This window comes from Bradyrhizobium sp. WSM2793, from assembly GCF_000379585.1.
Lineage (GTDB): Bacteria > Pseudomonadota > Alphaproteobacteria > Rhizobiales > Xanthobacteraceae > Bradyrhizobium.
The window spans coordinates 1-57,671 of record NZ_KB902799.1 but is presented as its reverse complement, the minus strand read 5'-3'; the positions used below and the strand labels follow the sequence as shown (position 1 = coordinate 57,671).

The 57,671-nt window shown below is 64.1% G+C and carries 52 protein-coding genes (1 of these 52 running past the window's edge); 21 read left to right on the top strand and 31 right to left on the bottom strand.

From position 1 onward, the window contains the following. The 3 genes in view from A3AS_RS0128780 to A3AS_RS0128770 are tightly spaced (at most 15 nt apart) and all read right to left on the bottom strand, a layout consistent with a single transcriptional unit that may run on beyond the window. Positions 1–441: the 5' portion of an amino acid synthesis family protein gene (locus tag A3AS_RS0128780; RefSeq protein ID WP_018320970.1), read on the bottom strand. It extends 144 nt beyond the left edge of the window; the window shows 441 of its 585 coding nt (coding positions 1–441); it begins with the start codon at positions 439–441; its stop codon lies beyond the left edge, outside the window. A gap of 15 nt (positions 442–456) precedes the next feature. Beyond that, the gene (locus tag A3AS_RS0128775) at positions 457–1,353 is read right to left on the bottom strand and encodes a UPF0280 family protein (RefSeq protein ID WP_018320969.1); all 897 of its coding nucleotides are present in this window, start codon (positions 1,351–1,353) and stop codon (positions 457–459) included. Continuing rightward, entirely contained in the window at positions 1,350–2,807 is a 1,458-nt protein-coding gene (locus tag A3AS_RS0128770; protein ID WP_018320968.1) for a hypothetical protein, read from the bottom strand. Before A3AS_RS0128770 ends, A3AS_RS0128775 begins: the two co-directional genes overlap by 4 nt. A 251-nt stretch (positions 2,808–3,058) precedes the next feature. Between A3AS_RS0128770 and A3AS_RS0128765 the strand changes: the two genes are divergently transcribed. Continuing rightward, positions 3,059–3,541 carry a (2Fe-2S)-binding protein gene (locus A3AS_RS0128765; RefSeq protein ID WP_018320967.1) on the top strand — a complete coding sequence of 161 codons (483 nt, stop codon included), beginning with the start codon at positions 3,059–3,061 and terminating at the stop codon, positions 3,539–3,541. Further along, positions 3,541–7,062 carry a molybdopterin cofactor-binding domain-containing protein gene (locus A3AS_RS0128760; RefSeq protein ID WP_018320966.1) on the top strand — a complete coding sequence of 1,174 codons (3,522 nt, stop codon included), beginning with the start codon at positions 3,541–3,543 and terminating at the stop codon, positions 7,060–7,062. The genes A3AS_RS0128765 and A3AS_RS0128760 overlap by 1 nt, the downstream gene beginning before the upstream one ends. Here A3AS_RS0128760 and A3AS_RS0128755 read toward each other — a convergent pair. After that, positions 7,059–8,027, bottom strand: a complete 969-nt coding sequence (locus A3AS_RS0128755) for a catechol 2,3-dioxygenase (RefSeq protein WP_018320965.1) — start codon at positions 8,025–8,027, stop codon at positions 7,059–7,061. The genes A3AS_RS0128760 and A3AS_RS0128755 overlap by 4 nt on opposite strands. A 417-nt stretch (positions 8,028–8,444) precedes the next feature. Here A3AS_RS0128755 and A3AS_RS0128750 point away from each other — a divergent pair, with 417 nt between their 5' ends. Both A3AS_RS0128750 and A3AS_RS0128745 read left to right on the top strand, forming a co-directional pair. Then, positions 8,445–10,184, top strand: a complete 1,740-nt coding sequence (locus tag A3AS_RS0128750; protein ID WP_026202466.1) for an ATP-binding protein — start codon at positions 8,445–8,447, stop codon at positions 10,182–10,184. Between the two features lie 291 nt (positions 10,185–10,475). Next, a complete protein-coding gene (locus A3AS_RS0128745) occupies positions 10,476–10,991 on the top strand; it encodes an MgtC/SapB family protein (protein ID WP_018320963.1) in 516 nt (171 codons plus the stop codon). Positions 10,992–11,208: 217 nt separating this feature from the next. Here the strand turns inward: A3AS_RS0128745 and A3AS_RS0128740 are convergent, their stop codons facing one another. From A3AS_RS0128740 to A3AS_RS48545, 5 genes are all read right to left on the bottom strand, one after another. Further along, complete coding sequence (locus A3AS_RS0128740; protein WP_018320961.1) at positions 11,209–12,354, bottom strand: PepSY domain-containing protein; 1,146 nt, start codon at positions 12,352–12,354, stop codon at positions 11,209–11,211. A 5-nt stretch (positions 12,355–12,359) separates the two neighbouring features. After that, the gene (locus tag A3AS_RS0128735; protein ID WP_245283307.1) at positions 12,360–14,429 is read right to left on the bottom strand and encodes a TonB-dependent siderophore receptor; all 2,070 of its coding nucleotides are present in this window, start codon (positions 14,427–14,429) and stop codon (positions 12,360–12,362) included. A gap of 452 nt (positions 14,430–14,881) precedes the next feature. Continuing rightward, entirely contained in the window at positions 14,882–17,458 is a 2,577-nt protein-coding gene (locus A3AS_RS0128725) for an HAD-IC family P-type ATPase (protein ID WP_018320959.1), read from the bottom strand. Further along, positions 17,455–17,622 carry a hypothetical protein gene (locus tag A3AS_RS48550; protein WP_198293736.1) on the bottom strand — a complete coding sequence of 56 codons (168 nt, stop codon included), beginning with the start codon at positions 17,620–17,622 and terminating at the stop codon, positions 17,455–17,457. Before A3AS_RS48550 ends, A3AS_RS0128725 begins: the two co-directional genes overlap by 4 nt. Positions 17,623–17,819: 197 nt before the next feature. After that, positions 17,820–17,963, bottom strand: a complete 144-nt coding sequence (locus A3AS_RS48545; RefSeq protein ID WP_198293735.1) for a hypothetical protein — start codon at positions 17,961–17,963, stop codon at positions 17,820–17,822. A gap of 267 nt (positions 17,964–18,230) precedes the next feature. On the opposite strand from A3AS_RS48545, the gene A3AS_RS48540 reads away from it, so the two are divergent. After that, positions 18,231–18,386: a hypothetical protein gene (locus tag A3AS_RS48540; RefSeq protein WP_018320956.1), complete on the top strand. Its 156-nt coding sequence runs from the start codon at positions 18,231–18,233 to the stop codon at positions 18,384–18,386. A gap of 24 nt (positions 18,387–18,410) precedes the next feature. Here the strand turns inward: A3AS_RS48540 and A3AS_RS0128705 are convergent, their stop codons facing one another. Further along, positions 18,411–19,109: a hypothetical protein gene (locus A3AS_RS0128705; RefSeq protein ID WP_157644418.1), complete on the bottom strand. Its 699-nt coding sequence runs from the start codon at positions 19,107–19,109 to the stop codon at positions 18,411–18,413. An 11-nt stretch (positions 19,110–19,120) separates the two neighbouring features. Continuing rightward, positions 19,121–19,750 (bottom strand): ParB-like protein, encoded by a 630-nt coding sequence (locus A3AS_RS0128700; protein WP_018320954.1) that lies wholly within the window; start codon positions 19,748–19,750, stop codon positions 19,121–19,123. A 338-nt stretch (positions 19,751–20,088) separates the two neighbouring features. Here A3AS_RS0128700 and A3AS_RS0128695 point away from each other — a divergent pair, with 338 nt between their 5' ends. The 6 genes from A3AS_RS0128695 to A3AS_RS0128670 all read left to right on the top strand — a co-directional run bounded on the left by A3AS_RS0128695 (position 20,089) and on the right by A3AS_RS0128670 (position 24,861). After that, positions 20,089–20,430 (top strand): hypothetical protein, encoded by a 342-nt coding sequence (locus tag A3AS_RS0128695; protein ID WP_018320952.1) that lies wholly within the window; start codon positions 20,089–20,091, stop codon positions 20,428–20,430. 223 nt (positions 20,431–20,653) lie between these two features. Next, the gene (locus tag A3AS_RS0128690; RefSeq protein WP_007592476.1) at positions 20,654–20,941 is read left to right on the top strand and encodes an acyl carrier protein; all 288 of its coding nucleotides are present in this window, start codon (positions 20,654–20,656) and stop codon (positions 20,939–20,941) included. Between the two features lie 10 nt (positions 20,942–20,951). Then, on the top strand, positions 20,952–21,422 hold the full coding sequence (locus A3AS_RS0128685; protein ID WP_018320951.1) for a 3-hydroxyacyl-ACP dehydratase FabZ family protein: 471 nt from the start codon (positions 20,952–20,954) through the stop codon (positions 21,420–21,422). Then, positions 21,419–22,624, top strand: a complete 1,206-nt coding sequence (locus A3AS_RS0128680) for a beta-ketoacyl-ACP synthase (RefSeq protein ID WP_018320950.1) — start codon at positions 21,419–21,421, stop codon at positions 22,622–22,624. Before A3AS_RS0128685 ends, A3AS_RS0128680 begins: the two co-directional genes overlap by 4 nt. A gap of 18 nt (positions 22,625–22,642) precedes the next feature. After that, the gene (locus A3AS_RS0128675; RefSeq protein ID WP_018320949.1) at positions 22,643–23,920 is read left to right on the top strand and encodes a beta-ketoacyl-ACP synthase; all 1,278 of its coding nucleotides are present in this window, start codon (positions 22,643–22,645) and stop codon (positions 23,918–23,920) included. An 8-nt stretch (positions 23,921–23,928) separates the two neighbouring features. Then, on the top strand, positions 23,929–24,861 hold the full coding sequence (locus A3AS_RS0128670; protein WP_018320948.1) for a lipid A biosynthesis lauroyl acyltransferase: 933 nt from the start codon (positions 23,929–23,931) through the stop codon (positions 24,859–24,861). A gap of 39 nt (positions 24,862–24,900) precedes the next feature. Here A3AS_RS0128670 and A3AS_RS0128665 read toward each other — a convergent pair whose 3' ends face one another. From A3AS_RS0128665 to A3AS_RS0128625, 8 genes are all read right to left on the bottom strand, one after another. Then, complete coding sequence (locus A3AS_RS0128665) at positions 24,901–26,013, bottom strand: polyamine ABC transporter substrate-binding protein (RefSeq protein WP_018320947.1); 1,113 nt, start codon at positions 26,011–26,013, stop codon at positions 24,901–24,903. Positions 26,014–26,015: 2 nt separating this feature from the next. Next, positions 26,016–27,197 carry an aminotransferase gene (locus tag A3AS_RS0128660; RefSeq protein ID WP_049815017.1) on the bottom strand — a complete coding sequence of 394 codons (1,182 nt, stop codon included), beginning with the start codon at positions 27,195–27,197 and terminating at the stop codon, positions 26,016–26,018. Between the two features lie 7 nt (positions 27,198–27,204). Next, a complete protein-coding gene (locus A3AS_RS0128655) occupies positions 27,205–27,531 on the bottom strand; it encodes a rhodanese-like domain-containing protein (protein WP_026202463.1) in 327 nt (108 codons plus the stop codon). A 303-nt stretch (positions 27,532–27,834) separates the two neighbouring features. Further along, positions 27,835–29,763, bottom strand: coding sequence for a potassium transporter Kup (locus A3AS_RS0128650; RefSeq protein ID WP_018320944.1), 1,929 nt, complete (start codon positions 29,761–29,763; stop codon positions 27,835–27,837). 140 nt (positions 29,764–29,903) lie between these two features. Beyond that, positions 29,904–31,802: a potassium transporter Kup gene (locus A3AS_RS0128645; RefSeq protein WP_018320943.1), complete on the bottom strand. Its 1,899-nt coding sequence runs from the start codon at positions 31,800–31,802 to the stop codon at positions 29,904–29,906. A 173-nt stretch (positions 31,803–31,975) separates the two neighbouring features. Further along, positions 31,976–32,806 (bottom strand): flagellar motor protein MotB, encoded by an 831-nt coding sequence (locus tag A3AS_RS0128640; RefSeq protein WP_018320942.1) that lies wholly within the window; start codon positions 32,804–32,806, stop codon positions 31,976–31,978. Between the two features lie 23 nt (positions 32,807–32,829). Further along, a complete protein-coding gene (locus tag A3AS_RS0128635) occupies positions 32,830–33,603 on the bottom strand; it encodes a motility protein A (protein ID WP_018320941.1) in 774 nt (257 codons plus the stop codon). A gap of 236 nt (positions 33,604–33,839) precedes the next feature. Next, positions 33,840–34,556 (bottom strand): hypothetical protein, encoded by a 717-nt coding sequence (locus tag A3AS_RS0128625; RefSeq protein ID WP_018320939.1) that lies wholly within the window; start codon positions 34,554–34,556, stop codon positions 33,840–33,842. 266 nt (positions 34,557–34,822) lie between these two features. Between A3AS_RS0128625 and A3AS_RS0128620 the strand changes: the two genes are divergently transcribed. Further along, positions 34,823–35,116, top strand: coding sequence for a hypothetical protein (locus tag A3AS_RS0128620; protein WP_018320938.1), 294 nt, complete (start codon positions 34,823–34,825; stop codon positions 35,114–35,116). Between the two features lie 15 nt (positions 35,117–35,131). Here the strand turns inward: A3AS_RS0128620 and A3AS_RS0128615 are convergent, their stop codons facing one another. The 4 genes from A3AS_RS0128615 to A3AS_RS0128600 form a co-directional block, all read right to left on the bottom strand. Continuing rightward, positions 35,132–35,851, bottom strand: coding sequence for an RraA family protein (locus A3AS_RS0128615; RefSeq protein ID WP_018320937.1), 720 nt, complete (start codon positions 35,849–35,851; stop codon positions 35,132–35,134). 122 nt (positions 35,852–35,973) lie between these two features. After that, positions 35,974–36,858, bottom strand: coding sequence for a phosphatidylcholine/phosphatidylserine synthase (locus A3AS_RS0128610; RefSeq protein WP_018320936.1), 885 nt, complete (start codon positions 36,856–36,858; stop codon positions 35,974–35,976). Positions 36,859–36,945: 87 nt separating this feature from the next. Next, a complete protein-coding gene (locus A3AS_RS0128605; protein ID WP_256375108.1) occupies positions 36,946–37,668 on the bottom strand; it encodes a phosphatidylserine decarboxylase in 723 nt (240 codons plus the stop codon). Positions 37,669–37,722: 54 nt separating this feature from the next. Further along, positions 37,723–39,681 carry an ABC transporter ATP-binding protein/permease gene (locus A3AS_RS0128600; RefSeq protein ID WP_018320934.1) on the bottom strand — a complete coding sequence of 653 codons (1,959 nt, stop codon included), beginning with the start codon at positions 39,679–39,681 and terminating at the stop codon, positions 37,723–37,725. A gap of 201 nt (positions 39,682–39,882) precedes the next feature. Here A3AS_RS0128600 and A3AS_RS0128595 point away from each other — a divergent pair, with 201 nt between their 5' ends. Beyond that, positions 39,883–40,488 (top strand): TIGR00730 family Rossman fold protein, encoded by a 606-nt coding sequence (locus A3AS_RS0128595; RefSeq protein WP_026202462.1) that lies wholly within the window; start codon positions 39,883–39,885, stop codon positions 40,486–40,488. Positions 40,489–40,492: 4 nt separating this feature from the next. On the opposite strand, the gene A3AS_RS0128590 is transcribed toward A3AS_RS0128595, so the two are convergent. The 4 genes from A3AS_RS0128590 to cysS form a co-directional block, all read right to left on the bottom strand. Further along, a complete protein-coding gene (locus tag A3AS_RS0128590; protein ID WP_018320932.1) occupies positions 40,493–40,870 on the bottom strand; it encodes a VOC family protein in 378 nt (125 codons plus the stop codon). Between the two features lie 136 nt (positions 40,871–41,006). After that, entirely contained in the window at positions 41,007–42,605 is a 1,599-nt protein-coding gene (gene cimA, locus A3AS_RS0128585) for a citramalate synthase (RefSeq protein ID WP_018320931.1), read from the bottom strand. Continuing rightward, on the bottom strand, positions 42,602–43,093 hold the full coding sequence (locus A3AS_RS0128580; RefSeq protein ID WP_018320930.1) for a GNAT family N-acetyltransferase: 492 nt from the start codon (positions 43,091–43,093) through the stop codon (positions 42,602–42,604). Before A3AS_RS0128580 ends, cimA begins: the two co-directional genes overlap by 4 nt. Before the next feature lie 115 nt (positions 43,094–43,208). After that, positions 43,209–44,591: a cysteine--tRNA ligase gene (cysS, locus tag A3AS_RS0128570; RefSeq protein ID WP_018320928.1), complete on the bottom strand. Its 1,383-nt coding sequence runs from the start codon at positions 44,589–44,591 to the stop codon at positions 43,209–43,211. Positions 44,592–44,883: 292 nt separating this feature from the next. Between cysS and A3AS_RS0128565 the strand changes: the two genes are divergently transcribed. Together A3AS_RS0128565 and A3AS_RS0128560 are read left to right on the top strand one after the other, a co-directional pair. Beyond that, the gene (locus A3AS_RS0128565; protein ID WP_018320927.1) at positions 44,884–45,189 is read left to right on the top strand and encodes a hypothetical protein; all 306 of its coding nucleotides are present in this window, start codon (positions 44,884–44,886) and stop codon (positions 45,187–45,189) included. 178 nt (positions 45,190–45,367) lie between these two features. Then, on the top strand, positions 45,368–46,546 hold the full coding sequence (locus A3AS_RS0128560) for a DUF2865 domain-containing protein (protein ID WP_018320926.1): 1,179 nt from the start codon (positions 45,368–45,370) through the stop codon (positions 46,544–46,546). 209 nt (positions 46,547–46,755) lie between these two features. Here A3AS_RS0128560 and A3AS_RS0128555 read toward each other — a convergent pair whose 3' ends face one another. Further along, complete coding sequence (locus A3AS_RS0128555) at positions 46,756–47,661, bottom strand: DUF2189 domain-containing protein (protein ID WP_018320925.1); 906 nt, start codon at positions 47,659–47,661, stop codon at positions 46,756–46,758. Between the two features lie 511 nt (positions 47,662–48,172). On the opposite strand from A3AS_RS0128555, the gene A3AS_RS0128550 reads away from it, so the two are divergent. From A3AS_RS0128550 to A3AS_RS0128530, 5 genes are all read left to right on the top strand, one after another. After that, entirely contained in the window at positions 48,173–49,006 is an 834-nt protein-coding gene (locus tag A3AS_RS0128550; RefSeq protein WP_018320924.1) for a cytochrome c oxidase subunit II, read from the top strand. Positions 49,007–49,085: 79 nt separating this feature from the next. Beyond that, a complete protein-coding gene (locus A3AS_RS0128545) occupies positions 49,086–50,864 on the top strand; it encodes a cbb3-type cytochrome c oxidase subunit I (protein WP_018320923.1) in 1,779 nt (592 codons plus the stop codon). Further along, entirely contained in the window at positions 50,861–51,565 is a 705-nt protein-coding gene (locus tag A3AS_RS0128540) for a cytochrome c oxidase subunit 3 (RefSeq protein WP_018320922.1), read from the top strand. The genes A3AS_RS0128545 and A3AS_RS0128540 overlap by 4 nt, the downstream gene beginning before the upstream one ends. 14 nt (positions 51,566–51,579) lie before the next feature. Further along, positions 51,580–52,302, top strand: coding sequence for a heme-copper oxidase subunit III family protein (locus A3AS_RS0128535; protein WP_018320921.1), 723 nt, complete (start codon positions 51,580–51,582; stop codon positions 52,300–52,302). A 9-nt stretch (positions 52,303–52,311) separates the two neighbouring features. Then, positions 52,312–52,704 (top strand): cytochrome C oxidase subunit IV family protein, encoded by a 393-nt coding sequence (locus A3AS_RS0128530; protein ID WP_018320920.1) that lies wholly within the window; start codon positions 52,312–52,314, stop codon positions 52,702–52,704. Positions 52,705–52,727: 23 nt separating this feature from the next. On the opposite strand, the gene A3AS_RS0128525 is transcribed toward A3AS_RS0128530, so the two are convergent. Genes A3AS_RS0128525 through A3AS_RS0128515 form a run of 3 tightly spaced genes read right to left on the bottom strand, consistent with a single transcriptional unit; the run spans position 52,728 to position 56,248 of the window. After that, complete coding sequence (locus A3AS_RS0128525; RefSeq protein ID WP_018320919.1) at positions 52,728–54,485, bottom strand: NAD+ synthase; 1,758 nt, start codon at positions 54,483–54,485, stop codon at positions 52,728–52,730. Positions 54,486–54,501: 16 nt separating this feature from the next. Then, entirely contained in the window at positions 54,502–54,855 is a 354-nt protein-coding gene (locus A3AS_RS0128520; protein ID WP_018320918.1) for a diacylglycerol kinase, read from the bottom strand. Positions 54,856–54,859: 4 nt separating this feature from the next. Beyond that, the gene (locus tag A3AS_RS0128515; protein WP_018320917.1) at positions 54,860–56,248 is read right to left on the bottom strand and encodes a class II 3-deoxy-7-phosphoheptulonate synthase; all 1,389 of its coding nucleotides are present in this window, start codon (positions 56,246–56,248) and stop codon (positions 54,860–54,862) included. Between the two features lie 180 nt (positions 56,249–56,428). On the opposite strand from A3AS_RS0128515, the gene A3AS_RS0128510 reads away from it, so the two are divergent. Beyond that, complete coding sequence (locus A3AS_RS0128510; RefSeq protein WP_018320916.1) at positions 56,429–57,325, top strand: alpha/beta fold hydrolase; 897 nt, start codon at positions 56,429–56,431, stop codon at positions 57,323–57,325. Positions 57,326–57,671: the final 346 nt, after the last annotated feature.

The window sequence follows — 57,671 nt, the reverse complement described above, 5'->3', positions numbered from 1 at the left end:
GAAATGGCTGCGCACGAACGCGGCATCCTTGTGCCCCAGCGGGATGTCGAGCGTCGTGCCCGGCCCGCTGCGCTTCTTCGACGACGGGATCAGGGCCGCGCCCTTGCTCAGCACCTTACGAACCGGCGCGCCCATCTTGGGGTGGAGGATCGCGGCGGCATGTTCCAGCTCACCGTTCTCGCCGACGGCGGCGGCCTTGCCATAGCTCTGCGCCTTCGCACCATCGATGCCGAGCGCCGCCACGGCGCGCTTCGACAGCAGCTCGCCCAGCTCCTCGCCGATTGCGATCAGCGGCGAGAGATCCTCGACATACTGTCCGGCAAAGGGATTTTCGATGACTGCGATCGCCGCGGCACGCCGGGTCGGCGGCGAGACCTGGCGGCCCATCTCCATCTGCGTCTCTTCGACGACGGTGACGATCTTGCGGATGATCGCGCTCATGTTTCGCTTCCCCGTTCAGGCACAGACCGCGTTCTCCAACACAAGCGGGCGCGTTCGTTGCTCTTCTATATCCTTAGGTCCGATGACAAGCATATCACCACAAAGCCGCACCACGGCACCCTCGATCAATCCACGATCGAACAATTGGCGTGCACATTCCGCGCCAGATTCGAGCGCGACGGCGATCTCGTTCTGCGACAACTCGCCGACGTCGCGCGTCACGAGACGCTCGCCGAGATCGCTGTCGGGCTGCAGCTCGCTTGCAGGCGTCCGGATGATGGAGGGATGCCCGGGCAGATCGACAGCGTTGCCGATGATCGTGGCCGCCGCATCGGCCTGCGACGCCGTTGCCGCCAGCACCGTCACGGCATCGGCAATGCCGAGCGAAAAGCTGCGACCGTGGCGTCCGCTGGTCGCAATGCCCCGCACGGGGTCATCCGCATCAACCCTCATCGTCCGCATCACGCCAGCGCGATCGGGGCGGTCCATCAGGCCGACCGAAAAATGCTCGCCCTTGCCGAGATGAAGCGCGATATCGCCGCCATTGTTGACATAGGCCTGATTCAGCGTCGCAGCGCCTAGCATGGCGCCCAGGATCTCCTCCGCCACGCTACCGGCAACAGCCGCCATCGGCGTGATGAAGCAATCGGAGGCATAGGGTGCGACAGCGGCATGCATCCGGCGGGCCACCACGCCCGTCAGCGAAGTCCGATTCCCGGCGGCCGTGCGCAGCTCCGGCAATTCGGCGCAGAGCTCGTCGAGCAGTCCGGTGAAGCGGCGCACAGCCGCCTCATAGGCTGCACGCACATCGTCCGTGCGCCCCCTCGCCTCAACGACCAGATCAATCGGTCCATCCTGCAAATGCAGCCGCCGGCCATCAGACAGCAATGCGATTTGCGGGAGCCGCGTCATGCCCGAGGTCCCGGGATCGGGTTCTGCCAGGGCAGCTGGCGGACATCGTCGCCGTTCTGGACCTCGGAGAGCGGCTTCACGTAATCCATGTGCCCGCCGAGCGCGGCATAGTCGGACAGCTTCATCGTGAACTCGATCGGCGCAACCAGCGCCGGCGTCGGCACGTAGCCGAACGCGCCCGCCGGCATCTGCGTCACGTCGACCATGTAGGTGATGCCGCCCCCCGGCCAGACATAGACCGGTGCACCGCCGCTGGTGACGCGCGTCAGCGCGTCCTTCACCGAGCGCGTCAGCCGCACCGGATTGTCGGTGACACCGGCACGCAGCGAGCCGCCGGCACCGGCCATGAACAGCACCGTGCACAGCGCCGGCTCGCAATTCTCCTGGATGCGCTCGACCGAGAATTTCAGATCATCCGGCATCTCGGTCTCGACCGGCTTCAGGGCCTCGTCAAGCACGTAGTAAGACGAATGCTCGCCGGTCGTGGAGACCATCAGCATCGAGAGACCCGGTTTTGCCTCCTTGGCATCGAACGGCCCGAGGATGGCGAGCGGATCGGAGATGTTGGTGCCACCCCACCCCGTGCCGGGATCTGCGACCTGGAAATAGCGGCCGGGCGTCGAGCGGCGGCCCTTCATCTTGATGCCGGTGTCGGCGATGTCGAGCAGCTTGCCGGCCTGATGCTCCGAGAGCACGCCGGTGATGTGGTCGTCGACCACGACGACTTCGTCGACCTTGCCGTGCCATTGCTTGGCGAACATGCCGATCGTCGCCGAGCCGCAGCCGACGCGCATGCGCTCTTCTTTCATGCCGTTGACGATCGGCGGTTGGCCGGCCTGGACGACGACGCTCGCGCCGCCGTCGATGGTCAGCTCGACCGCCTTGCAATTGGCGAGATCCATCAACGTGTCGCAGGTGACGCGGCCCTCCTTCTTGGAGCCGCCGGTGAGATGATGCACGCCGCCCAGCGACAGCATCTGCGAGCCGTATTCGCTCGTGGTGACATGGCCGACCGCCTCGCCCTGCGCGCGGACGGTTGCGGTCTCAGGCCCGAGATAGCGATCGGTGTCGATCTTCACCTTGATGCCGCAATAGGAGAAAATGCCCTCGGTGACGACAGTCACCATGTCGACGCCGTCGACCTCCGCGGAGACGATGAACGGCGCCGGCTTGTAGTCGGGATAGGTCGTGCCCGCACCGATCGCAGTCACAAAGGTCGAAGGTTCGTGGACGATCTTGCCGTCCCAGTCTTCGGTGCGGCTGAACGGGACCAGCTTGCCGCCATGCGAGACCGTGCGCTCCAGGATCACATGCGGATCGACGCGGACGAGCTTGCCGTCGTGGTTGGCGTAGCGATCGCAGGCGCCCGCCGCGCCCGGCTTGATGTAGCACATCACCGGACAAGCATCGCAGCGGATCTTGTCGATAGCAGCGCTCGTCGTTTCCATCACCATGTCAGAGCCAGCGAGACCGCGGTTATCATTCGTATACGAACGATGGTGCGCGCGCCCCGGATGGCTGTCAAGCGGCGGTGCAGCGCAAAAGATGCGGCTGCTGCATAAAACCTCATTTGCCTATCCGCTCTGTCCACAAAGAAGGCAGTCGCGCTGCAGTGCGGCATGCATGGCTTGCACGTTTGTGTACAAACGGTATCGTCGCGACGTAGATTTTCGCCATGACTTTGGTCGAGCGCTTGGAAACGAGGATGACGCAGACACCGATCCGCCTCACCGTGAACGGGGGGATCCACGAGGTCGCTGCAGCGCCGGAGACGCCGCTGCTCTACGTGCTGCGCAACGATCTCGCGCTCAACGGCCCGAAATATGGATGCGGCCTCGGCGAATGCGGCACCTGCACTGTCCTGATCGATGGGACGGCGGCCCGCTCCTGCGTGATTCCCGTCGGTGGCTGCGCCGGCCGCGACATCGTGACGCTCGAAGGGCTCGGCACGCGCGACAAGCCTGACCTCGTGCAGCAGGCCTTCATCGACGAGCAGGCCGCGCAATGCGGCTATTGCCTCAACGGCATGATCATGACCACCAAGGCGCTGCTCGCGATCAACCCGCGGCCGACCGAACAGGAAGCGCTGGCGGCGCTGCGCTACAATCTCTGCCGCTGCGGCACGCATGTCGAAATCCTGCGCGCCGTGATGCGCGCTTCAGGCCAGCTCACCGAGGCCGTTGATTGATGGCCTCCCCTGCCCCTGATGGAGCTGAGCGCCAATCCGGTTCGCTCGTCGTCGTCCGCACCGTGGATGAACTCACGTCCGAGACTTTCATCCGCATCACCGCGGACGGATCGGTCAGCGCGTATAACGGCCATGTCGATCTCGGCACCGGCATCCGCACCGCGCTCGGCCAGATCGTCGCCGAAGAGCTGGATGTGTCCTTTGCGCGCGTCGTCGTGGTGCTCGGCGACACTGCGGTGGTGCCGAACCAGGGCGCGACGATCGCAAGCGAGACCATCCAGATCACGGCTGTTCCCCTACGCAAGGCCGCGGCGCAAGCCCGTCACTTCCTGATCGCGCGCGCGGCCGAGCGGCTGGAGCTGCCGGCGGCGGGCCTCAGAATCGAGGACGGTCTCGTGCGCGGACATGACAACCGCAGCGTCAGCTACGGCGAATTGATCGGCGACGAGACGATCCGCCTGGAGTTGGCCGACGACGTCACCGTCAAAGCGGTCGGCGATTATGCCATCGTCGGTCAGTCGACGCCGCGCGTCGACCTGCCCGCCAAGGCCACGGGCGAATTGACCTTCGTGCACGATATCCGCGTCCCCGGCATGCTGCACGGCCGCGTGGTGCGACCGCCCTATGCCGGTGTCGATGCCGGGCCGTTCGTCGGCACCAGTCTGATCGCGGTCGATGAAGCGTCAGTACGCGACATTCCTGGCCTCGTGGCTGTGGTGCGCATCGGCGACTTCGTCGGAATCGTCGCCGAACGTGAGGAAAATGCGATCCGCGCGGCGGAGCAGCTTGCAGTCAGCTGGAAGCCGACGCCGGCGTTGACCGATCTTTCCCACGTCGAGACCGCGCTGCGCGCCAATCCATCGACACCGCGCACGCTGATCGACAAGGGCGACGTCGATGCGGCGATATCAGGCGCGGCCAAGCCGATGCAGCGCACTTACGTGTGGCCGTATCAGATGCATGCCTCGATCGGCCCATCCTGCGCCGTCGCGGATTTTCAGGACGGCAATATCCGGGTCTGGTCGGGCACGCAAAATCCGCACGTGTTGCGCAGCGACCTCGCACTGTTGGTCGAGCGTCCCGAGAGCGAGGTCGAGGTGATCCGGCTGGAAGCCGCCGGCTGCTACGGGCGCAACTGCGCCGACGATGTCACTGCCGACGCCTTGCTGCTGTCGCGCGCCGTCGGCCGGCCCGTCCGCGTACAGCTGACACGCGAGCAGGAGCACGCCTGGGAGCCCAAGGGCACCGCGCAGCTCATCGACGTCAATGGCGGCCTGGATGCGAACGGCGGTATCGCAGCGTATGATCTCGCCACGCGTTATCCCTCGAACGCTGCGCCGACGCTGGCGCTGCTGCTCACCGGTCGCATTCCATCCGAGCCCGCCGTGCTGCAGATGGGCGACCGCACGGCGATCCCGCCCTACGATTACGATCACATGCGCGTCGTCGCCCATGACATGCCGCCGATCGTGCGCGCCTCCTGGTTCCGCGGCGTCTCGGCGCTGCCGAACACGTTTGCGCACGAATCCTACATCGACGAAGCCGCAACCGAGGCTGGCGTCGATCCGATCGAATACCGCCTGCGCTACCTCAAGGACCAGCGCGCCGTCGATCTCGTCAATGCGGTCGCCGAACGCGCGGGCTGGACGCCCCGGCCGACGCGCGAAGAGAAAGACGGCGAGATCGTGCACGGGCGCGGCTTTGCCTATGCGCTCTACGTCCACAGCAAGTTTCCCGGCTACGGCGCGGCGTGGTCGGCCTGGATTGCCGACGTCGCGGTGAACAAATCGACCGGCGATGTCAGCGTGACGCGCGTGGTTGCGGGACAGGATTCCGGATTGATGATCAATCCGGACGGCGTCCGCCACCAGATCCACGGCAACGTCATCCAGTCCACCAGCCGCGCGCTGATGGAGGAAGTCTCGTTCGAGCACGGCGCGGTCGCGGCACGGGAATGGGGCGCCTATCCCATCATCCCGTTCCCCGACGTGCCCAAGATCGACGTGCTGATGCTGCCGCGTCAGGACCAGCCGCCGCTCGGCGTCGGCGAATCCGCCTCGGTCCCGAGCGCGGCGGCGATAGCGAACGCGATCTTCGATGCCACTGGCGTGCGCTTTCGCGAGCCGCCCTTTACGCCCGAACGCATCCTGAGGGGATTGCACGGTGAAACTTCGCCCGTGCCGCAGGCCCTGCCCGCGCCCGCCGCGCCGCCGCCATCGCGCATCTGGGAGAATCCGTTCGCCAAACGCGCCGGCATCTTGGCTGCGATTGCTACCGTCTGCACCGCCGCGATCGGCATCGGCGCGGCGCTTCTGCCGGGGCGCGCGATTGCGCCGATCGCCCGGCCCGACGCATCGGTCTATTCCACCGCGACGATCGCACGGGGAGAGCAGCTTGCTGCGCTCGGCAATTGCGCGGAGTGCCACACCAATATCGGCGGCGTACTCAATGCCGGCGGCCGCGCATTGGAGACGCCATTCGGCACGATCTATTCAACCAACATCACGCCCGATGTCGAGACCGGCATCGGCGCCTGGTCCTATCCCGCCTTCGAGCGCGCGATGCGCGATGGCTTGCATCGCGACGGCCGGCAGCTCTATCCCGCCTTCCCCTACACGCATTTTACCAGGACCAGCGAAGCCGACCTTCAGGCGCTCTATGCCTATCTGATGGCGCAGCCTGCATTACGCGCGACGGCGCCGGCGAACACGCTCGCCTTCCCGTTCAACCTGCGCCCGCTGCTCGCGGGTTGGAATGCGCTCTTCCACCAGGCAAAGGAATTCAAGCCCGACCCCACCAAGTCCGAGGCCTGGAATCGCGGCGCCTATCTTGTCGAGGGCCTCGGCCATTGCAGCGGCTGCCACTCGCCGCGCAATGCGCTCGGCGCCGAGCAGCGCAATTCCTATCTCGCCGGCGGCTTTGCGGAGGGCTGGGAGGCGCCGCCGCTGACCTCGCTGTCGCATGCGCCGATCCCATGGAGCGAGGATGAGCTGTTCGCCTATTTGCGCACCGGCCATTCACGCTATCACGGCGTCGCCGCCGGCCCGATGGCACCTGTTGTCAGGGATCTCAAGGCCCTGCCCGACCAGGACATCCGCGCGATGGCGGTCTATCTCAATTCGTTCAACGACGCCGCGGTCGATGCGCCTGCGCTCGCGGTAAAACTCGAAAGCGCGACCCAAGTCACCGTCGCCTCGTCCACCGGCGCGCGGCTCTATCAGGGAGCCTGCGCCGTCTGCCACGAGGTCGGCGGCCTGCCGTTGTTCGGCAGCCGGCCCTCGCTCGCGCTCAACAGCAATCTGCACAGCGCCACATCGGACAATCTCGTGCAGGTGATCCTCCACGGCATCGCCGAGCCCGTGTCGAGCGACCTCGGCTACATGCCGGCGTTCCGGAACAGCATGAGCGACGCACAGGTGGAGGAGCTCGTCAACTTCCTGCGCCAGCAATTCGCGCCGGGCAAGCCGGCATGGTCAGGCGTCCGCGAGACGATCGCGCGGGTGCGCGATTCAATCCACTAACCGTGCTTATTCGCCTCCACCGGCGGCGTGCCGTGGGTGTGGAAGGACTCGATCGTCTTCAGCCCCCACGCCTGGCCCTTCTTGCGCTCCTCCTCGGTCCACACGATCGGCTTCCAGTCCGGCGCGAGGATCAGGCGTGCGCCGGCATTGGCGACTTCGACGCGGTTACCGCCGGGCTCGTAGACGTAGAGGAAGAAGGTCTGCTGGATTGCGTGCTTGTGCGGGCCGGTCTCGATGTGGATGCCATTCTCCAGGAAGATGTCGGCAGCGCGCAGAATTTCTTCGCGGCTGTCGAGCGCGTAGGTGACGTGGTGGAAGCGGCCCGGCACGCCTGAATGGTCGAGCGAATAAGCGAAGTCGTAGCTCTTGTTCGACATCGTCAACCACATCGCAGCTTCCCGGCCGTCATTGAGCACGATCTGCTCGGTGAGGCGGCAGCCGAGGTAATTCTCGAAGAACTCGCGGTTGGCCTTGATGTCGACGGCGAGGCAGTTGAGATGATCGAGCCGGCGGACATTGACGCCGCGCGCGGGAAAGCGCTGCGCCTGGTTCTTCAGTGCGGGTTTCAGCTCGGGCGGCGCCTGATACCATTCGGTCTCGTAATAGAGCTCGACGATGTGACCATCAGGATCGCGGCAGCGGAACGTCGGCCCCTGCCCCATGTCGCCGTCGATCCAGCCGATGTCGAAACCGGAACCCTTGAGCGCGGCGACGCGGCGCTCCAGCGCCTGTTGGCTGCGCGCGCGCAGTGCCATGTGTTCCATGCCCGAAGTCTTCGATGCCGTCAGCTTGAGCGAATAGCGTTCGTAATCGTCCCAGCCGCGCAAGTAGACCGACTCACCCTTCTGGCCGCTGACAGTCATGCCCATGACGTCGACGAAGAATTTCAGGCTCTCATCGGGCTTGGGCGTCAGCAGCTCCATATGGCCGAGATGAGCGAGATCGAGGATCGGTTCGGGTTGCATGCTTTCCTCCGGGGCACAGCTGGCGATCCGCCGACCAGATCGCGTCATCGGACGCAAGCTGCAACGCGCTCATGCGTCCAAGGCGGTCACGAGGCCCCGCCAGCTATTTGTACTAATGTACAAATGATTAGGTCCCGTCAACAAATCAAACACCCCTGGATCGAAGGAGAACGTTCCCCCGAAGGGTGGACTGACTGGCCGGATGGTAAAATGTTCCTTAATTGCCATTCGGCTCCAACGGCCTGAAATAGCGCTGATTTCCCGCCGTTTCCGCCCGCAAGTATGCAATCGGAACAAACCTCCCGGCCGAATTGTCGTGGATTTAACGAAGTGCCCGCGCCTGGCGCTTAACCGTTTGTGCAGCCACGGCCGCGCATAGTCCGGGCAAATCCCTCGCTCTCGCCAGGTTCATTCATCGTGACATCCTTTGGACGCGTGATTTCGGTTCGCGGATCGCTGGCCCGGGTCGGGCTGCTGGCAGAAAGCCAGATGCCGATCTCGGAAGTCCGGGCGACCGTCGGCCGCTTCGTCAGTATTCGCAGCGCCAGCTCGGTCATCGTCGCGATGATCACCGAGGTGTCCTGCGAGAACCTGTCGAGCAGCGACAGTTATATCGCGGTTGCCTCGGTCGACCTGCTCGGCGAGATCCTCAACGCCAGCGACAAGCCGAAATTCCAGCGCGGCGTCACCAACTATCCGACCATCGGCGATTCCGTCGATCTGATTACCAGCCAGGAGCTGCGCACGATCTACGCGCCGACCGGCTCGGACCAGATCAATGTCGGATTCCTCCAGCAGGATCGCTCGGTCGTCGCCTATGTCGATGTCGAGGAAATGCTGTCCAAGCATTTTGCAGTGCTGGGATCGACCGGCGTCGGCAAATCCACCGGCGTGTCGCTCCTGCTCAACGAGATCCTGAAGGCGCGCCCGAACCTGCGCATCTTCCTGCTCGACGTGCACAACGAATATGGCCGCTGCTTCGGCGACCGCGCGCTGGTGCTCAACCCTCGAAACCTGAAGCTGCCGTTCTGGCTGTTCAATTTTGAGGAAATCGTCGACGTGCTGTTCGGCGGCCGCGCCGGCGTGCCGGAGGAGCTCGACATCCTGGCCGAGGTGATCCCGCTCGCCAAGGGCGTCTACACCCAATATCAGAACGCCGACCGCATCGGCCTCAAGCGCATCGATCCCAAGCAGATCGGCTACACCGTCGACACCCCGGTGCCGTACCGCCTGGTCGACCTGATGTCGCTGATCGACGAGCGCATGGGCAAGCTCGAGAACCGCTCCTCGCGCATCATCTATCACAAGTTGATCTCGCGCATCGAAGCGGTGCGCAACGACCCCCGCTACGCCTTCATGTTCGACAACGCCAATGTCGGCGGCGACACCATGGCCGAGGTCATCAGCCATCTGTTCCGCCTGCCGGCGAACGGCAAGCCGATGACGGTGATGCAGCTCGCCGGCTTCCCCGCCGAGGTGATCGATTCCGTCGTCTCGGTGCTGTGCCGCATGGCCTTCGATTTCGGCCTGTGGAGCGACGGAGTCTCGCCCCTGCTGTTCGTCTGCGAGGAAGCGCATCGCTACGCCTCCGCCGACCGCAATATCGGCTTCGGCCCGACCCGCAAGGCGGTGTCGCGAATCGCCAAGGAAGGCCGCAAATACGGCGTCTATCTCGGCCTTATCACCCAGCGGCCGGCCGAGCTCGACGCCACCATCATCTCCCAGTGCAATACGCTGTTCACGATGCGTCTTGCCAACGAGCGCGACCAGGCGCTGCTGCGCGCCGCGGTGTCGGACGCCGCCGCGAACCTGCTCTCCTTCGTGCCCTCGCTCGGCACGCGTGAAGTGCTGGCCTTCGGCGAAGGCGTCGCACTACCGACCCGGTTGCGCTTCAAGGAGGTGCCACCGCACCAATTGCCGCGCGGCGAGGCTACCATCAGCAGCGTGCCTTCGGTCACCTCCGGCCACGACATGCATTTCGTCAGCGCCGTGCTCGAACGCTGGCGCGGCGCCACCTCGCAGCGCGACGTGCCGAACGACCCTGTGTTCTCGGCTCCGCCCGCCAAGACGCTCTCCAATGTCGAGGCCCCGATGCTGCAGCCCTCGATGGGGCTCGATCCGGACCGCTTCTCGCTGCTGAAGAAGCCGCTGCGGTAAGGACTCGCGTGTCCCGGACGCGCTGCAGCGTGAAACGCTGCTGCGCAGAGCCGGGACCCACGCCGCGCACACCCTCCTCTCCGACATTCTGGGCCCCGGCTCAGCAGCGCACTGCAACGGACGATGCTTCGCATCGCCGGGAGCGCCGCGCTGCGTCCGGGGCACGAGACGTAACGACTCCTCTGGAGCCTCTCGCCCGCATCGACTATGTTTTGCCGGTACGAAGCCGGCGTTCTACACATGACGAATCCTCGCTCGAACGCATGGGACGCGTGCCGAAGAAGTGACTAGATGACCGAAATGGACTGGCCCGAAATCCTGCTGCGCCTCGGCACCGCGACGCTCGCCGGTAGCGCGATCGGCTTGAACCGCGACCTGCACGGCAAGCCGATCGGGCTGAAGACGCTCGGCATCGTCGGGCTCTCCACCGCGGCCGTCGTGCTGCTCGCGGTCCAGTTCGCCGAGCCCGGCAAGATCACCGATGCGACGAGCCGTGTGATCCAGGGCATCCTGACCGGCATCGGCTTCCTCGGAGCCGGCGTCATCGTCCACGAGAGCGACCGTTTTCGCGTGCGCGGCCTGACCAGCGCGGCCTGCACCTTCCTCGCCGCCTGTCTCGGCATTGCGTGCGGCGCCGGGCAATGGAAGATCGTCATGGTCGCATTGGCGTTCACTTTCGTGCTGCTCACGATCGGCCGCCGCGTCGAACGCTGGCTGCATCGGATGCTTGGCGGCAAGGATGAGAGACATGACATCGGCCACGATATCGAAGCGCGCGATTTGTCAGAGCCCGATCGACATCCATAGACCTCAGCGCGGTTGATCCGCGCGACGCCAGCAGAAGATGGCCAGAACGACCGGCAGCGACAATGCCAGCCACGAAAGCGCGTCCCAGACACCGTCTCCGACGAGCGCAAGGCCGAGCCCTGCGCCGCAGATGACGCCGACAAGGACAGGCCAGCGGAAGACATCCCATGCGCTTCTGTGGACCCGAGGCTGGTTCCGGGAGGGAATGGCCATAGGACTAGACGCCGACTGCCGCGGTCCGGCCCGCGTCGAGCCGCTTGCGGCGGGCCGGTGACTTTCGCCGCGCCGCCCAGAGATAGATCCCGCTGACGAGAATGATGATCGTGATGATGTCCAGCAGCGCCCAGATGATCTTCAGCGGAAGCCCACCATAGTCGCCGAAATGCAGCGGGCGGGAGACCTGAAGCGTCTTCAGATACCAGGGCACCTCGGGGGCCACGATGGACTTGCCGTCATTGGCGTCGACGAGCATCGGCTGGAGCATGCGCGCCGTGAAGGGCGTCGCGCCCTTGGTCCAGACGACCAGATGCTGCGGGCTGCCGAAGCGTGCCGATGTCGGCATCGTCACCGAGGTGACCAGACGATCCGGAAATCTTGCGCGGACGAGCTCGACGGCAGTCTGAACCGACGGGATCGGAGCCACGGGCTTGCCGAGATGAGGCGCCAGCAAGACCGGGATCAACTGCGCGCGCCACAGGTCGAACAGCGGCGTCGCCAGCGTGTTGATCATGCCGGTGAGACCCACAACCATCGCCCAGGTCACGGTGACGATGCCGAAGAGATTATGGGTATCGAGCCATTTGGCGCGCGGAGACGATCGCCGGCGGATCGTGCCGAAATCGAGCCGCCGCATGAACGGCCAATAGACGACCACACCGGACATGATCGACGCGGCGAACACGAGACCCATCGCGCCGAGAAACAATTCGCCCGGCAGGCCTGCGAACATGTCCTTGTGAATCCGCAACACGAAATCCATGACGCTCTGATGTGGAGCCTCCTCCCCGAGCATTTCGGCCGTCCGCGCATCGAACGTTAGACGATGGAAGTTACCCGGCGCCGGGACAGCGGTCGGAGACACCGCGACCGTCACCAGCGGCTCCGTCTGCTTGAGATTGAGAAGCAGGACGTAGTGCCTCGGAAAGCGCGCTTGAGCCGCAGCGATCATCCGGTCGAGCGAGAGACGCGGCGTTCCCTCCGGCATGGCGGGCGCTGCGATCTCATCCTCGAGCAGATCGTCGATCTCGTCGTGGAAGACCAGCGGAAGCCCGGTCATGCACAGCATCAGCAGGAACAGCATGCACACCAGCGACGTCCAGGTGTGAATGCGCGACCATAGCCGGATCGTGCGTGCCTGAACCATGATCTCTACCAGCGATAGCTGACGGTGCCTGTGATGGTGCGCGGGCTGGTGTATTGGCAGCCGCCGTTCGCCGTGCAGGCAAGCGTGACGCGATCGGCGATGTTCTTCACGTTGAGCGCCAGGTTGACGCCCTTCGGCTGGCGATAATGCAGGCCGGCATCGAACACGACGTAGCCCTCGTTGACGATGGTGTTGGTGATATCAGCGAGGGTCGGCCCATTGTAGCGGACGCCGCCGCCAAGACCCCAGCCGTCCCATGTGCCGCCCTTAACAGTGTAGTCGAGATAGGCCGACGCCATCTGGCGGGCGACCAGCGTCGGCACCTTGCCGAGGTCGGTGCCAGTGCTCTGCGTCGCCTTCACATCCTGGTTGGTGTAGGTCGCCACCAGGTTCAGCCCGGGAATGATCTGCGCCAGCGTCTCGAACTCGAAGCCGCGCGAATTCACCTCGCCGAGTTGGACCGAGAAGCCGAGATGCGATGGATCGCTCGTGAGCGAGTTTTGCCGCGTCAAGTCATACAGCGCCACCGTCATCAACAAGGTCCGCGACGGTTGGTACTTGACGCCGACCTCATGCTGCTGCGCCCTCGTCGGCTTGAACGGGCTGCCCGCAAAGTCCGTGCCCGGCGTCGGCAGAAACGATTCCGAATAGCTGTAGTAAGGCGCCACTCCGGAATCGAACACGTAGGAGACGGCTCCTCGCTTGGTGAAGGCCGTGTCCTTGGTATCGGTGGTCTTGTTGGTCGCCAAGGCGTAGGTGTTCTGTTCCGAGGCGTCGTAACGTCCGCCCAACGTGAAGATCCAGTTCTGGATCTTCATCTGGTCCTGCGCATAGACGCCGACTTGGTCGATCGTCTGGTTCGCTGAGGGAGCAGTGAGCGCAGTCGGAACCGCAATGGCCTGGTCATAGACCGGATTGATCTTGCTCAGCGGCGGTGCAGCTCCGAAATAGGTCCGGTCCGTCATGTTGAAAGTCAGATAGTCGACGCCGGAGACCACCGTATGTTGGAGCGGCCCGGTGCTGAACTTGCTGATCAGGTGGTTGTCGGTCGACAGGGTGTCGATCTGCTCCTGGATACGCATCGAACGTCGCGGAAAAACCGCGGTCGTATCGAGCGGAGTTCCGATGAACGTCAGATACCGATAGTCGAGTTCGGTGTGACCATAACGAGCCTTGGATTCGAAGATCAGGTTGTTGCTGAAGCGGTGCTCGAGCTGGTAGCCGACGCGCTCCTGCTCCTGGTCGAATTTGTTGTAGCTGGGGTCGCCGAGAAACACCGGCAACGCCGTGATGCCTGTGACCTTCCCGCCCGTCACATGGACCATCGACAGCGGAAAGGCATTTCCAGTCACATCGTGCGTGTAGTCGGCGAGAATGGTCAGCGTCGTATCGTTGGTCGGCTTCCAGGTCACGGCCGGAGCGATATAGGTCCGGTTGTCCTTCACGAAATTCGAGAAGTTCGCGATCTGCGCATCGGAATCCCTGAACACGCCGGTCAGCCGATAGAGCAGCGTACCGTCCTTGGTCGCGGGACCGCCGAAATCGAAAGCGCCCTGGAAGCGGTCGTAATTGCCGAACTGGCCGACGATCTCGCCGAAGGCCCGTTCGGGCGGCCGCTTGCTGATGACGTCAACGAGGCCGCCTGGCGCGCCCTGCCCATACATGACCGAGCTCGGTCCCTTGATGACGTCGATGCGTTCGAAGCCGTAGGGCTCGTTGCGGAACAGCGACAAGAAGTTGGGATCGCCGACCTCACGAAGCCCGTCGCGATAGGCACCGTAGCCATTGTTGTCGAAGCCGCGGATGAAGACGTTGTCGAAGCGCGGGTCTTTGCCGCCCGGCTGGATGGCGAGACCTGCGACATACTGCAATCCTTCGACAAGCGTCGTGGCCGAGCGCGCATCGAGCTGATCGCGGCTGACCACCGAAACGGATTGAGGTGTCTCAAGAATAGGTGTGTCGGACTTCATCGCAGCCGAACTGACGACGGGCACAAACCCCTTCACCGGATCCGTACCGCGTTCCACCGCAGCGGAGGCCGGCTGAGAACCGGCCTCGGCAGCCTGTCCTGCCACGTGTGATCGCGCACGTCGGACACTCGCAGATCGCGAGCTGCGCGATGTCGTGACCTTACGCTTGTTCGCGCGGCCTTGCTCGACCACGACGGGCGGAAGATCCGATGCTCCACTCACGCCCTGGGCTTGCGCGTTGCCGCCAAAGGCGATGGCCGGAGGAAGCACGAGAAGACCGCACAACGTCGACACGCATCCGCGCTTCGTTGCGCGTGCGTGAAACACAAATTCCAGCATTCCCAGTCCCCGAATTTACGGGGACGAGCATGCAAAGACTCCGAACGCACAATCAAAGTCTTTCGGACATTCACGTCGTAGAATCTATGTAGACTAGACCTGTTCTAATGAAACGACGTCAGCATCTCGCAGGCGTCTTCCGTTGGCTGCACGAATTCCCGACGCTGAACGAATTCCGCCGCGCGCCGCGATGAGCGATCGACCTGCCGCGTCACGATCTAGAATCGCAAGCGTCGTGCCCATATGGGTTTCAGCAGTTCGAGCACCGTGAGCACCAGCAATCCCGCGCCGAGCGTGACCATCAGATCGTCCAGGTGCAGAGGGCCGAAACGAAACAGACTGGACGCAGGCGGCCAGAACAGGGCCGCGGCGAGAACGAGCGCGATCGACAGGAATATCCAGAGCAAAGCCGGGTTCGGACGGAAGAAGGCTGACAAGAACGACGCGCTGAAGGACCGGTTGACCAGCACCAGCGCGACGATGCAGACGACCAGCGCGATGAAAGCCAGCGTGCGCGCCTCGTCGGGTGAAATACCGGTACGAAGCGCAACGACGAAGATCATGGCGATCAAGGCAAATGCCATGAAGCCTTGAAGGATGCTCCAGCCGACCAAAGCCCACGAGAACAATTCCGCATCGGCACGCCGTGGCGGGCGCGTCATGACATCGCGCTCCTCCCGCTCGGCTTCGAACACGAGCGAGCAGACCGGATCGATGATCAGCTCCAGAAACGCAATGTGAACGGGTCCGAGAATCAGAGGCAGCCCGAAAACCAGCGGAAGCAGGGCGAGCCCCGCGATCGGAACGTGGACGGCGAAAATGAAGGCCATCGCCTTGCGGAGATTGTCGTAGATCCGGCGCCCCAGCCGGATCGATGCGACGATGGAGCCGAAATCGTCGTCGAGCAGGACGATCGAGGATGCCTCGCGGGCGACATCGGTGCCGCGGCCGCCCATCGCGATCCCGATATGGGCCGCCTTCAGGGACGGCGCGTCGTTGACGCCGTCGCCGGTCATCGCGACGATCTCGCCGTTGCGCTTCATCGCCTGAACGATCCGCAGCTTCTGCTCCGGCAGGACCCGCGCGAACACGTTCACGTTCCTGACGAGGGCCTCCAGCCCGCTCTCGTCCGCGAGCCTGATCTGCTCGCCGGTCGTGACCCCATTGACGTCGAGCCCGGCTTGCCCGGCGATCGCCATGGCGGTCGCCGGATAGTCGCCCGTGATCATGACGACGCGGATGCCGGCCGAACGACATTCGGCCACCGCCTCGGGGACGTGCGGACGCAGCGGATCGGCCAACCCGACCAGACCGAGGAAGCGAAACGAAAAACCTTCCTGCGAGCTCGGCAGGATCTCAGCCTCGCAGGTCGCTGCGGCCACGCCGAGCACGCGAAGACCGTCCTTCGCCATCGCCGCGACCGCATCCCGCAGCGCGTCCTGGTCCGCACCGTCCAATTTACAGAGGCGCGCAATCGCTTCGGGAGCACCTTTGGCCGAGGCGAACAATCCCTGGGATGATTGCCAAACCTGGGTCATCGCCAGCAGCTCGGGACGCAGGCCGTAGGTGCGGATCAAGGTTCGAGCACCCGGGAATTCATCACCCTCCGTCAGGCTCGCCTGCGCGAACGCGTGCAGGGCCTTCTCCATTGGATCGAATGGTTGGGGCGAGCTCGCCAGAGCACTGCAACGCGCCAGCTCGAAAAACTCCGCTCCGACGGACGCCGGTTGCGAAGACACGAGGCGCACGCTTGTCCCGTCGCGTAGCCTCAGCTCCGCAACCGACATACGGTTCTGCGTCAGCGTGCCGGTCTTGTCGGTGCACAGCACTGTAGCGGAGCCGAGCACCTCGATCGCGGCCGCGCGCCGCGTCAGCACCCGCGCCTTCGAGATCCGCCAGGCGCCCATGGCCATGAACACCGTGAGGACGACGGCGAACTCCTCAGGCAGCATGGACATGCCGATCGCGATGCCTCCGAGCATCGCCTGCAGCCAATCCCCGCGCAGCGTTCCGTAAAGCAGGACGGCCGCCAGGCTGATCATCGCGCCGCCGAGAAAGCAAAGCCGGACGAGCCGTGCGGTCTGCTGCTGCAGCCGCGGCGGCTCCGGCTGCAAGCCATGCAGCGACAGTCCGATCTTCCCGATCTCGCTGCGAGGGCCGGTGGCCTTGACCTCGGCGAGGCCCTCGCCTCGCACGACCAGCGAGCCCGAATACACGAAAGGCAGGTCATCGCCGCCCGGGCGATGCTCAGCCAGGCCGGCCTTTTCAGTCAAGGAAGCTTTGGCGACCGGCGTCTTGAGGGCCTGCTTGCGAACCGGGAACGATTCTCCGGTCAGCAGGGACTCATCGACCGCCAGATCACGCGCGCTGACGAGCACCGCATCCGCCGGAATCCGATCGCCCTCGGCCAGGACGAGGAGATCGCCGCGGACGACGTCCCGGCCGGCGATGCGCCGGCGCTCCCCGTCCCTGACCACGAGCGCTCGCGGACTGGTCAACTCTCGCAACGCCTCCAGCACGCGCTCGGTGCGGGTTTCCTGCACGATCGTGATCACGACGGAGATGGCGCCGAATGCCAGCAGAAGCAGCGCCTCGCGGAGGTCGCCGAGCAGCAGGTAGACCAGCCCGCCGCACAGAAGGAGGGCGAGCATCGGCTCGCGCAGCACCTCGAGCACGATGCGCAGCGGCGTGCGCCGTTCGGGCCGAGGCAGCTCGTTGTAACCTTCCTGCTGCAGCCGCAGCCCGGCCTCGCTTTCGCTGAGCCCGGGCGAACCGCCGCTTTCTGTCTTGCTCACGTCTTCCGCCGCATGCTCCAGAGACTTCCAGCCCCCACGACGGCTGTCACCAGCAGGACGGCGACGAAGGTCTGGATGATGGTGAAGTTCAGGGCATCTCGCGCGACGAACAGCGCGGTGACCGCGCCGGCGACGACAAAGACGATGCGAAAGATGATGCTCACGGCCGTGCCTCCAGTCTTGCATGACTTGGAGCCCGGGCCCGCGACGTCGGGGCACAACGCTGCTTCTGCAACCATGCAGGCAGACTTTAGCCGGTCGGAGCGACGCAGATTTGCGGCAGGTCAAACCTCACTCGGCCATCGCCGCACCCGGCCGGTCGACGGGTGCGACCTGATGTCCACGTCGGAGTGATCAGCCGCTAGCGCTTCGCCATCAACTCGAGCGCAGGAGCAAAGCGCTCCGCGAACGTCAACGACTTGGCGTGATGAACTGCGGCAAACGATGCCGAAATGCCGACCGAAGCGACCGCGAGCAAAGCAATTGCGAAAACCAGACGGCGCATGTTCGCCTCCTGTGTGAGCTCGACTACCGCATACAGATGGGACAACTCTGTTTCAGGACGGTTTCGTGGGCCCGGAAATTGATTTCACTCAAGCGCCTGTGATGGGATCCGGCTTATCTGGACGCATTCCGTAACCAACTAACAATGGTCGACGTATTTTGCAGAGGAGCGCGGCCGTGTTGGGAATTCTACATCCGCGGACACGATCCTAAGCACTGCGGCGACCAGCAGCATTCGCTGGAATGGGAGTCATCAAGGATTATTCAAATGAAGATCGTGATCCAGAAGCTCAATGGCCTGTGGCACCTCATCGTCGGGGCGAGCCAGATCCGAACGCCCTTCCTGGACACCCAGGACCGCGCGCTGGTGGTCACTTACGCCCGCCGCGCCTATCCCGGCGCCAGGATCTTCCAGCGCGACTGACGGGAGCGCAGGCGCCTATTCCGTTCAGAGGCACGGGGTATATCCGGTCGCCTGGAGCCCCACGATCTTTCCATCTGGATTGGCCGACCATTTCACCGAGACGTGCGTAGATCCGCAGACGAAATTGACCGGCCCGCGGTACTCGTAAGTCATCTCCCGTGAACCCGCAGGGCATGATCCGTAGCGGCGCATCGATCCCGGCCGTATCTCCGGCAACCTGCACAACGGGCGCGGCTGCGCGACGTCCGAAAAACCATCTTTCAGCAAGGATGCTCTCAACACTGCCTCGTCGGTCCCTTCCGGGAACTGCGCATTCAGGGTCGCCGTCATTGGACCATCACGGTCATTCAGAGGCGAGGCAAGCGGCTCCGCCAGGATTCTTGGAGGCGCCCAGTTGTAGCTGAGGAATAGATTCAGCGCATATCCGGTGATGGCGAAGAACAGCGAATAGAGCGCTATGGTCCGTATCCAGAGAGACGTCTCCGCTGAGACGGCCGGCAGGCGCAAGCTCAATCCGCCGCACGCCAATCCGAACGACGCAATGATGAGCAGGATCGCAACTGGCACCAAGTATGGATAGCTGGCCAGCCAGCACACCAGAACGACGGCCAGCAAGCTCCAGCCCAGCGCCCGCCCATCCCGACGGAGAAGGGCAATGAGCGGCGCGATTGCCGCCATCATCGTGAAGATGAAAACGCCCTGCTGAGGCATCACAGCACGCAATGCCCGCTGCCCTAATCATCGTCCTCCGGACCGCACCAGCCGGGCAGGTAAATCGCATCCTTGCTCTTGGCCGCCGACATCGCCTTCTCGATGGCCTTGTCGAAATCAGCCTCCACCGCCTTGCGCGAGACTTTTCGGCGCAGGAAATCAGCCCACAGGAATTCGGAGAACGGCGTGGTGTCCTTGGCGAAGCCGCCCAGGCGGCGCAATTCGCCGGCAAGGCTGCGGAACGGATCGTCCTTGAGATCGGCAACCGATTTCGGCAGGTCGCGGAACTGTCGCCGTTCGCCCTTGGCGTCGTAAGGATAGACCCAACGCTTGTTGTCCATCACGCCCCAGAAAGCCTCGCGCTCGACCATGCGGAGGTCGCCGACGATGGTCACCAGCACCTCCTTGACGCCTTCGTCGTGCAGTGCGCGGCCGAGATGATGATGGTCGATCACATAGTACCGCGCGTCGGGGCCGTAGACGACGGGGATCATGTGCTTGCCGAGAAGATCGGCCTGCTTCTTCTTGTCATGCTCGCGCCAGCGCTTGCGCTTCTCCTTGACCTCGCGCATGCCGACCGTCATCTGCGTCGGTCGGAGCGACAGGATCGGGACCGGGTGCACTCTCGGCTCACGCGCGTTGATCGTGGTCATGGTCGAAGGCCCCTCGCATGGATGCAACTGACGGTTCAGGTTCCCCGACTATGACATGGGCCTTGCGGCGGCAAAACGTGTTCGGAAGGACGCGGAGATCACAAGCCGATGTAGAGGGGAACGAAGGCGTGAAGTCCTTGGCCCTTGCTACCTCCGTTGTTGCAACGCAACCCTTGCATCCCTGCCGCCGACACGACGGCCGGTTCCGCGGTCGCTCCCCACCGTCCATGCACAAATAGTGCGAGCGCACAAATGCACGCTGGCATTGCGAAGATTTTCTGCAACACGTTCATCCCGTGTGCTATCTAAAATCGCTGCTTCGGAGTGATCCCCGCCCCATGACTACCCAGCGGCCCATAAGCTCTGACGACGAGCACCGGGTGCTCCAGTTCAGGCCGCGCACCTCGCCTTCCCCGACGGTCCACCGCGGTAGCGGCACCGTGCAGCCGTTGCGAGTCGCCCCCGAACCACTCGACCTGTCGCGCTACGAGAAGCCCCGCGCCGAGCCGGACGATTTCCGCCATCGCATGCTCGCCAACATCGCGGCGCTGGCCTTTACCATCGCGCTGACCGCAATCGGAATTTGGCTCGCGGTCAGCATCGCCGACCTTCGCCGGACCCAGGATTGCGTGCTGATGGGCCGTCGCGACTGCGTCAAGATCACGACGCCACATATCTAGGCCCGCCTCGCCCCGGCCCCGGCGGGCAAGGGACTCCCGCGGGGCATCCCCAGCCCTCTCTCGCCGCCTGCCCGGCTCCATTGAACTCAGGGCGGCGCTCCGATATACGGGCTTTCGACCCGGCCAGAGGGGGGTTTGAGGGCGTCATCAGGGGCGCGATGCCCACCCACCGTGCCACTCTGGATAATCTGACAAATATCCGCAATATATCAAAGGCTTAGTGATGTCTTCCACATTCGATCAGGTCGCCACGATCATCGCTGAAACCTGCGACATCCCGCGCGACACGATCACGCCGGATAGTCATGCCATTGACGATCTCGGCATCGACAGCCTCGATTTCCTCGATATCGCGTTTGCGATCGACAAGCAGTTCGGCATCAAGCTCCCGCTGGAAAAGTGGACCCAGGAGGTCAACGACGGCAAGGCGACCACCGAGCAGTATTTCGTGCTGAAGAATCTGTGCGCCCGCATCGACGAATTGGTTGCGGCCAAGGGCGCGAGCGCCTAAGCGCGCGGTCATGCAACTCGAATACTTCCACATGATCGATCGCATCGTCGACCTCAAGGTCGACGAGAAGACGATCGTCGTCGAAGCGCAGGTCCCGCAGGAGAGCACCATCTTCGAGGGGCACTTCCCGGGTTACCCCTTGATGCCCGGCGTGCTCCTGATCGAATCGATGGCGCAGGCCTCGGGCTGGCTTCAGCTCGGCGTGTTCAAGTTCGAGCGCATGCCGATCCTTGCCGCCGTGAAGGAAGCCAAGGTCCGCGGCTCGGTCTTCCCCGGCGATCTCATGAGCATCGAGGCGAGCCTCGTCCATGAAGGCTCCGGCTATGCCATGACCGAAGCCAAGATCAGGGTCGGCGGCAAGCTGCGCGCGAATTCGGCGCTGACCTTCACGCTGATCCCCTTCCCCAATGCGGATATGCGCGGCTACATGACGAAAGTCGCCGAGCGCGTCGGCTTTCCGCAACAGGCCGTATCGCCATGACTGACACTGCTTCGAAGCCCGGCCAGACCGAAGTCTGGATCACCGGCATTGGACTCGCGACCTCGCTCGGCGAGGGCCTGGACGCCAACTGGGCCGCGCTTGCCGAGAAGCGCATCAATGTCGACGAGAAGGGCTTTGCGCCCTACGTCGTGCATCCCTTGACGCCTGTTAGCTTCGACAGCCAGATCCCGAAGAAGGGCGACCAGCGCCAGATGGAAGCCTGGCAGCGCATCGGCACCTACGCCGCCGGCCTTGCGCTCGATTCCGCCGGGATCAAGGGCAACAAGGACATCCTGTCGAAGATCGACATGGTGGTGGCCGCCGGCGGTGGCGAGCGCGATCTCAACGTCGACACCGGCGTCTTGACGGCCGAGGCCAAGGGGGCGAACGCGCCCGGCTTCCTCAACGAGCGCCTGATGAGCGATCTCAGGCCGACGCTGTTCCTGGCGCAGCTCTCCAACCTGCTCGCAGGCAACATCGCCATCGTGCACGGACTTGGCGGCACCTCGCGCACTTTCATGGGCGAAGAGGTCGCCGGCGCCGATGCCGCCCGCATCGCGCTTGCGCGCATCGCCTCGGGCGAGAGCGACATCGCGCTGGTCGGCGGCTCGCACAATGGCGAGCGCAAGGATTTGCTCGTCCTCTACGAATTCGGCGATTTCAACCTCAAGGACAAGTTCGCTCCGGTCTGGGCGCGCAAGGACCACGCCGGCTTCGCGCTGGGGTCTGCCGGCGCCTTCCTGGTGCTGGAGTCGAAAGCGCATGCGCAAGCGCGCGGCGCAAAGCCGTTCGCAAGACTGTCGAGCGTGGTCGCCGACCTCGCCCGGCGCAAGCAGCCCGGCGACATGGCCGCGACGCTGGAGCAGCTGTGGGCCAAGCTGCCCAGGCGCGAAGGCAAGGGCGCGATCATCTCAGGCGCGACCGGTGCAGAGCCCGCGACAAGCGAAGAGCGCGACTTCCTGAAAGGCCATGCCGACTTCCCGGTGCGTTCGACCGGCACGATGTTCGGCCACACCATGGAGACGCAATTCCCGCTCGGCATCGCGCTCGCCGCGCTGTCGATCTCGCGCGGTGCGCTGTTCCCGCCGAACGATTCCACCGGGACCGAGATTGAAATGCAGGGAGCGCCCACCCAGATTGTGGTGGTGGGAGCCGGACACTGGCGCGGCGAAGGCATGGCGCTGGTCGAGGCAGTTAGCTAGCTCACCCGGGGGATCGACATGACTGCACCACGCGACAAACTCGGGCGCCCCGTCGTCGTCGTCACCGGCATGGGAATCATGACCTCGCTCGGTGCCGGCAAGGCCGACAATTGGGCCAAGCTCGTCGCCGGCGAATCCGGCATCCGCACCATCACGCGCTTTCCGGTCGACGGCCTGAAGACCACGATGGCCGGCACCGTCGATTTCGTCAGCGTCGATCCGTTCTCCTCCACCGGCCTGTCCGAGCGGATGGCTGAGCTCGTGACGGAGGAAGCGCTCGAGCAGGCGGGCATCGGCGCCAAGGCCGATTTCCCGGGGCCCCTCTTCCTCGCGGTTGCGCCGGTCGAGGTCGAATGGCCGCAGCGCCGCGAGCTCGGCCGCGCCGTCGGCGCGCTCGACTTCAACTATGACGATCTCTTGCGTATCTCCGGCGGCGGCAAGTACAGCGCCTATCATCACCGCTTCATGTTCGGCTCGGTAGCCGCACATCTCGCCGAGACCTTCGGCACCAAGGGCTCGCCGATCTCGCTGTCGACGGCCTGCGCGTCCGGAGCCACCTCGATCCAGCTCGGCGTCGAGGCGATCCGCCGCGGCGAGACCGACGCTGCGCTGTGCGTTGCGACCGACGGCACCGTGAATCCGGAAGCCCTGGTACGCTTCTCGCTGCTTTCGGCGCTGTCGACCCAGAACGATCCGCCGCAAGCCGCCTCCCGCCCCTTCTCCAAGAACCGCGACGGCTTCGTCATGGCCGAAGGCGCCGGCGCGCTCGTGCTGGAAAGCTTTGAGGCCGCCACCGCGCGCGGCGCGAAGATCCTCGGCGTGATCGCCGGCTGCGGCGAGCTCACCGATTCCTTCCATCGCACCCGCTCTTCGCCCGACGGCAAGCCGATCATCGGCTGCATGAACAAGACGCTGGCCGATGCCGGCATGACGCCGGACCAGATCGACCACATCAACGCGCACGGCACCGCGACGCCCGAGAACGACAAGATGGAGTTCAACACGACATCGGCCGTGTTCGGCGAGCTCGCGCAGAAGATTCCGGTGACGTCCAACAAGTCGATGGTCGGCCACACCATCTCGGCGGCCGGCGCGGTGGAGGCGATCTTCTCGCTGCTGACGCTCGAGCATCAGCGCATCCCGCCGACGATCAACTACGAGACGCCGGATCCCACGATCCTGTTCAACGTCGTCGGCAACAAGGCGCGCGACGCCCGCGTCACCGCGGTGATGTCGAACTCGTTCGGCTTCGGCGGCCAGAACGCCTCGCTGATCCTGACCCGCGAACCGGCCTGACCGGACGCATGGCGCTGCTTCCTGCGAGGACGAAGGCCCGCGCGCGGGAGGCTGCAAAATCGATCGGCGGCAGCCTGATCGGCGCCGCCACCGTGGGCATGCTGCGCACCACGCGCTATTTCGATCCGGCCAAGACCTCGGACTTTTTCGCGCGCGTCGTGAAGCTGATCGGCCCGCGCCTGCGCGAGCATCGCATCGGCCGCGCCAACCTCACCGCGGCGTTTCCGGAGAAGTCGGCCGAAGAGATCGAAGCCATCCTGATGGGCGTCTGGGACAATCTCGGCCGCGTCGGCGCCGAATTCGCCCATATCGACCATGTCTGGGATTACGATCGCGACCATCCAGAAAAAAGCCGGATCGAATTGTCGCCGCGCAGCATCGAGCTGTTCGACCAGATTCGCGACGACGGCAAGCCGGCGCTGATCTTTGCCGCGCATCTCGCCAATTGGGAGCTGCCGGCGCTCGCTGCCGTCGCGCATGAGCTGGATACCGCGATCCTCTATCGCCGGCCAAACATCGCCTCCGCCGACCGCATCATCCAGGAGATGCGCCAGGTCAACATGGGCACGCTGATCCCGGCGGGCCGCGACGCGCCGCTGCGGCTCGCGCAGGCGCTCAAGGACGGCAAGCATGTCGCCATGCTGATCGACCAGTATCTGACCGCCGGCGTCGAGGTCACCTTCTTCGGCCGCAAGACCTGCGCCAACCCGATGCTGGCCCGCCTCTTACGCCAGGTCGAATGCCCGATCCACGGTGTGCGCATCATCCGCCTGCCCGATGGCCGCTTTCGCGGCGAGCTCACCGAGGAAGTCCAGCCGGTGCGCGACGCCGACGGCAAGATCGACATCCAGGGCACGACCCAGGCAATCACCAGCGTGGTGGAAGGCTGGGTGCGCGAGCATCCCGAGCAATGGCTTTGGCTGCATCGCAGGTGGCGGTAGTTACGCCGTCATTGCGAAGAGCGGAGCGACGAATGCCCTTCACCGCCCCGTCTTCACCTTCGTCCACAGCCGGTTGATGATGCGCTGGGTCGCCGGCTCGCGCGCGGTGATGACGAACAGCTTTGCGAGCGTCGCCTCGTCCGGATAGATGTTCTTGTCGTTCAAAATCTTCGGATCGACCAGCTTCTGGCTGGCGAGGTTGCCGTTGGCATAGGACAAGAAGTCCGAGTTCTTGGCGGCGACATCGGGCCGATAGAGATAGTTGATCAGCTCGTAGGCTTCGTTGACGTTCTTGGCATCCGCGGGGATCGCGAGATTGTCGAAGAACATCTGCGCGCCCTCCTTCGGAATGGCGTAGCCGATCTCGATGCCACTCTTCGCCTCAGCGGCACGCGCGCGGGCCTGCATGATGTCGCCGGACCAGCCGACCACGAAGCAGATCTCGCCGGTCGCGAGCGCGCTTAAGTATTCGGAGGAGTGGAATTTGCGCACGGAGGGGCGGACTTTTGCGACGACATCGGCGGCCTTCTCGAGATCGGCCTGCTTGGTCGAGTTCGGATCGAGCCCGAGATAATTCAGCGCCGCCGGAAAGATGTCGTCGGCGGAGTCGAGCATGTGCACGCCGCAGTCTTTGAACCTCGCGAGGTTCTCCGGCTTGAAGACGATGTCCCAGCTGTCGATCTTGGCATCCGGCCCCAGGATCGCTTTCACCTTGGCGACGTTGTAGCCGATGCCCGTCGTGCCCCACATGTAGTTGGCGGCGTAGTTGTTGCCGGGATCGTAGGTCGCAAGGTTCTTGGTCACCATCGGCCAGGCATTTTCCAGGTTCGGCAGCTTCGCCTTGTCGAGCTTCTGGAAGATGTTGGCCTTGATCTGGCGCTGCAGGAAATAGGCCGTGGGCACCACGACGTCGTAGCCGGACTTGCCGGCCATCAGGCGCGTCTCCAGCGTCTCGTTGGCATCGAAGGTGTCGTAGACGACCTTGATGCCGGTCTCCTTGGTGAAGGCCTCGAGGACATCCGGCGCCATATAGTTGGACCAGTTGTAGAAATTGACGACCCGCTCCTCGGCCCTAACGGGAGCGGAAAGCAACGTCAGCGCGGCGGCGATTGCAAAAGCACGGCAAAGCCCGGAGCGGCCGACATTGGTCATCTCTACCTCTTGCGTCCACGCACCGCGTCCGACAGCCGCTCCAGCGCGGTGTCGAGCGTCTCGTCCTTCTTGGCAAAGCAGAAGCGCACCACCGAGGTCACGGGGTCCTGCTCGTAGAACGCCGACACCGGGATCGCCGCCACCTTGTAGTCCTTGACGATCCGCCAGCAGAACTCGGTGTCGCTCTCGTTGAGCCCGAGCGGCGACAGGTCGACGGTGAGGAAGTAGGTGCCTTGCGACTTCAGCACGGGGAAGCCGAGGCTTTCCAGCCCCTTGGTCAGGCGGTCCCTGCTCCGCGTCAGGTCTTTCCGCATCGACAGGAAATATTCGTCCGGCTTACCGAGGCCGTAGGCCACGGCGGCCTGCAGATTCGGCGCCGTGGTGAAGGTCAGGAACTGATGCACCTTGGCGGCGACGCGCAGCAGCGGCGGCGCGGCGCAGACGAAACCGATCTTCCAGCCCGTCAGCGAGAAGATCTTGCCGGCCGAGCCGACCTTGATGGTGCGCTCGCGCATGCCGGGAATGGTGATCAGCGGGATATGCTTGTGCTCGTCGAAGGTGACGTGCTCCCAGACCTCGTCGCAGATCGCGATGACGTCGAACTCCTGGCAGTAGCGCGCCAAGAGTTCGAGATCCTCGCGCGGAAAAACCACCGCGCTAGGATTCAAGGGGTTGTTGAACAGCACCGCCTTGGTCTTTGAATTGAAGACGCTTTTCAGCATGTCCTCATTCAGCCGCCAGTGCGGCGGCTCGAGCCGTACGAGGCGCGGAATGCCACCGGCCTGGCGGATGATCGGCAGATAGGAATCGTAGACCGGCTGGAAGCAGACCACCTCGTCGCCGGGCTGGACCACCGCGAGGATGGCCGAGGTCAGCGCCTCGGTGCCGCCGGAGGTGACCATCACCTCGCTCATCGGATCGAGCTCGAGCCCGTGCCAATGGCCGTAATGGGTCGCGATCGCCTGGCGCAGTTCCGGCAGGCCCATCATCGAGGGGTACTGGTTGTAGCCGTTCAGCGAGGCCTCGGCCGCGGCGCGGCGGATGTCCTCCGGACCCGGATCGTCGGGAAAGCCCTGGCCGAGATTGATGGCAGCATTGTCGCGCGCGGCCTGCGACATCGCCTCGAAGATGGTGACGGGAAGGTCGGCGAAGACCTTGTTCAGCGAAGAGCTCTTGGTCGTCATCGCGAGGTCAGCCACCGACCTTGCTGGGAAGCCCCGCCGCCTTCCAGCCCAGCATTCCGCCGGCCAGATGCTTGTCGTAAGGCAGGCCCGCCGCCTGCGCCGCGAGCGAGGCCGTCACCGAGCGTTTGCCCGAGCGGCAGGCAAACACGACGTCCTTGCCCTGGGGATCGGGGATCGCCTTGGGATCGAAGGTCGAGAGCGGCACCACGACGCCGTAGGGATAGGCCTCGGCTTCGACCTCGTTCGGCTCGCGCACGTCGACGAGGAGATAGCGCCCCTCCGCGACACCCTTGGAGACCTCGTCCGGGGTCAGATCCTGCACCTGGTTTGCCACATCATCCTCCAACGTCGCGCGTGCCAGCCGGACCTATCCCGGCCGGCGGCAACCTCGCCTCTCGGCTCACGAAAATCAAGCGCTACAAAGGCTTGAGCCGCGCGGCGCAAGTTAAAGCTAAATCGCAGCGACTTGAAGTGGGGCTTTCGGGATGCCTGAAAAACCTGCCCCGGCTCTCACTGCGCATTCGGTGTCATTCCCCGCGAAAGCGGGGAATCCAGTACGCCGCGGCTCCTCGGTTCAACCACAACTGTCTCGGCGTACTGGGTCGCCCGGTCAAGCCGGGCGACGACCACGGTGGGGCTAAATCGTCACCTGCGTTCCGACCTCGACCACGCGGCCTGAGGGGATCTGGAAATAGTCCGTGGCGTCGTTGGCCGAGCGGCTGAGCGAGATGAACAGCCGGTCCTGCCAGCGCGGCATTCCGGAATGGACGGCAGGCTTCAGCGCTCTGCGCGACAGGAAGAACGAGGTCGACATGATGTCGAACTGCCAGCCGAGCTTGCGGGCGATGGCGAGCGCCTTCGGCACGTTGGGCGATTCCATGAAGCCGAACTTCAGCGTCACCTTGGAGAAGGTCGGCGAGATCTGCTCCAGCTTGACCCGCTCGGCCGGATCGATGCGGGGGGTCTGCGCCGTCTCGATGGTGAGAATGACGTTCTTCTCATGGAGCACCTTGTAGTGCTTCAGACTATGCATCAGCGCGGTCGGCGCGCTGAGCGGGTCGGAGGTCAGGAACACGGCGGTTCCCGGCACCCGCTGCGGCGGCCGCTTCTCCAGCATCGCGACGAGGTCGGCCAGCGGGAATTCGAGCTTGCGCGACTTCTCGAACAAGAGCCGGCTGCCGCGCCGCCACGTGTACATCAGGATGATCATGAGCGTGCCGAGCGCGAGCGGCACCCATCCGCCCTCGAATACCTTCAGCAAATTGGCGGCGAGGAAGGTCAGGTCGAGGAACAGGAACGGCGCAATCAGAGCGGCCGCGGTGAACGGCGACCATCGCCAGACCTTCCAGATCACGACGAAGCCCATCATCGCCGTCACCACCATGGTCCCCGTGACGGCGATGCCATATGCGGACGCCAGCGCACTGGAGGAACGGAACAAGAGCACCATCAGTATCACGGCGACCAGCAGCAGCTGGTTGATGCGCGGGATGAAGATCTGGCCGGAATGGGCTTCGGATGTATGGCGAATTTCAAAGCGCGGCAGCAGCCCGAGCTGGATCGCCTGGCGCGTCAGCGAATAGGCGCCGGTAATGACCGCCTGGCTCGCGATCACGGTGGCCATGATAGCAAGCAGGACCATTGCGCCCCGGATCCAGCCTTGCGGAAACAACTGGAAGAACGGGCTCACGATCGCGCCGGGATCATCCAGGACGAGTGCCCCCTGCCCCAGATAGTTCAGCGCCAGCGACGGCAGCACGACGAACAGCCAGGCGGTCTGGATCGGCCGCTTGCCGAAATGGCCGAGGTCGGCATAGAGCGCCTCGGCGCCGGTCACCGCCAGGAACACCGCGCCCAGCGTCACGAAGCCGATGATGCCGTGGTGGATCATGAACGACACGGCGTAGAGCGGGTTCAGCGCCAGCAGCACCTGCGGCTGCCGCATGATCGGACCGACTGCGGCGATCGCGATCGCCGCGAACCAGACGCACATGACCGGACCGAAGAACGCCGCGACGCTCGCCGTGCCGCGCGATTGCACGGCGAACAGGCAGACAAGGATCACCAAAGTCAGCGGAACAATGTAAGGCTCGAATGTGAGCGTGATGTCCTTCATGCCTTCGACGGCCGACAGCACCGATTGCGCCGGCGTGATCACGGCGTCGCCGTAGAACAGGGCGCCGGAAATGATGCCGAGCAGGACGATGGTGGTGCCGCCCGTGCCGACCGCGCGCTGAGCCAGCGCCATCAGCGCCAGCGTGCCGCCCTCGCCGTTGTTGTCGGCGCGGAGCAGGATCACGACATATTTGAGCGTCACCACGACGATGAGCGCCCACAGGATCAGCGAGAGCACGCCCAGCACGGCCGCGGGCGTCGCGAGCCCTTCGGTGCCCGAGGCCGCCGTCACCGCCTCGCGGAACGCGTAGAGCGGGCTTGTGCCGATGTCGCCGTAGACGACGCCGATGCTGCCGAGGGTCAGCGCACCGAAACGGGCGGTGGTGTGGGCCTCGCCATGGCCATTGGCCGCCGCCGTTTCCGGGGCGGAAATCACTACATCGCTTGTCATGGGAGAGCCCAGTGGCCTCTAAAATGCTTCACTGCACAACGGCGGAAGAGCGCGCGGCTTATAGTCCTGCGCTACCGGCATAGCCTAGCCCGATTCCGGGGCTTAGACATGCAAATTTGCATGACTGAGGCAGTTGCGTTCTAGATGGTGACTTGGGTTCCGACTTCAACCACCCGTCCTGTGGGGATCTGGAAGTAATCGGTGGCGTCGTTGGCGGACCGGCTGAGCGCAATGAACAAATGGTCCTGCCACAGCGGCATGCCCGACTGCGCCGACGCCTTCAGCGACCTCCGGGACACGAAGAATGACGTCGACATGATGTCGAACTGCCAGCCCTGCTTGCGCGCGATCGCAAGTGCCTTGGGCACGTTCGGCTGCTCCATGTAGCCGAAGCGCAGGCGGACTTTCGAGAACTTGTCGCTGATCTTCTCCATGCGGAAACGCTCCGCCAGATCGACCCGGGGCGTATGCGCGGTCTCGATGGTCAGGATCACGTTGTGCTCGTGCAGCACCTTGTTGTGCTTGAGATTGTGCAACAGCGCGGTCGGCACAAAGGAGGGATCGCTGGTCAGGAACACCGCGGTGCCCTTGACGATGTGCGGGGGCCGCTTCTCCAGGCTGCGGATCAGATCGTCCAGCGGCACCTCGATCCGGCGCGTCTTCTGGATCAGGATTCCGGAGCCCTTCCGCCAGGTCCAGATCGTTCCCGCCATGGCCACGCCGAACAGCAGCGGCACCCAGGCGCCCTCAAGCAGCTTCAAGAGATTGGCGCTGAAGAAGCTCAGATCGACGATAACGAAGGGCATAATCACGGCCGCAGCCGTGGCAGCGCGCCAATTCCACAATTTCCAGATCACGATGAAGCCCATGATGCCGTCGGCGACCATGGTGGTGGAGACCGCAATGCCGTAGGCCGAGGCCAGATTGCTGGGGGTGTGGAACAGCAGCACCAGCAGCATCACGCCGATCAGCAGCAGCCGGTTCACGCGCGGCAGGTAGATCTGGCCGGCGTGAGTCTCGGAGGTGTAGCGGACCTCGAAGCGCGGCAAGAGGCCGAGCTGCACCGCCTGATAGACCAGCGAATAAGCGCCGGTGATCACCGCCTGGCTCGCGATCACCGTCGCGGCGGTCGCAAGCCCGACCAGCGGCAGCACCAGGCTCTCGGGCACCATGCGATAGAACGAGTGCTCGATCGCGCTGGGATCGGACAGCACCAGCGCGCCCTGCCCGAAATAATTGATCAAGAGCGCGGGCAGCACGAAGAACATCCAGGCCGACTGGATCGGCTTGCGCCCGAAATGGCCGAGATCGGCATAGAGCGCCTCGCCCCCGGTCACCGCCAGGAACACGGCGCCGAGGGTAACAAGACCAATCGTGCCGTGCGACAGCACGAACTGCACGGCGTAATAGGGATTGATCGCCGCCAGCACGGACGGATCGTCGGCGATGTGGACGGCTCCCATCACGGCGATGACGGTGAACCAGATCACCATCACCGGCCCGAAGGCCGAGGCGACCAGCGCGGTCCCCTTGCTCTGGACCGCGAACAGCAACGCCAGAATAAGGACCGTGAGCGGCACGACATAATGCTCGAACGCAGGGGTTGCGAGCTTCAGGCCTTCGACCGCCGATAGCACTGAGATCGCCGGCGTGATCATGGAATCGCCGATGAACATGGAAGCGCCGACCACACCGAGGGCCAGCAGGAACCAGCTCCGCCGCCCGAGCGCGCGCTGCCCGAGCGCCATCAGCGAGAGCGTGCCGCCCTCCCCGTTGTTGTCGGCGCGCAGCAGCAGCAGCACGTATTTGGCGGTGACGACGATCAGCAGCGCCCACAGGATCAGGGAGAGCACGCCGAGAACCATGACCCGCGAGACCGGCTCGCCATGGGCGGCGCCCCTGACAGCCTCGTGGAATGCGTAGAGCGGCGAAGTGCCGATATCGCCGAAGACGACGCCGATGCTCCCGAGCGTAAGGGACCAAAAGCCTGAAGTGACCGGCCCGTCCTGGGTCTCGGCCTGTGTGATGCTCGCCGTCATGAGGGTGGAAAACGCTTCTTCCCTGGAATTGATCCGGCGCCTTTTGACTCTTCCGGCGCGCCTGTCAATCGGCGCACCACCATAGCAGGCGCCGAGCTGGATGCTGTGACGCCGCAGCCACGCTCATCGCCAGCGCGACGACATGCCTCAGGTAAGATGGTAGCGCAAGGGGGTTAGGGCTTCAGATTCGGCGGCAGCGGCGGATCTTCGCGCATCAGGGTGATGGTCACCCGCCGGTTGGCCGCGAGCGAAGGATCGTCCGGAAACAGCGGCTGGGTGTCCGCCTTGCCGGAGACGGCGAAGATGTGCGACGGCGGCAGGCCCTCGCGTTCGAGGATCTGGCGCACGGCATTGGCGCGATCGGCCGACAGATCGAAGGCGCCGTAGTCGCTGCGGGTCGGCACGAAGCCGGCCGCGGTATGGCCGGCGATGGAGACGCGCAGCGGCGTGGCCTTGAGCGGGATCGCGAGCTTCTCGACCAGACGGCGGGTGCGATCATAGGGCACCTTGGAGCCGTCGGCGAACATCGAACGGCCGTCCTGGTCGACAATCTCCAGATTGAGACCCTGCTTGGTCTCCTCGAACATGATGTGCTTGGACATCTCGGTCAGCTCCGGCATGTCCTGCAACGCCTGGCGCAGCGAGGCTGCGGCGAGCGCGAAATTGCGGTCGACCTTGATCTTCGCGCCCGACGTGCGGTCGCGATCCTCCTGGTCCGGCGTCGGCGTGTTGGAGGCATCCTCGGGCTGGATATGGTCGACGTTCTTCAGCCGCGGGCGGGTCGGCAAACCGTCGGACTCGACGATACCGGCATAGCGCGCTTCGCTCTGCACGCCGAAGGCGTCGCGCATCGATCCCGCGACGATCTTCAGCTTGTTGGCGTCCTGCGTCGAGAACGCCACGAGCATCACGAAGAAGCTCATCATTAGGCCCATGAGGTCGGCGAAGGTCACGAACCAGCCGTGACCGCCTCCATGGGCATCGCCGCGTTTCTTCTTGGCCATGTCTCAAATCCCGGCGGGCGGACTTACGCCGGCACCGGCTCGCCCTCGGCGTGGCGATGCTTCTCCGGCAGGTAGGCCAGCAGCATTTCGCGCACCAGGGTCGGGCTCTTGGAGTCGCGGATCATCAGGATGCCGTCGATGATCAGCGTGCGGTTGGTCTCCTCGTCCAGCAGCTTGCCGTGCAGCTTGTCGGCGATCGGCAGACAGAACAGGTTCGCGACCAGCGCGCCGTAGAGCGTGGCGAGCAGCGCGGTCGCCATGAACGGGCCGAGCTTGGAAGGGTCGGTCATGTTGGCGAACATCTGCACCATGCCGATCAGGGTGCCGATCATGCCGAAGGCCGGAGCGCAGTCGCCGATGGCGCGGTAGATCTTGCTGCCCTCGTCGAGGTGCATCAGGAAGTTGTCGCGGTCGCGCTCGAGATTGTCGCGGATGAAGTCGAGGTCGTAGCCGTCGGCGACGTAGCGGATGCCCTTGGCGAGGAAGGGCTCGTCGGTCTCGACCTTTTCCAGACCCACCGGGCCCTGCTTGCGGGCGATCTCGGCGATGCGGGCGAGCTCGTCGACGAGGTCGTGCGCCGACAGGCGGCTCATGGTGAAGGCGAACTTGGCGCCGAGCGGAAGGCCGTGCAGGAGCGCCGAAAGCGGAAAGCGGATCATGGTGGCGGAGATCGAGCCGCCGAAGATGATGATCATGGCATGTTCGGAGATGAACATGTGAAGGTCGCCGCCCATGAAGATCATCATCGTGATGACGATGATGCCCGCAATGAGCCCGACGCTCGTCATGATATCCATGGGATACTCCAACGCATACGCAACAACGGCCGTCCTGGCCGCTGGCGCGGCCCAACCCCGAACCGCATCGGAAACCCTAGAGTGCCGCCCTTAAAGCCGCGTAAAGGTTAAGTTGAGCCGGCACGCCAGACCGGCGCAGCGCATCGGGATGAGGCCGGCTTTGCCGATGGCCGACACGAATTTCAACGCTTTGCTAACCATGATTGCGGCGCGACGGAGCAATGAAGGTCAGGCGTCTAGTTCAGGCCGACCTTTGGAATTGTCGTCTGCTTGAGCGGCTGCATGCCGGGAAGGCTGAACAGCTGCGAGACGGTGTGCTTGTCCTTCAGATAGAGCACCAGCGCCTTGTCCTCGGCGACCTGCTGGACGGCGTAGACCTGTTCGATTCCATCGATCAACTTCCTGTAGCCGGTCCCGTCGACTGCGGTCACCGCCAGGGAGAGAGCATCGTGCTCGCTCAGCCGCTTGTCGCCATCCGTATCCTTGTCGACGACGACGTAGAAGAAGCCCACGGCCGTTCGCCCATCATCCGGCCCGGTCTTCATTCTGTTGAACATCGAGTGGTTTTCAATGATCAACTGGCCCGCGCCTTCAAACAGCCATCGGGTCTCGTTGGTGGAGACGTTCAGGAACAGCAGGTTGACGACATTTCGGTCCGAACGCTTCGGGTACAGCGAGCCCGATCCACCATAGGACTGTCCACGAATCAACGACACCAGGACGTAGGGCGTGCCGGAGATCACGCCCGGTATTCCCAACGCGAACTCGTTCGATACCGTTTCCTGCGCCCCGACGTTGACCACGTTGGTGACCTGGCGCGGCCTCGTCTGATCGTAAAGCATCGATGCGGTCACAAAGAGAACCAGCATGATGAAGAGAACGGTAGCGCCCGCAAGCGCGATTGCGTTGAACCGCCAGAGGTTCCTGAAGAAGCGATCCGTTTTGTGTGTCACGACATTCCATACCGCAGGCTCTCACGAGCCGACAACAGATTGAACAGGTTGCAAACCTAAAGCATGATCCGGTTTTCCGAAAAGATCATACTTGAATAACAACCTAAAAGCGCGATGACGATTCTTCCCAATCGCATCGCGCTTTGGTGGGTCCGCGCTGAGCGCGCCAGCCGGCGAACGGCTGCGGCCCTGCGCCACGGGGGCGGAACCAGGGATGACTGCTATTCTAGCTCTGCAGCATGCTCCATCGCGGGAGCCGTTTTGCAATGTTGACGCTGTTCAGTCTTCTCACCGCGCTGCCTGCGGTGTTGGCGCTCCACCTGCTCGAGCCGGAACTCGTTCTACCGGCCTTCAGCCTCGTGCTCTTTGCCGAGGCCGCCTTCGCGGTGATCGCAGCGCGCTTGATCCACCTTCCGGACAATGCGGAGGACATCACGCTGTGGGACCTTGCAGGCGGCTTCACCCTGATCGGGTGCGCCGCTGCCGTGTTCGGCGAGCCGGATCAGGCCGCCCTGTTTCTGACGGAACAGGGGGGCCCACGGCCGGTGTCGCAGCCTTAGGCGGCCCATCACCCCTCAGTGAATCTCCGCCGAGCGCTTCAGCGCGGCCTTCAGCTTATCGAGCGAGAAGTCGGGACTACGGGCGATCTCCAGGATCGGTCTCTCGCGGCGGCCGCAGAGTTCGGCGGCCTCCGGCAGCTTTGCGGCGATGTCGAGCGGGATCACAATCGCACCGTGCTGGTCGGCGTGGATCAGGTCGTCGGACTTCACGGTCATGCCGGCAACGCGAACCTCGCCGCCAAAGCTCTCCGCATGCACCCAGGCATGCGACGGGCCGATCGAGCCGGCCAGCGCCTGGAAGCCAGGGGCCCATTGCGGGATGTCGCGGATCGAGCCGTCGGTGATGACGCCGAGACAGCCGAGCGCCTTGTGCACGTTGCTCTGCACCTCGCCCCAGAACGCGCCGTAGCCGACGTCGGGACCATCGATGTCCTGGATCACCGAGATGCGCGGACCATGGCCGGTGCCGACATATTCGTAATACTCGATGCGGCGCCTGGACTGCTCTTCGGCCGGAAGCGAGGATTTCAGCACCGAGCGGATCGCGACCGTACGGGCATAGCCGACGATCGGCGGCAGGTCGGGAAACGGGCAGACCAGTTGCTTGGTGGTGTAGCCGATCAGCCGGCGCTCGGGCGCCACGATCTCCATGGCATTGCAGATCGTCGGCGTGTCGTAGCGGCCCAGCGCTTCGAGGACGGAAGCGGGCAGCGGCCCGGTCGCTTTATCAGTCACGGCGTTCTCTCCCAGATTGGCGGTCGCTGTTGGCGCGATGCCGCCGGCACAGGGCGATATAGCCGAGATCAGGTCTCAACCCAACTCGGGGGGCCTCATGGCAGATATCCGCGCGTGGCCGCTCAGTGCAGTCGTCCGGGCCGGTCGTCGTCGTCGTTGGGCGGCTCCGACAAATTCGCCAGCGTCGGCGCCGACGGCGGCGAGGTGACCTCGCCTCCCGACGGCGCGGTGGCGTCCATCGCGCGGGCCTGGTCGCGATAGGATTTGTAGCCGAGCGGCAAAGCGAGAAGATACAGCACCGTGCCAATCGATAGTACGTGCCAGGGATAGGCGATCAGCAGCGCGATGAAGACGATCACCGCGACGAACGCCGGCAGCACCAGCTCCGGCGGCACGCGCATGCGCTTGGTCTTGCCGGAGAACACCGGCAGGCGCGACACCATCAGGAAGGCGATCAGCAGTGTGTAGGCGGCGGTCAACCCTGCGGGCCAGCGGCCGAGATCGAGGAACGCGACATAGATCGGCAGCAGCACGGTGATCGCGCCGGCCGGCGCCGGCACGCCGGTGAAGAAATTGGCAGCGAAGGCCGGCTTGTTTGGATCGTCCATGGTGGCATTGAAGCGCGCCAGGCGCAGGCCGCCGGAAATCGCGAACACCATGGCTGCGATCCAGCCGGCATTGCCGAGCTCGTGCAGCTGCCAGAAATACAGCATCAGGCCCGGCGCGACGCCGAAATTGACGAAATCGGCGAGGCTGTCGAGCTCGGCGCCGAACTTTGACTGGCCCTTGATCATGCGCGCGATGCGGCCGTCGATGCCGTCGAGCGCGGCCGCGAACACGATGGCATAGACCGCGAGCGACATCCGCCCCTCGATCGACAGCCGGATTGAGGTCAGGCCGGCGCAGATCGCCAGCAGCGTGATGACGTTGGGCACCAGCATCCGCACCGGAATCGGGCGGAACCGCCGGCGGCGCGTATCGGGGTATTTGAAGTCATAGGGCGTCATCGCGGGTCCTCACCTCAAGGCGAGATATAGCAAGCCGCGTCCCCCTCCGCCATTGCGGCGGAAGGCCCCCACAGACCGACTTATTGGTTAATTGGCGCGGAAGGCGCGGCTGGGGTCGTCTCCGGAAAGGTCGGCCAAAATCGTCTCGCCGGCGATCGCGGTCTGCCCTTCCGAGACCAGCGCTTTGCTCCCCACGGGCAGATAGACATCGAGCCGGGAGCCGAAGCGGATCAGGCCGAAGCGCTCGCCGGCGCCGATCGCCTGGCCCTCCCTGACGAAGCAGACGATGCGCTTAGCGACGAGCCCTGCGATCTGCACCACGCCGATCCGCGCCGTCGCTGTCGAGATGACCAGCGAGTTGCGCTCATTGTCCTCGCTGGCCTTGTCGAGCTCGGCATTGATGAAAAGGCCAGGCCGGTAGGCGATGCGGTCCACCCTGCCCGCTACGGGAGCGCGGTTCACGTGGCAGTTGAACACGCTCATGAACACCGAGATGCGCGGCAGCGGCCGGTCGCCGAGCCCGAGCTCGGCCGGCGGCAGCGCCATGGTGATCATCGAGACGCGGCCGTCGGCCGGCGACACCACAAGCCCCTCGCGCACCGGCGTCACGCGCACGGGGTCGCGGAAGAACAGCGCGCACCACACGGTCAGGATCGTGCCGATCCACCCCAAAGGCGACCACAGCCAGAACAGGACGAGGCTTGCCAGCGCAAAGCCGCCGATGAAGGGATAGCCCTCCTTGTGGATCGGCGGGATCTGACGCTGGATCGAATCGAGAATGGACATCGGTATCTGCCGCTCGGGGTTAATGGCACGGGTCGTCGCGCGGGCTTGTTTAGGCCAGAGTTGGGACCGGAGACAAGGTCACTCCGCCGCCGCGGGCGCCGTCAGGGCGTCGTTGACCGGTGGCGGCTCCCGGTTGGGTGCCTCGCTGGTATCGGCCATCTTGGCCAGCTTCTCGCGTGCCGCCTCGGCCTCACGCTGCCTGTTCCACATGCTGGCATAGAGACCGCCATGCGCGAGCAACTGGCCATGGGTCCCCCGCTCGGCAATGCGGCCCTGATCCAGGACGATGATCTCGTCGGCCCCGACGATGGTCGAAAGCCGGTGCGCGATCACCAGCGAGGTGCGGTTCTTCGCCACGCGGTCGAGCGCGCCCTGGATCTCGTGCTCAGTATGGGTATCGAGCGCCGAAGTCGCCTCGTCCAGCACCAGGATCGGCGGCGCCTTCAGGACGGTGCGCGCGATCGCGACGCGCTGCTTCTCGCCGCCGGACAGTTTGAGCCCGCGCTCGCCGACCTGGGTCTCGTAGCCCATCGGCGCCATGCGGATGAAATGGTCGATCTGCGCCAGCTGCGCGGCCTCTTCGACTTCAGCGTCATCGGCGTCCCAGCGACCATAGCGGATGTTGTAGCGGATGGTGTCGTTGAACAGCACGGTGTCCTGAGGCACCATGCCGATCGAGGCACGAAGCGAATCCTGCGTCACCGCGCGGATGTCCTGGCCGTCGATCAGGATCCTGCCGCCGGAGACATCATAGAGGCGAAACAGAAGCCGCGAGATGGTCGACTTGCCCGCGCCCGACGGACCGACGATGGCAACGGTCTTGCCGGCCGGGACCTCGAAGCTGATACCCTTGAGGATCGGGCGGGTCGGCTCATAGGCAAAGCGCACATCCTCGAAGCGCACGGTGCCGGCGGAGATGACGAGGGGCGTTGCATCGGGCGCGTCCTTGATCTCGGCCTCGCGGCCGATCACGCCGAACATCTTCTCGATGTCGATGATCGCCTGCTTGATCTCGCGATAGACCATGCCCATGAAGTTGAGCGGCTGGTAGAGCTGGATCATCATGGCGTTGACCAGCACGAAATCGCCGACCGTGTTGGTGCCATTGCGCACGCCGATCGCGCACATCAGCATGGTCGCGGTCAGCCCCAGCGTGAAGATCACGGCCTGGCCGGTGTTGAGCACCGCGAGCGAGGTGTAGGTGTGGACGCTCGCCTCCTCGTAGCGCGCGACCGACTTGTCGTAGCGCTGCGCCTCGCGGGCCTCGGCGCCGAAATACTTCACGGTCTCGTAGTTGAGCAGCGAGTCGATCGCCTTGGTGTTCGCCTCGGTGTCGGAATCGTTCATCCGGCGGCGGATGCCGATGCGCCACTCGGTCGCGATGTAGGTGTAGTACATGTAGAGCGTGACCGTGGTCAGGGTGGCGACCACGTAACGCCAGTCGAACTGCCAGAGCAGCACGGCCATCAGCAGCGAGACCTCGACGATGGTCGGGATCAGCTGCAGGATCACCATGCGCACGATGACCTCGATGCCCTCGCGCCCGCGCTCGAGCACGCGCGTCAGACCGCCGGTCTTGCGCTCGAGGTGGAAGCGCAATGAGAGCTCGTGCATGTGGACGAAGGTGATGGTGGCGAGCTTGCGCACCGCATGCATGGCGACGCGCGCGAAAATGCCGTCGCGCCATTGCGTCAGCAGCGCCATCAAGATGCGCATCACGCCGTAGCTCACGGTCAGCAACAGCGGCGAGGCGATCACCCAGAGGTGCCAATTGTCCGCCTGCACCGGCGCCGTGTTGGCGCCGGTCAGCGCATCCGTCGCCCATTTGAAGCTGAACGGCACCGTCAGCGTGATCAGCTTGGCAGCGAGCAGCAGCACAAGCGACCACACCACGCGCATCTTCAGGTCGAAGCGGTCGCCCGGCCAGATATAGGGCCACAGATGAGCCAGCGTGCCCATCAGTGTCGCCCGCTCCGGTGCGCCGCCGGGAGGAGGATCGGGAACGTCGGCGCCGTCGAACGATTGAGGTTGGTCCATCAAAAAGCCTGAAAGCCCGCCGGATGCGGGCGTCGCTGCGATTAACGATTTTCGCACGTCATATAGAGCCTTCCCGATGCCAGCGCACCCCGCCAGATGGCGAATCTTCGATTGTTTGCCGCCATTTACCGGTAGATTTCCGGGTGATCCGAATCACCGATTGGACTTGACGCCTCTTCGCTGCAATGCATCATGGCACCAATGAGCACTATTAAAACCGTCTGTGTCTATTGCGGCTCCGGCCCCGGAACCAATCCCCGCTTCACCGAAGGCGCCAAGGCGTTCGGCAAGGCGCTCGCCGAGAACAACGTTCGGCTCGTCTATGGCGGCGGCTCGCTCGGCCTGATGGGCTCGGTCGCGACCTCCGTGCTCGATCACGGCGGCACCGTCACCGGCATCATCCCGGAATTCCTGCGGATGCGCGAGAACGCGCTGACACGCGTGCAGGAGATGATCGTCACCCCCGACATGCACGAGCGCAAGCGCTTGATGTTCGAACGCTCCGACGCCTTCGTGGCGTTGCCCGGCGGCGTCGGCACGCTGGAAGAGCTGGTCGAGCAATTGACCTGGAAACAGCTCGGCCGTCACGCCAAGCCGGTCCTGCTGGCTAACATCGACAATTTCTGGGAGCCGCTGTTCTCGCTGCTGTCGCACATGCGCCAGACCGAGTTCATCCGCGCCGGCCTTTCGGTCGACATCCTCAAGGCCGATCGGGTCGAGGATATTCTGCCGAAGCTGAAGGCGGCCGCAGCCCAGATCGACGAGGCCGAGAAGAAGCTCGCCCCGGAAGTCGCGCGCAAGCTCTGACGTCCTACTCGCTTGGAAACGTCACCGCCTCGATCCGGTTACCATCGGGGTCGGTGACGAAGGCCGCGTAGTAGCGTACGCGGTCATGCGGACGGATGCCGGGCGCACCGTCCGAGGCGCCGCCGGCGGACAGCGCTGCGGCGTGAAACGCATCGACCTCGCTTGTCGTCTTCGCCCGCAGGCAGATATGAACGCCGCTTTCGGGGGCTACGGGCGGCATGGTCTCGCGTAGATTGATCCAGAATTCCGGATAGGCCTTGCCGAAACCGACCGTGCGCGGCCGCGTGACGAGGCGCGAAAGGCCGAGGGCGGCGAGCGTTGCCTCGTAGAATTTCGCGGCGCGCTCGAGATCGCTGACGCCGACGGAGATGTGGTCGATCATGCCCTGCCCTTTCCTCACCCACTGTCATCGCCCGGCTTGACCGGGCGATCCAGTACTCCGAGCCGCGCGAGAGCTACCGAGAAGCCGCGGCGTACTGGATACCCCGCCTTCGCGGGGTATGACAGTCATCGAGGGACTACGCCGGCGCGCCCGACTTCACGAGCTTGTAGATCACCGAATCCATCAGCGCCTGGAACGAGGCGTCGATGATGTTGGGGGAGACGCCGACCGTGGTCCAGCTGTCGCCGTTCTCGTCCTCGCTCTCGATCAGGACGCGCGTGACCGCGCCGGTGCCGCCGTTGAGGATACGGACGCGGTAGTCGATCAGCTTCAGCCCCTCGATGTATTTCTGGTACTTGCCGAGGTCCTTGCGCAGGGCAACGTCGAGCGCATTGACGGGACCATTGCCTTCGGCAGCCGAGATCAGGTGCTCGCCGGCGACGTCGACCTTCACCACGGCCAAAGCGACGGTGACACGTTCGCCATGCGAATTGTAGCGCTGCTCGACATTGACGTCGAACTGCTCGACCTCGAAATAATGCGGCACCTTGCCGAGCGTGCGGCGCGCCAGCAGCTCGAACGAAGCGTTGGCGGATTCATAGGCATAGCCGGCCGCCTCGCGCTCCTTCAATTCCTCGACGAGGCGCGTCAGCTTCGGATCGCTCTTCTCGTAGGGAATGCCGGCACGGTCGAGCTCGGCGATGACGTTGGATCGTCCGGCCTGGTCCGAGACCAGGACCTTGCGGTGATTGCCGACCGTCTCCGGCAGTACGTGCTCGTATGTCTGCGGGTCCTTCAGCACCGCGGACGCATGGATGCCGGTCTTGGTGACGAAGGCGCTCTCGCCGACGTAAGGAGCATGCCGGTTCGGCACCCGGTTGAGCATGTCGTCGAGCGTGCGCGAGACCTTGACCAGAGTTGCCAGCTTCTCGGCCGTGACGCCGATCTCGAAGGCGTCCGAAAACTCCGGCTTCAGCTTCAGCGTGGGGATCAGCGAGCAGAGATTGGCGTTGCCGCAGCGCTCGCCAAGGCCGTTCAGCGTGCCCTGGATCTGCCGCGCGCCGGCACGCACCGCGGCGAGTGAATTGGCCACCGCCTGCTCGGTGTCGTTATGGGCGTGGATGCCGACGTGGTCGCCGGGGACGTGCTTAGTAACTTCGGTGACGATGGCCTCGACCTCGTGCGGCATGGTGCCGCCATTGGTGTCGCACAGCACCACCCAGCGCGCGCCGGCCTCGAAGGCGGCCTTGGCGCAGGCGAGCGCGAAGCTCGCATCTTCCTTGTAGCCGTCGAAGAAATGCTCGCAATCGAGCATGACTTCGCGACCGGCGGCCTTCGCGGCCGCGACGCTGTCGCGGATCGAGGCGAGGTTTTCCTCCTTCGTCGTCTCGAGCGCGACGCGCACCTGATAGGCGGATGCCTTCGCGACGAAGCAGATCGCGTCGGCCTTCGCTGCCAAAAGCCCGGCCACACCGGGATCGTTCGAGACCGAGCGCCCGGCCCGTCGCGTCATGCCGAACGCCGTGAAGCGCGCATGGGCGAGCTTGGGCTTGCTGCCGAAGAACTCGGTATCGATCGGATTGGCACCGGGATAGCCGCCTTCGACATAGTCGATGCCGAGGTCATCGAGCATCGCGGCGATGACCTGCTTGTCGGTCAGCGTGAAATCGACGCCGTTGGTCTGCGCGCCATCGCGCAGCGTGGTGTCGAACAGATAAAGGCGCTCCTTGGTCATTGCCCCGCTCCGAGCGTCTTCTTCATGGTGGTGTTGGCAAGCCATTCGTCATTGATGGTGACGCTATTGCGCTGCTGGGCAGTGTAGCCGCGCTTGGCGAAAAAACCCTGCGCGGTGTCGCTGGCATCGACGTTGAGGCTCTGCGCGCCGCGGCCGCCGGCAAGCTTTTCCAGCGCATCGACCAGCATGGTGGCGATGCCCTGCCCGCTGACGGCCGGATGCACATAGAGCATGCGGATGTGGTCATTGCCGCGCAGCGAGGCAAAACCAACCGGCGAGCCATCGAGCGTCGCGATCAGCGTCAGGTCGGACGCGAGGTGCTTGCCGAACTCTTCGCTGTCCGCCACCTCCATCCAGGCCTGCTGCTGCGCCTCGCTATAGTCGTCGCCAGTCAGCTCCTCGATGCTGGAGGTGAAGATCGCAGCAAGAATTGGCACGTCCGCCGGCAGGAACGGCCGCAAGCCGGGCTTTGGCAAAGTCTGTCCCATCGTCCTCACCACATCCCATAGAGCTTGAGAACCAGCGCCACGGCACCCCCGAGCAGCGCGATCTTCAGCGCGATGTAATAGAGCCAGTGCCGCGGGAAAGGCGTGTCGGGCCGTTTCATCGCGCGACCTCCCACGTCGTTCCTTCCTTGGAGTCCTTGATCGCGACGCCCATTGCAGCGAGCAGATCGCGAATGCGATCGGATTCCTTGAAGTCCTTGCGGCTACGGGCCGCCGTCCGCTCCGCGATCAGGCGCTCGACTTCCCCGGCATCGACGCCGCTCGCCTGCTGCTTGCGTCCTTCCCACTGCGCTGCGCTCTCGGACAAGAAGCCGAGCAGGCGCAACGAGCCCGCCAGAGCACCCACGTCACCTCCACGCAGGCCATGCAACGCCGCGATCGCCAGCGGCGTGTTGAGATCGTCGAGCAGCGGCTCGACCACCGACGCGGCCGGCTCGCCGGGCGCGACGTCGGCGGCAACGCGATACCAGTCGTCGAGCGTCTTGGCGCTCTCCTCCAGCGACTTCATGGTCCAGTCGATCGGTGAGCGGTAGTGCGTCTTGAGCATGTTCAAGCGCAGTACCTCGCCGGGCCAATCCGCGAGCAGCTCATGGATCGTGATGAAGTTGCCGAGGCTCTTCGACATCTTCTCACTCTCGACCTGCAGGAAGCCGTTGTGCATCCAATAATTCGCCATGCGCTCTCGGTGGAAGGCGCAGCAGGTCTGTGCGACCTCGTTCTCGTGATGCGGAAAGACGAGATCGATGCCGCCGCCATGGATGTCGAAATGCTCGCCGAGATGCTTCCAGGCCATGGCCGAGCACTCGATGTGCCAGCCGGGACGCCCCTCGGCCTTGATGCCGGCCGGTGACGGCCATGACGGCTCGCCCGGCTTGGACGGCTTCCACAGCACGAAATCGGTGGCATCGCGCTTGTAGGGCGCGACATCGACGCGGGCGCCGGCGATCATCTCGTCGAGCGATCGCTTCGACAGGGCACCGTAGCGGGGCAGCGAGGAATTTGCTGCGTTCATCGCCTGCGGCGAGAACAGAACATGGTCCTCGGCGGCATAGGCAAAGCCGCCCTTGATCAGCCGCTCGATGATCTCGCGCATCTCGCCGATATGCTCGGTCGCGCGCGGCTCGACGCTCGGCCGAAGCGCTCGAAGCGCATCGACGTCGGCGTGAAACTGCTTGCCGGTCTGCTCGGTGACCTTGCGAATGGCCTCGTTCAGCGGCAGGCCCGGGAAATCGCGCGCGGCGCGGTCGTTGATCTTGTCGTCGACGTCGGTGATGTTACGGACATATTTGACGTGCGCCTCGCCATAGAGATGGCGCAGCAGCCGAAACAGCACGTCGAACACGATCACCGGCCGTGCATTGCCGATATGGGCGAAGTCATAGACGGTCGGCCCGCAGACATACATGCGGACGTCTTTCGCATCGAGCGGCGCGAAGATGCGTTTTTCCTTCGTCAGCGTATCGTAAAGGCGCAATTCCATATGGATACCCGTCGGCTGTTGGCCGGGCGTCCAAGGCTCTCAATGTTTTTGAGAAAAGACGGCTCCAGCCAGCGAATCGCTAGCTCATAATCTCGCGGCAAATGGCGCAAATGGCGAGGAGACCGTTCATGCGGCCACATATGGGCTATGAGGCGGCCCCGCGTCAAGGGAGCCGCGGAAATGCCGTTTTATGTCCGCAAAGCGCGCAGCCCGCCGGGATGGTTCGTGATCCTTAACTATTTGAGCCCATTCTGGAACCAGATTGTTCCCTTTTTTGCCTCCCGGTATTTTCATGCGATCCTTGCTCGCGCTCATTTTCAGCGCCTCGATCCTCGCGGCATCCGGTGCCCGCGCCGAGACCCGCGTCTTCATCATCGCCAACCAGGCTGACGGCTACGGCGTCGATCAGTGCCTGGCCAAGGGCGAGAAATGCGGCGCCTCCGTCGCCCGCACCTACTGCCAGTCACGAGATTTTGCCCAGGCATCAAGCTATCGCCGGGTCGATCCCGACGAAATTACCGGCTCTGTCCCCAAATCCGGCGCAAACTGCTCCCATGGCCATTGCGACGAATATGTCGCGATCACTTGCCAGCGCTGAATTCGCTCGGAGCTGGCGCAGCTTAGGCCCGGTCCATTGGCCCCCAAAACGACGTGACGATGCCGCAGGAAGCGGCTATTGGGAGGGCGCGCTTCGGCGCCCAAATCGCTTCGGCGTCCAAGTCGCCTCAGTCCAAGTCGCTTCAGTCCAAGTCACATTGGGCCATGACCTCGCTAGAATGGCGGATATGCCTGAATTCTTGTCCCTCTCTCGTGCTCGCTTGCTTCTTGCCTGCACCGTGCTCATGAGCACGGCTGTGCTCGTCACCGGCGCCCTCGCGCAGGCCGGTCCGCCCGGACCGCCGCCTCAGCCCGGCCAGAACGGACTTGGGCCCAATCCGATGTGCGTGCGGTTGGAAGGCCAGCTCGCGGCGCTGGACCGCGGCGGCGGTGGTGACCCCGCGCGCGAAGATCAAATCCGCCGCTACCAGGATTCCCAGGCCAAGCAGCAGGCCGAGCTGGACCGCGTCACCATGCAGGCCAAGCGCATGGGCTGCGATTCCTCCGGCTTCTTCTCGCTGTTCAACGGCCAGTCGGCCCAATGCGGACCGGTCAACACCCAGATCCAGCAGATGCGCGCCAATCTGGACCAGATCACCGGCAATCTCGAGCGTTTGCGCGGCGGTGGCTTCAGCGCGGAACGCGACAGTCAGCGCCGCTCGGTGCTGGTTGCGCTGGCGCAGAACAATTGCGGCCCGCAATATGCCAACGCCGTGCAGTCGCAGGGCGGCGGCAACTTCCTCAGCAATCTGTTCGGCGGCAACAACGCGGGCAATCCGCAAGGCGTGCCGCCCTCCGATCTCGGGCCGCAATCCGGCACCTATCGTACCGTGTGCGTGCGCACCTGCGACGGCGCCTATTTCCCGGTCTCGTTTGCGACGGTGCCGGCGCGCTTCCCCGACGACGAGAAGACCTGCAAGGCACTCTGCCCGGCCGCGGAAGCCGTGCTCTACACCCATCGCAATCCCGGCGAAGACATGAACTCCGCGGTCTCGGTCAGTGGCCAGCCCTACACGGCGCTTCCGACCGCTTTCAAATTCCGCAGCGAGTTCAACCCGTCCTGCTCCTGCAAGGCCGCGGGACAGACCTGGGCGGACGCGTTGAAATCGGCCGACGACAAGGCGGCGGCCGAGCAGCAGGGCGACATCATCGTCACCGAGGAGAGCGCCAAGAAGATGCAGCAGCAGCGGCTCAACAAGGGCACGGCTGCGAATGCAAAGAAGGGCGCAGCTCCCGCGCCGACGACGGCGAATGCACCGGCCGCGACGCCGCCGGCAGATACCGCCCCCCCTGCGAGCTCCGAGAACAAGCCGATCCGGTCGGTCGGGCCGACCTTCCTGCCGCAGCAGCAAAAGTAAATCACCTTTTGCTCATGCCCCGCGACCCGGCTACGCCAAGGCTTCGCCGGGGTTTGAGGTCTTGGCTCGCCGAAGCTTCAGCGTAGGCGGCAAGCGGGGCATGACAGTATTCCATGTCGACAGTTGGCGCGCACCGGCAGCGCCGCGGAGTATTGGATCATCCGCTTTCGCGGATGATGCCAACAATCAATGGGGCGCGATCGCCCGTCTCACTCACCCTCGCGGCTCCACGGGAAGAGATTGGCCGGAAAGTCCGCCGCGTAGCGCCTTCCCTTCCTGGGCGGCGGCGGCGCGTCCGGTGGATTCGGATTTGGCTCGACCACCCGCCGATAGAGGTGCCAGGTGGCATGGCCAAGCACCGGCAGAACGACAGCGAGACCGACGAAGAGCGGTAACGAGCCGATCACGAGCAGCACCGCGACGATGACGCCCCATCCGGCCATCGCAACCGGGTTCGCCGCTACTGCTCGGAGCGAGGTGCGGATCGCGTCTATCGCAGTCGCATGCCGGTCGAGCATCAACGGAAACGACACGACGCTGACACACAAAGCCACAACCGCAAACAGGAAGCCGACACCGCAACCGACGATGATGAGCGACCAGCCTTCCGGTGTCGTCAGCACGCGCGTTGCGAAGTCGGGAATGCTTGCGGCCGCCGCATGACCGAAGATTGAGACATAGATTGCGTTCGCGACACCGATCCAGGCCCCGAACAGGACCAGCAGGAGCATGCCGAGTTCGACCATGGCGCCCAACGACGGTGCGCGCAGCACCTTGACCGCATCCCATGCATCGACCTCCTCGCCGCGCTCACGACGCCGGCTGAGTTCGTAGAGACCGATCGCGGCAAACGGTCCAATCAGGGCAAAGCCGGCGGCCAGTGGAAATAGTAGCGGCAGCACCGAATAGCCGAGAACCATCCTGAACAGGACGAGACCGAGAACGGGATAAATCACGCACACGACGATCGCGTGACTCGGCATCGCCTGGAAATCCTCCCAACCCAGGCGCAGGGCCTCGGTCAGATCGGACAGGCTGATCTTGCGAACGGGATAAGAGGCCGCTTCGCCGAATACGTGCCGCCTGATGATGTCGTGGGAGTACAGAGTGGCCATGAACGGACCTCCCGTGCTGAAAATCGCGGTTTCGATAACACGCGCTTTCCAGCCACGCGTGTCCGCCTGATGAGCAGGAAACGCGATGGGTCGAGTACGGCAACCCAGGTTCAACGAACGAGCCTGGCCGGACGGAACCCGTCGCGACCTGCCTCGCAAAGTTTAGCGCTTGCGGCGCAAGGCTGCACTCACGGTTGGGTGAATTGTGCACTAGCACGGATTTGTGCGTCGCATCACCCAGACCCAACCTGCGCCGCCAGCACGGCGATCAACCACGTCGGGGCACCTACATTGCGCTATTGACGCCGGGTTAGGCTGGTATCATTTTAGACGCAGACGCCCTTAGAGTTGATGGTCGCGAATATTCTCTTGATTTCGCGGCCAGTGGAATGGGCGAGGCAAGAGGCCGGCGATGGCATAAGTGCCAACCGAAAAAGGCCAGCCATCGCGACAGACATGAGCTCCGCCCTGGATTCGTATCCGTAGCCTTCGATGGCAAGGATGGATCAGGATGGCTGTCGCACTGATACTGCTTCTGGTCGCGATCGGCTCGGTGCTGTTTCACCTCTACAGCCCATGGTGGTGGACGCCGATCGCCACGAATTGGGCCTATATCGATCACACCATCAACATCACGTTCTGGATCACGGGCTTCGTTTTCGTCGCGGTCATCGCCTTCATGGCCTATTGCGTCTTCCGCTTTCACCACAAGGAGGGAAGACGGGCTGACTACAATCCTGAAAACAAAAAGCTCGAATGGTGGCTGAGCGTGGGAACCGGAATCGGCGTCGCGGCGATGCTCGCCCCTGGCCTCGTGGTCTGGCACCAGTTCGTGACGGTCCCTGCGGATGCCACCGAGGTCGAGGTGATGGGCCAGCAATGGCAATGGAGCTTCCGCCTTCCGGGCAAGGATGGGCGATTGGGCACATCCGATGTCCGCAACATCGCGTCCGAAAATCCGATGGGGCTCAATCGCGATGATCCGCATGCGCAGGACGACGTCGTGATCGAGAACGGCGACCTGCACCTTCAACTGGGAAAGCCGGTCAAGGTTCTGCTCCGCTCGGTTGATGTCCTGCACGATTTCTACGTGCCCGAATTCCGGGCCAAGATGGACATGGTTCCGGGCATGGTGACTTATTTCTGGATCACGCCGATCCGAACCGGAACGTTCGACGTTCTCTGTGCGGAGCTTTGTGGCGCGGCTCACTATCAGATGCGGGCCAAGGTCATCGTCGACGAAGAGCGTGAATATCACGCCTGGCTGGAGCAACAGAAAACGTTTGCAGGATTGCCGCCTGCAAGCACCGTCGTGAAGGCGACATATCAATCCGGCGGCAAGTAGCAAGGCGCCGCCGCGAAGATGGATCGGGTGCGTGAGACCAACTCATCGCCCCCGATGGAAACGACCGAGGAGGTTTTCTATGGTCGATATTCCATATGAAGGGATCGCAGGCACTCCGCCTGCCGAAGTACCTGATGTCGAGCTCTATCATCCGAGGAGCTGGTGGACACGGTATGTCTTCTCGCAGGACGCCAAGGTGATCGCCATTCAGTACTCGCTGACGGCCTCGGCCATCGGGCTGGTGGCCCTGGTGCTCTCGTGGCTGATGCGACTGCAGCTGGGATTCCCCGGCACCTTCTCCTTCATCGATGCCAACCAGTACCTTCAGTTCATCACCATGCACGGCATGATCATGGTGATCTACCTGCTCACCGCATTGTTCCTGGGCGGCTTCGGCAACTACCTGATCCCGCTGATGGTCGGCGCCCGGGACATGGTCTTCCCCTATGTGAACATGCTGAGCTATTGGGTCTACCTGCTCGCAGTCCTCGTGCTGGCCTCGACATTCTTCGTGCCCGGCGGCCCGACCGGCGCCGGCTGGACGCTGTACCCGCCGCAAGCAATCCTCTCCGGAACGCCCGGGCAGGATTGGGGCATCATTCTCATGATGTCGTCCCTGATCCTGTTCATCATCGGCTTCACCATGGGCGGGCTGAATTACGTGGTGACGGTGCTCCAGGCACGCACCCGCGGCATGACGTTGATGCGCCTGCCCCTGACGGTGTGGGGCATTTTCACGGCAACCGTGATGGCGTTGCTGGCATTCCCTGCACTTTTCGTTGCCTCGGTCATGCTGCTGCTCGACCGCCTGCTGGGAACCAGTTTCTTCATGCCCTCCCTCGTCGAGATGGGCCAGCTATCGAAATATGGCGGGGGCAGCCCGCTGCTCTTCCAGCACCTGTTCTGGTTCTTCGGCCACCCCGAGGTCTACATCGTTGCCCTGCCCGCCTTCGGCATCGTTTCCGATCTGATCAGCACCCATGCACGCAAGAACATCTTCGGTTACCGCATGATGGTCTGGGCGATCGTGGCCATCGGCGCGCTCAGCTTCATCGTATGGGCGCACCACATGTATGTGAGCGGCATGTTCCCGCAATTCGGGTACTTCTTCGCCACCACGACGCTCATCATCGCCATCCCCACTGCGATCAAGGTCTACAACTGGGTGCTGACCCTGTGGCGCGGCGACATTCATCTCAGGGTGCCGATGCTGTTCGCCCTCGGCTTCATCATCACCTTCGTGAACGGCGGGCTCACCGGCCTCTTCCTCGGCAACGTCGTCGTCGACGTGCCCCTCTCGGATACCATGTTCGTGGTCGCGCATTTCCACATGGTGATGGGCGTGGCGCCGATCATGGTCGTGCTCGGCGCGATCTATCACTGGTACCCCAAGGTCACGGGGCGAATGTACAATGACGCACTCGGCAAGTTTCACTTCTGGGTCACTTTCCTCGGCGCCTACCTGATCTTCTTCCCCATGCACTATCTTGGACTGCTCGGGGTTCCGCGCCGGTATTTCGAACTTGGAGATACGTCGTTCATCCCGTCCTCGGCCCATTCACTGAACGCCTTCATCTCCGTGGTGGCCTTGACCGTCGGCTTCAGCCAGATGGTGTTCCTGTTCAATCTTGCCTGGAGCCTGTTCAAAGGTGAGGCCTCAGGCGGCAATCCGTGGCGGGCGACGACGCTGGAATGGCAGACGCCGGAGACGCCTCCGGGGCACGGCAACTGGGGCAAGGAGCTCCCGGTCGTGTACCGCTGGGCCTATGATTACAGTGTGCCTGGCGCCGCGGAGGACTTCATTCCGCAGAACCAGCCGCCGCACGCGACGCAGCTCATTCAGGGAGCTGCTTCGTGAGCGCCATCATCCTTTTCCTGGCTGTGCTTGCGGTGATCGCCGGGTGGTGGCTGTCGCAGCAGCGGCTGACGGCGAAGCCCTGGCTGGAGGAAGGCCCGGCTGGTGATTTCCCCGGCGGCGATGCCATGACCTGGCCGGCAGCGAAGGTCGGACTTGGCGTGTTTCTCGCCGTCGCGAGCGCATTGTTCGTCCTCTTCATCAGCGCCTACTCGATGCGCATGGACGTGGCGGACTGGCGGACGCTGCCCGTGCCGCGGCTGCTGTGGTTCAACACGGGCGTCCTGATCCTGAGCAGCGTCGCGCTGCAATGGTCCTACGTGGCCGCGCACCGAGACGACGCTGAAGGCGTCATGATCGGCCTGCTCGCGGGCGGCGCAGCTGCCGTGATCTTCCTCGGCGGACAGCTCCTGGCCTGGCAACAGCTCGGCGCGGCCGGATATTTCGTGGCGTCCAATCCGGCGAACTCCTTCTTCTACCTGTTGACCGCAGTGCACGGGCTGCATCTGACCGGTGGTCTGGTGGCTTTGGGCCGAACCTCGACCAAGATGTGGCGCGGCGCCGGGATCGCCGACATGCGCTTGAGCGTGGAGCTGTGCGCCATCTATTGGCATTTCCTGCTGCTGGTCTGGCTTGTGCTGCTCGGGCTTCTCACGGGCTGGACCGACGATTTCGTCAACATCTGTCGGCGATTGCTGAGCTAGGGAGGCGAGACCAGATGGCAGAGACCGTGCTGACAAATCCGGGCCATTCGACTGCGCGGCTTGAGGGCTGGCGCGGCATCGCCGCCGACTGGGCGTCTGATCAGCGCGCCTTCAAGAACGTGTCCTGGGGCAAGGCCATGATGTGGATCTTCCTCCTCAGCGACACCTTCATCTTCAGTTGCTTCCTGCTCTCCTACATGACGGCGCGCATGTCGACGACCGTGCCCTGGCCGAATCCCAGCGAAGTCTTCGCCCTCAATATCGGCGGCAACCACATCCCCCTGATCCTGATCGCCATCATGACCTTCGTGCTGATCAGCAGCAGCGGAACGATGGCGATGGCCGTCAATTTCGGCTACCGCCGCGATCGCGTGAGAACCGCAGCCTTGATGCTGGTCACGGCGGCGTTCGGCGCAACCTTCGTCGGCATGCAGGCCTTCGAATGGACCAAGCTGATCATGGAGGGTGTCCGGCCCTGGGGCAATCCGTGGGGCGCACCGCAGTTCGGCGCGAGCTTCTTCATGATCACGGGCTTCCACGGCACCCACGTGACGATCGGCGTGATCTTCCTGATCGCCATTGCGCGGAAGGTCTTGCGCGGCGACTTCGACGTCGAGAGGCGTGGCTTCTTCACCAGCCGCAAGGGTTATTACGAGATCGTCGAGATCATGGGCCTGTACTGGCACTTCGTCGATCTCGTGTGGGTGTTCATCTTTGCATTCTTCTATCTTTGGTGAGGTCGGCGCATGACAAACGCGGCGGTACACATGGAAGGACAGCTCCACACTCCGGCGCATGGCGCAGTCGCAACGGCAGCCGTTCACGCCAAGGGTCAACAGCACCCGATCAAGCTCTACTTGGTGGTCTGGGGCTGGTTGTTTGTCCTCAGCACGGGCTCCTACCTCGTCGACTATTTTGGCCTGCATGGCTATCTGAGGTGGTCGCTGATCCTGCTGTTCATGATGTTGAAGGCCGGCCTGATCGTCGCCGTCTTCATGCACATGGCTTGGGAGCGACTGGCCTTGGCCTACGCCATCCTGCTGCCGCCGATCGCGGTGTTGGTATTTGTGTCGATCATGGTGCTCGAATCCGAATACACGCACTTCCTGCGGGTGCTGTTTTTCGCAACCCCGTCGTAGCACCGGCAGGCCAGTCTCTACCCTCACCCCTCGAACGCGTCGATCGACGCCTTGCTGCCGCGCGAGACCAACGTTTCGTCGACGGCGGGCAGCCCCTCCCCCTTGTCGCGAAAGCGGTTGGTGATGGGATAGCGGCGGTCGCGGCCGAAATTCCTGGGCGTCACCTTCACGCCGGGCGCGGCCTGGCGGCGCTTGTATTCGGCGACGTTGAGCAGATGGTCGATCCGGGTGACCGTTTCGCGATCGAAACCGGCGGCGATGATCTGATCCAGCGGCTGCTCGCGCTCGACAAGACGCTCCAGGATGACATCGAGCACCTCATAGGGCGGCAGCGAATCCTGGTCGGTCTGGTTCTCGCGCAGCTCTGCGCTCGGCGGCCGCGTGATGATGTCGGGCGGAATCACCTCGCCCGCCGGCCCGAGCGCACCATCGGGCTTCCAGCCGTTGCGCAGGCTTGCCAGCCGAAACACCTGTGTCTTGTAAATATCCTTGATCGGGTTGAAGCCGCCGTTCATGTCGCCATAGAGCGTGGCGTAGCCGACCGACATTTCCGACTTGTTGCCTGTCGTCACCACCATCAACCCGGTCTTGTTGGAGATCGCCATCAAGAGCGTGCCGCGGCTGCGGGCCTGGAGGTTTTCCTCGGTGATATCGGGCGGCAGATTCTTGAAGAGGCCCGAGAGGATGGTCTCGAAGCCGGTCACGGCCTCCGCGATCGGCAGCACCTCGTAGCGGATGCCGAGATGGCCGGCGAGCTCGCCCGCATCGGCGATCGAGTGTGCTGCGGTGTAGCGATACGGCAGCATCACGCCATGCACCTGATCGGCGCCGAGCGCATCGACCACGATCGCCGCGCAGAGGGCCGAATCGATACCGCCGGAAATGCCGAGCAGCACGCCGGGAAAGTCGTTCTTGGTGACGTAGTCGCGCAGGCCCAGCACGCAGGCGGCGTAATCGGCCTTGTCGCCCTCGGGTTGCTCGGCGACCGGGCCCGTGCAGCGCCAGTCGTCGCCATTTCTCACAAAGCGCAGCGTGACGATGCTCTCCTCGAACGCCGGCAATTGCGCCGCAAGCGAAAGATCGCCGTTGAGCGCGAAGGAGGCGCCGTCGAACACCAGCTCATCCTGGCCGCCGATCTGGTTGAGATAGACCAGCGGCAGGCCGCTCTCGGTGACGCGGGCGACCGCGACCGACAGGCGCACGTCGTTCTTGTCGCGGGCGTAAGGCGAGCCGTTCGGCACCAGGATGATCTCGGCGCCGGTCTCGGCCAGCGTCTCGACCACGTTCTCGTAATCCTGGGACTCTTCCAGCCAGATGTCCTCGCAGATAGGGACGCCGATGCGCACGCCGCGCACGGTCACAGGGCCCGCCGCAGGGCCGCGCGAAAACAGCCGCTTCTCGTCGAACACGCCGTAATTCGGCAGATTGCATTTGAAACGCAGGCCAGCGATGCGCCCGCCGTCGAGCAGCGCGCACGCATTGTAGAGCTTGCCGTCCTCGACCCAGGGCGTGCCGACCAGCATGGCCGGCCCGCCATCGGCGGTCTCGCGGGCCAGTGCCTCGATCGCAGCGCGGCAGGCCGCCTGGAAGGCCGGCTTCTGCACGAGGTCTTCCGGCGGATAGCCGGCGATAAACAATTCCGGAAACAGCACGAGATCGGCGCCGTCGGCGATGGCCCTCGCGCGCGCATCGCGCGCCTTCGCGGCATTGCCCTCGATGTCGCCCAGGGTCGGATTGAGCTGGGCGAGCGTGACCGCGAATGCTTTGAGACGTTCGGTCATGGCCGCCGCGCTCCGATCAGATAAATCCCAGTCGCTCGATGATGGCGATGATCCAGAACGCGCCTGCCATCAGCAGCGCGACGCCGACGGCCGCCGAGCCCATGTCCTTGACCCGCCCGATCTGCTTGTCGTGATCCATCGTCAGCCGGTCGGCCAGCTTTTCGATCGCGGTGTTGAGCAGCTCGACTGTCAGCACGAACGCAACCGAACAGACCAGCTCGACCGCGCGCATCGCGGTCGCGCCGACCAACCAGGCCAGCGGCAGCGACACCAGGAGCGCAAATATCTCCTCGCGGACGGCCTGCTCCGATCGGAACGCAAAGGCCAGACCGTTACGGGAATTGATCGTGGCCTTCCAGATCCGCAGCAAGATCCTAGAGCCCCGCTGCGGCCGGCATCGGCGTGGCCTTGCCGGCGCGTTCCTGCTTGAGGAGCTCAGCGATCAGGAAAGCCATGTCGATGGATTGCTCGGCATTGAGGCGGGGATCGCAGACCGTGTGATAGCGGTCGTTGAGGTCCTCGTCCGTGATGGCGCGGGCGCCGCCGATACACTCGGTGACGTCCTGCCCGGTCATCTCCAGATGCACGCCGCCGGCATGGGTGCCTTCGGCGGCATGGATCGTGAAGAAAGACTTCACCTCCGACAGGACGCGGTCGAACGGGCGCGTCTTGTAGCCCGAGGTCGAGGTGATGGTGTTGCCGTGCATGGGATCGCACGACCAGACCACCACTTTGCCCTCGCGCTTCACGGCGCGGATCATGTTCGGCAGATGCTCGCCGACCTTGTCGGAGCCGAAGCGGCCGATCAGCGTCAGCCGTCCCGGCTCGTTGTCGGGATTGAGCACGTCGATCAGCTTCAAAAGCTCGTCGGACTTGAGCGACGGGCCGCATTTCAGCCCGATCGGATTCTTGATGCCCCGGAAATATTCGATATGGCCGTGATCGAGCTGGCGGGTGCGGTCGCCGATCCAGATCATGTGGCCCGAGGTCGCGTACCAGTCGCCGGTGGTGGAATCGACGCGGGTCATGGCCTGCTCGTAGCCGAGCAGCAGCGCCTCGTGGCTGGTGTAGAAATCGGTGGCGCGCAGCTCGGGATGGCTCTCGAGATCGAGGCCGCAGGCGCGCATGAAGTTGAGCGCGTCGGAGATGCGGTCGGCCAATTCCTTGTAGCGGCGGGACTGCGGCGAATCCTTGAGGAAGCCGAGCATCCACTCATGCACGCTGCCGAGATTGGCGTAGCCGCCGGTCGCAAACGCGCGCAGCAGGTTCAGCGTCGCGGCCGACTGGCGATAGGCCATCAGCTGGCGCTGCGGATCCGGCACGCGCGCTTCCCTGGTGAAGGCGATGTCGTTGACGATGTCGCCGCGATAGCTCGGCAGCTCGACGCCATTGAGCTTCTCGGTCGGCGACGAGCGCGGCTTTGCAAACTGGCCGGCGATGCGGCCGACCTTCACCACCGGCACCGCGCCGGCGTAGGTCAGCACCACCGCCATCTGCAGCAGCACGCGGAAGAAATCGCGGATGTTGTTGGCGCCGTGCTCGGCAAAGCTCTCGGCGCAGTCACCGCCCTGGAGCAGGAAGGCCTCGCCGGCCGCAACGCGGGCCAGCGCCTTCTTCAGGTTGCGCGCCTCGCCCGCGAACACCAGCGGCGGAAAGGTCGCGAGCTGCGCCTCCACGTCGGCCAGGGCCTTGGCGTCGGGATAGTCGGGCACCTGTAGCACCGGCTTGCTGCGCCAGGACTCGGGCGTCCACCGCTCGGACATCGCAATCTCTCCGTGAAGCAAAAAGCACAACCTGATCTAGGGGTTGCGAGGGCCGCCTTATACACAGGCTGGCCCCGCCCCGCCAGTTGTAAATCCAGTCGGCACTGCAAGCCCTTGCGGGGAAAGCCAAATTCGCATTTGCTGGGACGGCGAGGCAAACTGGCAGGATACCTTGCGCCCATGGACGCGGCACTGGACGACGTTTTCATCGACGAGATCAACTTCCCGGCGACCGACGGGTATGCCCTGGCAGGCACCCTGTTCCTGCCGCGCGGCACCAAGCGCCATGCCGTCCTGATCAATTCGGCCACCGCCGTGCCGCGCAAGATTTATCGGGGCTTTGCCTCCTACCTCGCCCATCGCGGCTGCGCGGTCCTCACTTACGATTATCGCGGCATCGGCGATTCCCGGCTGCCGGCGATGGTCGGCTACAACCAGCCGAAATCGCTGGTCGGCTTCAAGGCCTCGATGTCGGATTGGGCCGCGCTCGACGTCACCGCCGCGGTCAGCTGGATGCGGGAGCGCTACAACACCCTGCCGCTGGCCTATGTCGGCCATTCCTTCGGCGGCCAGGCGCTGGGGCTGATCGCCAACAACAGCGAAATCTCGCGCGCCGGGTTCGTGGCCTCGCAGGCCGCGACGTGGCGGCTGATGACATCGCCGGAGAAATACCGCGTATTCGCCTTCATGAACCTCATCGGCGTCCCGCTCACCCACACGCTCGGCTACGCCCCGGGCTGGGCCGGCGTCGGCGAGGATTTGCCCAAGGGCGTCTTCCTGCAATGGGCCGAATGGGTCTCGAGCCCGCGTTATCTCTTCGATTCCAAGCTGCCGGCGCTGGAGAATTTTGCGAAGTTCAAGGGCGAGCTGCGGGCGCTGTGCTTCTCCGACGATCCCTGGGCGACGCGGCCGGCGGTCGAACTGCTCGCGAGCGGGTTCACCGCGATCAAGCCGGAGGTGCTCAACGTCAAGCCGTCCGACGTCGGCGCCAAGACGATCGGCCATTTCGGCTTTTTCCGGCCCGAGCATCGCGACACGCTGTGGCGCGGCGTCGCCGAATGGATTCAGGGGGACTGAGACACAGCTTCGCGTTCTCGCGGCTTTTCTCGCCCGAGCTTTGACCAGTACCTCACCCTCTCATGAAAGAGGGCGCAGGGAAGGCCGGGAGCCGGTTGGCTCCCATCGACCGCCATGCGAAGAGCAGATTGCGTGTGCTTCATGCATAGCGGGTAACAGGGCAACCGGAGCATCCCGGCCTTCCCTGCGCAGTGGCTTTACGGCTTATGTCGTACTCTCCCCGGGGAGCGTTGCACTATTGCCCCCGTCGCCTTGTGGATGACTGATGCGCGTGCCCGGTTGGACCGCCACATCACCGCAAGACTTGGCGCACAGACCCCGGGCGCCAGGACCACACGATTTTGCC

Bases quoted from the DNA above. Each gene is read 5' to 3' on its own strand.
- A3AS_RS0128775 (WP_018320969.1), bottom strand. From the start codon at position 1,353: ATGACGCGGCTCCCGCAAATCGCATTGCTGTCTGATGGCCGGCGGCTG.
- A3AS_RS0128770 (WP_018320968.1), bottom strand. From the start codon at position 2,807: ATGGTGATGGAAACGACGAGCGCTGCTATCGACAAGATCCGCTGCGAT.
- A3AS_RS0128765 (WP_018320967.1), top strand. From the start codon at position 3,059: ATGACGCAGACACCGATCCGCCTCACCGTGAACGGGGGGATCCACGAG.
- A3AS_RS0128760 (WP_018320966.1), top strand. From the start codon at position 3,541: ATGGCCTCCCCTGCCCCTGATGGAGCTGAGCGCCAATCCGGTTCGCTC.
- A3AS_RS0128755 (WP_018320965.1), bottom strand. From the start codon at position 8,027: ATGCAACCCGAACCGATCCTCGATCTCGCTCATCTCGGCCATATGGAG.
- A3AS_RS0128745 (WP_018320963.1), top strand. From the start codon at position 10,476: ATGACCGAAATGGACTGGCCCGAAATCCTGCTGCGCCTCGGCACCGCG.
- A3AS_RS0128740 (WP_018320961.1), bottom strand. From the start codon at position 12,354: ATGGTTCAGGCACGCACGATCCGGCTATGGTCGCGCATTCACACCTGG.
- A3AS_RS48545 (WP_198293735.1), bottom strand. From the start codon at position 17,963: ATGCGCCGTCTGGTTTTCGCAATTGCTTTGCTCGCGGTCGCTTCGGTC.
- A3AS_RS48540 (WP_018320956.1), top strand. From the start codon at position 18,231: ATGAAGATCGTGATCCAGAAGCTCAATGGCCTGTGGCACCTCATCGTC.
- A3AS_RS0128700 (WP_018320954.1), bottom strand. From the start codon at position 19,750: ATGACCACGATCAACGCGCGTGAGCCGAGAGTGCACCCGGTCCCGATC.
- A3AS_RS0128695 (WP_018320952.1), top strand. From the start codon at position 20,089: ATGACTACCCAGCGGCCCATAAGCTCTGACGACGAGCACCGGGTGCTC.
- A3AS_RS0128690 (WP_007592476.1), top strand. From the start codon at position 20,654: ATGTCTTCCACATTCGATCAGGTCGCCACGATCATCGCTGAAACCTGC.
- A3AS_RS0128685 (WP_018320951.1), top strand. From the start codon at position 20,952: ATGCAACTCGAATACTTCCACATGATCGATCGCATCGTCGACCTCAAG.
- A3AS_RS0128680 (WP_018320950.1), top strand. From the start codon at position 21,419: ATGACTGACACTGCTTCGAAGCCCGGCCAGACCGAAGTCTGGATCACC.
- A3AS_RS0128675 (WP_018320949.1), top strand. From the start codon at position 22,643: ATGACTGCACCACGCGACAAACTCGGGCGCCCCGTCGTCGTCGTCACC.
- A3AS_RS0128670 (WP_018320948.1), top strand. From the start codon at position 23,929: ATGGCGCTGCTTCCTGCGAGGACGAAGGCCCGCGCGCGGGAGGCTGCA.
- A3AS_RS0128665 (WP_018320947.1), bottom strand. From the start codon at position 26,013: ATGACCAATGTCGGCCGCTCCGGGCTTTGCCGTGCTTTTGCAATCGCC.
- A3AS_RS0128660 (WP_049815017.1), bottom strand. From the start codon at position 27,197: ATGACGACCAAGAGCTCTTCGCTGAACAAGGTCTTCGCCGACCTTCCC.
- A3AS_RS0128650 (WP_018320944.1), bottom strand. From the start codon at position 29,763: ATGACAAGCGATGTAGTGATTTCCGCCCCGGAAACGGCGGCGGCCAAT.
- A3AS_RS0128645 (WP_018320943.1), bottom strand. From the start codon at position 31,802: ATGACGGCGAGCATCACACAGGCCGAGACCCAGGACGGGCCGGTCACT.
- A3AS_RS0128640 (WP_018320942.1), bottom strand. From the start codon at position 32,806: ATGGCCAAGAAGAAACGCGGCGATGCCCATGGAGGCGGTCACGGCTGG.
- A3AS_RS0128635 (WP_018320941.1), bottom strand. From the start codon at position 33,603: ATGGATATCATGACGAGCGTCGGGCTCATTGCGGGCATCATCGTCATC.
- A3AS_RS0128620 (WP_018320938.1), top strand. From the start codon at position 34,823: ATGTTGACGCTGTTCAGTCTTCTCACCGCGCTGCCTGCGGTGTTGGCG.
- A3AS_RS0128610 (WP_018320936.1), bottom strand. From the start codon at position 36,858: ATGACGCCCTATGACTTCAAATACCCCGATACGCGCCGCCGGCGGTTC.
- A3AS_RS0128600 (WP_018320934.1), bottom strand. From the start codon at position 39,681: ATGGACCAACCTCAATCGTTCGACGGCGCCGACGTTCCCGATCCTCCT.
- A3AS_RS0128595 (WP_026202462.1), top strand. From the start codon at position 39,883: ATGAGCACTATTAAAACCGTCTGTGTCTATTGCGGCTCCGGCCCCGGA.
- A3AS_RS0128590 (WP_018320932.1), bottom strand. From the start codon at position 40,870: ATGATCGACCACATCTCCGTCGGCGTCAGCGATCTCGAGCGCGCCGCG.
- cimA (WP_018320931.1), bottom strand. From the start codon at position 42,605: ATGACCAAGGAGCGCCTTTATCTGTTCGACACCACGCTGCGCGATGGC.
- A3AS_RS0128580 (WP_018320930.1), bottom strand. From the start codon at position 43,093: ATGGGACAGACTTTGCCAAAGCCCGGCTTGCGGCCGTTCCTGCCGGCG.
- cysS (WP_018320928.1), bottom strand. From the start codon at position 44,591: ATGGAATTGCGCCTTTACGATACGCTGACGAAGGAAAAACGCATCTTC.
- A3AS_RS0128565 (WP_018320927.1), top strand. From the start codon at position 44,884: ATGCGATCCTTGCTCGCGCTCATTTTCAGCGCCTCGATCCTCGCGGCA.
- A3AS_RS0128560 (WP_018320926.1), top strand. From the start codon at position 45,368: ATGGCGGATATGCCTGAATTCTTGTCCCTCTCTCGTGCTCGCTTGCTT.
- A3AS_RS0128555 (WP_018320925.1), bottom strand. From the start codon at position 47,661: ATGGCCACTCTGTACTCCCACGACATCATCAGGCGGCACGTATTCGGC.
- A3AS_RS0128550 (WP_018320924.1), top strand. From the start codon at position 48,173: ATGGCTGTCGCACTGATACTGCTTCTGGTCGCGATCGGCTCGGTGCTG.
- A3AS_RS0128545 (WP_018320923.1), top strand. From the start codon at position 49,086: ATGGTCGATATTCCATATGAAGGGATCGCAGGCACTCCGCCTGCCGAA.
- A3AS_RS0128535 (WP_018320921.1), top strand. From the start codon at position 51,580: ATGGCAGAGACCGTGCTGACAAATCCGGGCCATTCGACTGCGCGGCTT.
- A3AS_RS0128530 (WP_018320920.1), top strand. From the start codon at position 52,312: ATGACAAACGCGGCGGTACACATGGAAGGACAGCTCCACACTCCGGCG.
- A3AS_RS0128525 (WP_018320919.1), bottom strand. From the start codon at position 54,485: ATGACCGAACGTCTCAAAGCATTCGCGGTCACGCTCGCCCAGCTCAAT.
- A3AS_RS0128515 (WP_018320917.1), bottom strand. From the start codon at position 56,248: ATGTCCGAGCGGTGGACGCCCGAGTCCTGGCGCAGCAAGCCGGTGCTA.
- A3AS_RS0128510 (WP_018320916.1), top strand. From the start codon at position 56,429: ATGGACGCGGCACTGGACGACGTTTTCATCGACGAGATCAACTTCCCG.